Source organism: Microcoleus sp. B3-A4, from assembly GCF_036705385.1.
In the GTDB taxonomy this organism is placed as follows: Bacteria; Cyanobacteriota; Cyanobacteriia; order Cyanobacteriales; family Microcoleaceae; genus Microcoleus.
Genome location: NZ_JAUBUI010000013.1, coordinates 51,414 through 103,650 on the forward strand (window position 1 = coordinate 51,414; position 52,237 = coordinate 103,650).

The 52,237-nt window shown below is 45.6% G+C and carries 42 protein-coding genes, 1 other RNA gene and 1 pseudogene; 15 read left to right on the plus strand and 29 right to left on the minus strand.

All coding sequences use genetic code 11. The annotated features are described in order from the left end of the window. Both QUB33_RS08685 and QUB33_RS08690 read left to right on the plus strand, forming a co-directional pair. On the plus strand, window positions 1-1,444 hold a 1,444-nt coding region (locus tag QUB33_RS08685), incomplete at its 5' end, for a tetratricopeptide repeat protein (RefSeq protein WP_333349469.1). Window positions 1,445-1,600: 156 nt separating this feature from the next. Continuing rightward, window positions 1,601-2,194, plus strand: a pseudogene (locus QUB33_RS08690) (Uma2 family endonuclease). A 7-nt stretch (window positions 2,195-2,201) separates the two neighbouring features. Here the strand turns inward: QUB33_RS08690 and ruvC are convergent. After that, window positions 2,202-2,735 carry a crossover junction endodeoxyribonuclease RuvC gene (gene ruvC, locus QUB33_RS08695; RefSeq protein ID WP_333349472.1) on the minus strand — a complete coding sequence of 178 codons (534 nt, stop codon included), beginning with the start codon at window positions 2,733-2,735 and terminating at the stop codon, window positions 2,202-2,204. Window positions 2,736-2,825: 90 nt separating this feature from the next. Beyond that, on the minus strand, window positions 2,826-3,941 hold the full coding sequence (gene bchI / locus QUB33_RS08700) for a magnesium chelatase ATPase subunit I (RefSeq protein WP_333349475.1): 1,116 nt from the start codon (window positions 3,939-3,941) through the stop codon (window positions 2,826-2,828). A gap of 229 nt (window positions 3,942-4,170) precedes the next feature. Here bchI and QUB33_RS08705 point away from each other — a divergent pair, with 229 nt between their 5' ends. Continuing rightward, window positions 4,171-5,442, plus strand: a complete 1,272-nt coding sequence (locus QUB33_RS08705; RefSeq protein WP_333349476.1) for an ATP-binding protein — start codon at window positions 4,171-4,173, stop codon at window positions 5,440-5,442. Further along, the gene (locus tag QUB33_RS08710) at window positions 5,435-6,424 is read left to right on the plus strand and encodes an RloB family protein (RefSeq protein WP_333349478.1); all 990 of its coding nucleotides are present in this window, start codon (window positions 5,435-5,437) and stop codon (window positions 6,422-6,424) included. The genes QUB33_RS08705 and QUB33_RS08710 overlap by 8 nt, the downstream gene beginning before the upstream one ends. A 123-nt stretch (window positions 6,425-6,547) precedes the next feature. On the opposite strand, the gene QUB33_RS08715 is transcribed toward QUB33_RS08710, so the two are convergent. Further along, on the minus strand, window positions 6,548-9,070 hold the full coding sequence (locus QUB33_RS08715; RefSeq protein WP_333349480.1) for an EAL domain-containing protein: 2,523 nt from the start codon (window positions 9,068-9,070) through the stop codon (window positions 6,548-6,550). Window positions 9,071-9,374: 304 nt separating this feature from the next. Here QUB33_RS08715 and dapB point away from each other — a divergent pair, with 304 nt between their 5' ends. Together dapB and QUB33_RS08725 are read left to right on the plus strand one after the other, a co-directional pair. Beyond that, entirely contained in the window at window positions 9,375-10,202 is an 828-nt protein-coding gene (gene dapB, locus QUB33_RS08720) for a 4-hydroxy-tetrahydrodipicolinate reductase (RefSeq protein WP_333349482.1), read from the plus strand. A gap of 182 nt (window positions 10,203-10,384) precedes the next feature. Next, a complete protein-coding gene (locus QUB33_RS08725; protein ID WP_333349484.1) occupies window positions 10,385-11,095 on the plus strand; it encodes a phosphate ABC transporter permease in 711 nt (236 codons plus the stop codon). Window positions 11,096-11,228: 133 nt separating this feature from the next. Here the strand turns inward: QUB33_RS08725 and QUB33_RS08730 are convergent, their stop codons facing one another. The 5 genes from QUB33_RS08730 to QUB33_RS08750 form a co-directional block, all read right to left on the minus strand. Then, the gene (locus QUB33_RS08730) at window positions 11,229-11,696 is read right to left on the minus strand and encodes a GNAT family N-acetyltransferase (RefSeq protein WP_333349487.1); all 468 of its coding nucleotides are present in this window, start codon (window positions 11,694-11,696) and stop codon (window positions 11,229-11,231) included. 290 nt (window positions 11,697-11,986) lie between these two features. Further along, window positions 11,987-12,610, minus strand: coding sequence for a precorrin-8X methylmutase (locus tag QUB33_RS08735; protein WP_333216667.1), 624 nt, complete (start codon window positions 12,608-12,610; stop codon window positions 11,987-11,989). Window positions 12,611-12,710: 100 nt separating this feature from the next. After that, window positions 12,711-13,517 (minus strand): TPM domain-containing protein, encoded by an 807-nt coding sequence (locus tag QUB33_RS08740; RefSeq protein ID WP_333216669.1) that lies wholly within the window; start codon window positions 13,515-13,517, stop codon window positions 12,711-12,713. A 284-nt stretch (window positions 13,518-13,801) separates the two neighbouring features. Beyond that, a complete protein-coding gene (locus QUB33_RS08745) occupies window positions 13,802-19,273 on the minus strand; it encodes a WD40 domain-containing protein (protein ID WP_333349489.1) in 5,472 nt (1,823 codons plus the stop codon). Window positions 19,274-19,956: 683 nt separating this feature from the next. Further along, the gene (locus QUB33_RS08750; protein ID WP_333349491.1) at window positions 19,957-21,288 is read right to left on the minus strand and encodes a P-loop NTPase fold protein; all 1,332 of its coding nucleotides are present in this window, start codon (window positions 21,286-21,288) and stop codon (window positions 19,957-19,959) included. Between the two features lie 336 nt (window positions 21,289-21,624). Between QUB33_RS08750 and QUB33_RS08755 the strand changes: the two genes are divergently transcribed. Further along, on the plus strand, window positions 21,625-22,527 hold the full coding sequence (locus tag QUB33_RS08755; protein WP_333349493.1) for an FtsQ-type POTRA domain-containing protein: 903 nt from the start codon (window positions 21,625-21,627) through the stop codon (window positions 22,525-22,527). A gap of 306 nt (window positions 22,528-22,833) precedes the next feature. Continuing rightward, complete coding sequence (gene ftsZ / locus QUB33_RS08760; RefSeq protein ID WP_333349496.1) at window positions 22,834-24,108, plus strand: cell division protein FtsZ; 1,275 nt, start codon at window positions 22,834-22,836, stop codon at window positions 24,106-24,108. 56 nt (window positions 24,109-24,164) lie between these two features. On the opposite strand, the gene QUB33_RS08765 is transcribed toward ftsZ, so the two are convergent. Continuing rightward, the gene (locus QUB33_RS08765; RefSeq protein WP_333349498.1) at window positions 24,165-24,929 is read right to left on the minus strand and encodes an MBL fold metallo-hydrolase; all 765 of its coding nucleotides are present in this window, start codon (window positions 24,927-24,929) and stop codon (window positions 24,165-24,167) included. A 152-nt stretch (window positions 24,930-25,081) separates the two neighbouring features. Here QUB33_RS08765 and thiD point away from each other — a divergent pair, with 152 nt between their 5' ends. After that, window positions 25,082-25,891, plus strand: a complete 810-nt coding sequence (gene thiD, locus QUB33_RS08770; protein WP_333349500.1) for a bifunctional hydroxymethylpyrimidine kinase/phosphomethylpyrimidine kinase — start codon at window positions 25,082-25,084, stop codon at window positions 25,889-25,891. Between the two features lie 62 nt (window positions 25,892-25,953). Here the strand turns inward: thiD and dndE are convergent, their stop codons facing one another. The 5 genes from dndE to dndB all read right to left on the minus strand — a co-directional run bounded on the left by dndE (window position 25,954) and on the right by dndB (window position 32,618). Beyond that, on the minus strand, window positions 25,954-26,355 hold the full coding sequence (gene dndE, locus QUB33_RS08775) for a DNA sulfur modification protein DndE (RefSeq protein ID WP_190660605.1): 402 nt from the start codon (window positions 26,353-26,355) through the stop codon (window positions 25,954-25,956). A 265-nt stretch (window positions 26,356-26,620) separates the two neighbouring features. Continuing rightward, a complete protein-coding gene (gene dndD / locus QUB33_RS08780; RefSeq protein ID WP_333349502.1) occupies window positions 26,621-28,618 on the minus strand; it encodes a DNA sulfur modification protein DndD in 1,998 nt (665 codons plus the stop codon). Window positions 28,619-28,740: 122 nt separating this feature from the next. Further along, the gene (gene dndC, locus QUB33_RS08785; RefSeq protein ID WP_333349504.1) at window positions 28,741-30,426 is read right to left on the minus strand and encodes a DNA phosphorothioation system sulfurtransferase DndC; all 1,686 of its coding nucleotides are present in this window, start codon (window positions 30,424-30,426) and stop codon (window positions 28,741-28,743) included. Next, window positions 30,423-31,421, minus strand: coding sequence for an HNH endonuclease (locus QUB33_RS08790; protein ID WP_333349506.1), 999 nt, complete (start codon window positions 31,419-31,421; stop codon window positions 30,423-30,425). The genes dndC and QUB33_RS08790 overlap by 4 nt, the downstream gene beginning before the upstream one ends. 63 nt (window positions 31,422-31,484) lie before the next feature. After that, on the minus strand, window positions 31,485-32,618 hold the full coding sequence (gene dndB / locus QUB33_RS08795; RefSeq protein ID WP_333349508.1) for a DNA sulfur modification protein DndB: 1,134 nt from the start codon (window positions 32,616-32,618) through the stop codon (window positions 31,485-31,487). A 230-nt stretch (window positions 32,619-32,848) separates the two neighbouring features. Here dndB and QUB33_RS08800 point away from each other — a divergent pair, with 230 nt between their 5' ends. The 3 genes from QUB33_RS08800 to QUB33_RS08810 all read left to right on the plus strand — a co-directional run bounded on the left by QUB33_RS08800 (window position 32,849) and on the right by QUB33_RS08810 (window position 35,183). Further along, window positions 32,849-34,441, plus strand: coding sequence for a DGQHR domain-containing protein (locus QUB33_RS08800; RefSeq protein ID WP_333349510.1), 1,593 nt, complete (start codon window positions 32,849-32,851; stop codon window positions 34,439-34,441). 97 nt (window positions 34,442-34,538) lie between these two features. After that, a complete protein-coding gene (locus QUB33_RS08805; protein WP_333349512.1) occupies window positions 34,539-34,790 on the plus strand; it encodes a DUF2281 domain-containing protein in 252 nt (83 codons plus the stop codon). Next, window positions 34,791-35,183 (plus strand): type II toxin-antitoxin system VapC family toxin, encoded by a 393-nt coding sequence (locus QUB33_RS08810; protein ID WP_333349514.1) that lies wholly within the window; start codon window positions 34,791-34,793, stop codon window positions 35,181-35,183. A gap of 12 nt (window positions 35,184-35,195) precedes the next feature. Here QUB33_RS08810 and QUB33_RS08815 read toward each other — a convergent pair whose 3' ends face one another. From QUB33_RS08815 to QUB33_RS08870, 12 genes are all read right to left on the minus strand, one after another. Then, on the minus strand, window positions 35,196-36,254 hold the full coding sequence (locus QUB33_RS08815) for an endonuclease/exonuclease/phosphatase family protein (RefSeq protein WP_333349516.1): 1,059 nt from the start codon (window positions 36,252-36,254) through the stop codon (window positions 35,196-35,198). Window positions 36,255-36,264: 10 nt separating this feature from the next. Then, window positions 36,265-36,735 (minus strand): DNA phosphorothioation-associated protein 4, encoded by a 471-nt coding sequence (locus QUB33_RS08820; protein WP_190742092.1) that lies wholly within the window; start codon window positions 36,733-36,735, stop codon window positions 36,265-36,267. Window positions 36,736-36,802: 67 nt separating this feature from the next. Further along, window positions 36,803-37,123: a nucleoside triphosphate pyrophosphohydrolase gene (locus QUB33_RS08825; RefSeq protein ID WP_333349518.1), complete on the minus strand. Its 321-nt coding sequence runs from the start codon at window positions 37,121-37,123 to the stop codon at window positions 36,803-36,805. A 12-nt stretch (window positions 37,124-37,135) separates the two neighbouring features. Beyond that, window positions 37,136-37,792, minus strand: coding sequence for a Uma2 family endonuclease (locus QUB33_RS08830; RefSeq protein ID WP_333349520.1), 657 nt, complete (start codon window positions 37,790-37,792; stop codon window positions 37,136-37,138). Continuing rightward, on the minus strand, window positions 37,782-39,848 hold the full coding sequence (locus QUB33_RS08835) for an AAA family ATPase (protein WP_333349522.1): 2,067 nt from the start codon (window positions 39,846-39,848) through the stop codon (window positions 37,782-37,784). The genes QUB33_RS08830 and QUB33_RS08835 overlap by 11 nt, the downstream gene beginning before the upstream one ends. Further along, window positions 39,845-40,120, minus strand: coding sequence for a hypothetical protein (locus tag QUB33_RS08840; protein ID WP_333349524.1), 276 nt, complete (start codon window positions 40,118-40,120; stop codon window positions 39,845-39,847). The genes QUB33_RS08835 and QUB33_RS08840 overlap by 4 nt, the downstream gene beginning before the upstream one ends. A gap of 87 nt (window positions 40,121-40,207) precedes the next feature. Then, window positions 40,208-41,554 (minus strand): DNA phosphorothioation system restriction enzyme, encoded by a 1,347-nt coding sequence (locus tag QUB33_RS08845; RefSeq protein ID WP_333349545.1) that lies wholly within the window; start codon window positions 41,552-41,554, stop codon window positions 40,208-40,210. A 90-nt stretch (window positions 41,555-41,644) separates the two neighbouring features. Next, complete coding sequence (locus QUB33_RS08850) at window positions 41,645-42,220, minus strand: Uma2 family endonuclease (protein ID WP_333349526.1); 576 nt, start codon at window positions 42,218-42,220, stop codon at window positions 41,645-41,647. A gap of 34 nt (window positions 42,221-42,254) precedes the next feature. Beyond that, entirely contained in the window at window positions 42,255-42,698 is a 444-nt protein-coding gene (locus QUB33_RS08855; RefSeq protein ID WP_333122939.1) for a hypothetical protein, read from the minus strand. Window positions 42,699-42,896: 198 nt separating this feature from the next. Continuing rightward, complete coding sequence (locus tag QUB33_RS08860; protein ID WP_333349529.1) at window positions 42,897-43,277, minus strand: phasin-related domain-containing protein; 381 nt, start codon at window positions 43,275-43,277, stop codon at window positions 42,897-42,899. A gap of 23 nt (window positions 43,278-43,300) precedes the next feature. Beyond that, an RNA gene (gene ffs, locus QUB33_RS08865) (signal recognition particle sRNA small type) lies at window positions 43,301-43,397 on the minus strand. 23 nt (window positions 43,398-43,420) lie between these two features. Beyond that, a complete protein-coding gene (locus tag QUB33_RS08870) occupies window positions 43,421-43,687 on the minus strand; it encodes a YciI family protein (protein WP_333349531.1) in 267 nt (88 codons plus the stop codon). 120 nt (window positions 43,688-43,807) lie between these two features. Between QUB33_RS08870 and QUB33_RS08875 the strand changes: the two genes are divergently transcribed. Beyond that, complete coding sequence (locus QUB33_RS08875; protein WP_333349533.1) at window positions 43,808-44,389, plus strand: 2'-5' RNA ligase family protein; 582 nt, start codon at window positions 43,808-43,810, stop codon at window positions 44,387-44,389. Between the two features lie 182 nt (window positions 44,390-44,571). Here QUB33_RS08875 and QUB33_RS08880 read toward each other — a convergent pair whose 3' ends face one another. Next, window positions 44,572-45,258: a ComF family protein gene (locus QUB33_RS08880; RefSeq protein ID WP_333349535.1), complete on the minus strand. Its 687-nt coding sequence runs from the start codon at window positions 45,256-45,258 to the stop codon at window positions 44,572-44,574. Window positions 45,259-45,330: 72 nt separating this feature from the next. Between QUB33_RS08880 and QUB33_RS08885 the strand changes: the two genes are divergently transcribed. Further along, on the plus strand, window positions 45,331-47,817 hold the full coding sequence (locus QUB33_RS08885) for a putative PEP-binding protein (protein ID WP_333349537.1): 2,487 nt from the start codon (window positions 45,331-45,333) through the stop codon (window positions 47,815-47,817). Between the two features lie 334 nt (window positions 47,818-48,151). Next, entirely contained in the window at window positions 48,152-48,598 is a 447-nt protein-coding gene (locus tag QUB33_RS08890) for a hypothetical protein (RefSeq protein ID WP_333349539.1), read from the plus strand. A 269-nt stretch (window positions 48,599-48,867) separates the two neighbouring features. Here QUB33_RS08890 and QUB33_RS08895 read toward each other — a convergent pair whose 3' ends face one another. Further along, on the minus strand, window positions 48,868-49,155 hold the full coding sequence (locus QUB33_RS08895) for an RNA-binding protein (RefSeq protein WP_333349541.1): 288 nt from the start codon (window positions 49,153-49,155) through the stop codon (window positions 48,868-48,870). A gap of 637 nt (window positions 49,156-49,792) precedes the next feature. Beyond that, window positions 49,793-51,358, minus strand: coding sequence for a methyl-accepting chemotaxis protein (locus QUB33_RS08900; RefSeq protein WP_333349543.1), 1,566 nt, complete (start codon window positions 51,356-51,358; stop codon window positions 49,793-49,795). Window positions 51,359-52,237 lie beyond the last annotated feature (879 nt).

The following is a 52,237-nucleotide window of genomic DNA, read 5'->3' on the forward strand; positions in this document are numbered from 1 at the left end:
TTTAGGCAGGCTTGAAGAAGCGATCGCCTCCTACGACAAAGCCTTAGAAATCAAACCAGATGATCACGAAGCCTGGTACATTCGGGGCGTTGCACTGGATGATTTAGGCAGGCTTGAAGAAGCGATCGCCTCCTACGACAAAGCCTTAGAAATCAAACCAGATGATCACGAAGCCTGGTCCTATCGGGGCCTTGCACTGGGTAAATTAGGCAGGCGAGAAGAAGCGATCGCCTCCTACGACAAAGCCTTAGAAATCAAACCAGATGATCACGAAGCCTGGTACATTCGGGGCCTTGTAATGGATGATTTAGGCAGGCGAGAAGAAGCGATCGCCTCCTTCGACAAAGCCTTAGAAATCAAACCAGATTATCACGAAGCCTGGTTCTATCGGGGCCTTGCACTGGATAATTTAGGCAGATTTGAAGAAGCGATCGCCTCCTTCGACAAAGCCTTAGAAATCAAACCAGATTATCACGAAGCCTGGTCCTATCGGGGCCTTGCACTGGATAATTTAGGCAGATTTGAAGAAGCGATAGCCTCCTACGACAAAGCCTTAGAAATCAAACCAGATGATCACGAAGCCTGGTACATTCGGGGCTATGCACTGGGTAATTTAGGCAGGATTGAAGAAGCGATAGCCTCCTACGACAAAGCCTTAGAAATCAAACCAGATTATCACGAAGCCTGGTACAATCGGGGCAATGCACTGGATAATTTAGGCAGATTTGAAGAAGCGATCGCCTCCTGGGACCAAGCCTTAGAATTCAAACCAGATGATCACGAAGCCTGGTACAATCGGGGCCTTGCATTGGATAATTTAGGCAGATTTGAAGAAGCGATCGCCTCCTGGGACCAAGCCTTAGAATTCAAACCAGATGATCACGAAGCCTGGTACAATCGGGGCCTTGCACTGCGTAAGTTAGGCAGGCTTGAAGAAGCGATCGCCTCCTACGACAAAGCCTTAGAATTCAAACCAGATGATCACGAAGCCTGGAACATTCGGGGCCTTGCACTGGGTAATTTAGGCAGGATTGAAGAAGCAATCGCCTCCTACGACAAAGCCTTAGAATTCAAACCAGATTTACACGAAGCCTGGAACATTCGGGGCAATGCACTGCGTAAGTTAGGCAGGCTAGAAGAAGCGATCGCCTCCTTCGACAAAGCCTTAGAAATCAAACCAGATGATCACGAAGCCTGGTTCAATCGGGGCAATGCACTGCGTAAGTTAGGCAGGCGAGAAGAAGCGATCGCCTCCTGGGACAAAGCCTTAGAATTCAAACCAGATGATCACGAAGCCTGGTACAATCGGGGCAATGCACTGTATAATTTAGGCAGGATTGAAGAAGCGATCGCCTCCTACGACAAAGCCTTAAAATTTAAACCAGATTTTCACTTGGCATCGAAAAACCGGACAATAGCACTTAAAAAATTAGGAATTGTATAAGGATTAATTTTTCATTAAAACAAAGATTCTCAATAAAATGGCGCTAAAATAGATTAATCGGCGATTGGAATCAGGGCAACGGATTGCCCCTACCGCACAAACTTTCGTCCGCGCAACGCAAGACTGAAGAGAGGAGAAGAGAAGAGAAATAATAAAATGACAACCATTATTTTAAACTTAGATACTGTCGAACTAACAGACGAACAGTTTTACCGTTTATGTCAGATGAATCGAGATTGGCAATTTTAACTGACTGCTAAAGGAGAAATTATCATTATGTCACCAGTAGGCGGAGTCAGCGGCAATCGAGAAGCCGATTTAATTACTGATTTGGGCTTGTGGAACCGTCAAACTCAGCTAGGAAGAGTGTTTAGTTCTTCAACAATTTTTCGATTGCTCCATAATGGCGATCGATCTCCAGACGCCGCTTGGGTTAGCTTAGAAAGATGGTCGGCTTTAACAACAGAAGAACAAGAGAAATTTCCGCCAATTTGTCCTGATTTTGCCATTGAATTGCGTGAAGCGAAGCTATCCCGTAGGGAATCGCGCCCAGACCCGCTGCGGCCGCTTCAGGAGAAAATGCAGGAGTATCTAAACAGCGGTTTGCGCTTGGGTTGGCTGATTAATCCTCTAGACGAACAAGTGGAGATTTATCGCCCTTCTCGCGAAGTAGAGATTGTACAATTTCCTGTAAGTTTATCGGGAGAAAATGTCTTGCCCGGATTTGTGCTTAATTTGCCGATGATTTGATATTGTATCAAATTTTTCCTGTTTCCAACTCTATTTTCTTCGGACAAATATCATCATCGTACCAACCAGTCAAAGCCACAGCCAAAGCATCCGCCGCATCGTCGGGTTTCGGAATATAAGCCAACTCTAACTCCCGCGCCACCGCCTCTTGCACTTCAGATTTATCCGCATTACCGCGCCCGGTCAAAGCTTGCTTAATTTGAGCCGGCGTAAACTCGAATAACGGCACTCCACGCTGCGCCAATACTAGCGTCAAAACGCCCCGCGCTTGCGCTACAAGTATGGTATTTCCCATCTTGTAAAAAAACAGTTTTTCGGCAATTGCTACATCAGGTTTAATCTGTTCAATTACCTCGTGCAAATCATCGTAAATTGTTTTCAACCGTTGTCCCATTTCCTGTTTGGGCGTTGTTTGTATGACGCCGCAATCAATCATGGAAACAAAGTTTTCATCTTGCTTGCCGGGGACAATTTGACAGCAAATTGCCCCATAGCCGAGATTTGCTAAACCGGGATCTAATCCTAAAATTCGTTTTTCCATTGCCCGAATTAGTAATTGGAAATGGGGAAGGAGGCATTAAAAATTTGGGAAATGTTTTCTCACCCCCCATTACCAATTACCAATTATTAATTACCCCTCAGTTGTTTCTAGTCCGAATACCCGATCGAACACTTTAGTCACTTTATACCCCGAATCTATTGATTCTAGCGGGTCTTTCCGCAACCGGTGGCGCAAACACAGAGTCATAACCCGGCGAATATCGTCCACAGTCACCTCTGTGCGGCATTCCAAAGCCGTGAAAGCTTTCGCAGCCCGATTCGTCACCAAATCGCCCCGCAGCCCGTCTACGTCCAATTCCGCGCAAACTTGGGAGATTTTTACGCGCAACTCTCGATCGATAGTTACCGATTTCAATCTTTCCTGGGCTTCCACCAACTTCTGCTGCATTTCATCTTGTTCGCGCTGGTATTTCGCGAGAAACTCCGGCGGATTTTGGTCAAAACTCGATCGCTGTTCGACAATTTCCACTCTTAAATTCGGGTCTTTCACAGTCCGAATTTCTGCGTGCATCCCGAATCTGTCGAGCAACTGCGGTCGCAATTCTCCTTCTTCTGGATTCCCGGAACCGATTAGAATAAACTTAGCCGGGTGGCGGATCGAAATGCCTTCTCTTTCAACAGTATTCCAACCGCTGGCGGCGGAGTCGAGCAAAACATCGACTAAATGATCGTCGAGCAAATTGACTTCATCAACGTAAAGAATGCCGCGGTTAGCTTTAGCTAAAAGACCGGGTTCAAAAGCTTTAACTCCTTCCGACAAAGCTTTCTCGATGTCGATCGTACCGCAAACTCGGTCTTCGGTAGCGCCCAAGGGTAAATCTACCATTTGAACTTTTTTGCGGGCGATTTTAATGTCAGTTTGAGATAAAGTGCGATCGCGCACCTCGTCACTCATCAAATCCGGATCGGTGGGATGACTGTTAAAAGGATCGTCAGCCACCACCTCAATTTCCGGCAGCAAATCAGTGAGGGCCCGGATTGTGGTAGATTTGCCAGTACCTCGATCGCCCATAATCATCACCCCGCCAATTTTGGGATCGATGACATTCAACAGCAGCGCCAGTTTCATCTCCTCCTGGCCAACAATTGCAGTGAAGGGAAAAACAGCGCGACGGGCTGGGGTAGCGGTAACGGTTGGTAGAGCGCCCGCATTTAGGGTATTGCTGACTTCGGCAGTAGGACTCACAGGATAACTCAAAATATAATAATTGCTTGTTTATTGTGACATATAGGTGGACAACAGTCACTCAAAGGTAGGCGATCGTCATTTTGAGTAGCCTCGTCGGTTTACAAAAAATCATACACCTCTATAATATCTTGTAACGTCCGTCAAGAGTTATAATTATGAGGTTTTCTCTATCTATTTTATCGGCATATATTGGCTAAGTCTATCGCATTAAAAGTTGAGTTACTTTATGTTAATTGAATTTTCCGTCAGTAACTTTAGGTCAATTAAAGAAGAGCAAACCTTCAGCATGATTGCCGACTCTTCCACCAGGAAGAATGACAATACTTTTGTGCCAATCGAAGGTAATAAACTGCGCTTGGTTAACTCTGCGGCGATCTATGGAGCAAATGCTTCTGGCAAGTCAAATATTCTCAAGGCTTTGAATACGCTGCTCTCCTATATTCACACTCTCACTATTGATGTGGATGACAATATTCCTTATTACGAACCATTCGAGTTAGAGAAGTCGTGCTTAAGCCAGCCTTCAAGCTTCAAGCTTAGTTTTATTATTGAAGAAATTATGTATGAGTATCAAATTGCTTTTGACAGTCGAGAAGTTCATCACGAACAGCTAGATTATTATCCAAATAAAAGACAAGCTAACTTATTTATTCGTACCAAAAATGAGGTCAAACGTGGTGATTATTTTCAAGACAAGCGAAGGTTTTCCACCAAAGCCTTAACTAAATATCCTTATTTATCAAAAGTGGCTCGTGAAGAACACGAACAAATGCAAAAAATTTATGAATACTTAAAAGTATATGCTTTTTTTGCAGCCAACGATACTGACATGAGGAGTTCTTTAGTACGTCATGTTAATCAAGAATTGCAAAAAGATGAAAAGCTAAAAAGAAAGTTAGATAAACTCATCAGAATAGCCGATACTCATATCGAAAACATTAATTTTGAAGAAAAAAATGTTGATTTTATATTTGATGATGGGGTGCCAGAGGAAATAAAAAAAATTATTATGAATGACAATAAGTATGAATTGTTTGCCGTCCATAAAACTTTTCGAGATGGGTTGTTAGAAGGTGAAGCTAACTTTCCTTTTTTCCAAAAAGAATCAATCGGAACTATTACACTTTACGGCCTTGGCGCTCTAATGTTATTGATATTAAATAAAGGTCATATTCTAGTTATTGATGAAATAGATAATAGTTTACATCCTAAACTGTGTAAGTTCTTAATTAAGTTATTTCACCATCCGTTAACTAATCCCCATAATGCCCAACTAATTTTTGCTAGCCATGAAACCACTCTACTAGATCGGGAATTATTGAGAAAAGATCAAATCTGGTTTACCGAAAAAAATAAATATGGTGAAACACAACTCTTTTCTGCCCAAGACTTTGAGAAAGTAAAAGGTGATGAACCTTTTGACCTATGGTATATGCAAGGTAAATTTGGTGGTCAACCTAATATTAAAGAAGTTGAATTTATTTTTGGCGATGAGTAGAGACAAAAAAAGAAAACTAAGACAGTTAAAGCAGTCCATCTACATAGTATGTGAAGGAACTAATACGGAACGAATTTACTTTGAGAAGATTGCTGAGCAACCTGATGTATTTGAAAAATATGCCATCAAAGTTTATCCAAGTGAAGAAGACCAAATAAAAGCCTCAAAAAAAGAAGGTGAATCTATTAAAACAGATGCGGTGAATCTGGTCAAAGAAGCCAAAAAAGAAATAAAAAATTATGACGAAGTTTGGGCAGTTTTTGATAAAGATGGTTATACCAAACATGAAAAAGCATTTGACGATGCACAGAAACACGGTATTAAGCTAGGGTTTTCAAGTATTGCTTTTGAACATTGGATTTTATTGCATTACGAACAGAATCGAACTGCTTTCCCTAAATCCCAGAATGTTATTGATTATTTGGAACAAGCAGGTTATTTTACAGGCTATTCTAAAAAAGCAGATATTTCCATTTATCCTACACTTAAAGACCGGACTCAAACAGCTATTGAAAATGCAGCATGGTTACGGATGGGGATGGCAAACAATCTAGCTGCTTGTGATGATAAAATCTATGAATTAAATCCTTATACCACTGTAGATAAGTTAGTAATCAAGCTTTTAGATTTTAATCCTGTCACCTACGGATATATTAAGGAAACGCTGAGAATTAGCGATTATAGTATCACAGTTAATGATGTTCAGCGCCACGGTGGAATAACTTTGAGTGTTTGTATTGTCAATCACGGAAAGAGTGGCTATTTAGTGAACAACCTCTGCGACCACTTTTATTTAAAAGATGAAGACCAAAATACATTTCCACTTGTCATTGATACTCCAATTAAAATTGAACCAAGTTCAACTCAAGATATTGCCTTAGAGTTTGAAATATCTTCCGCAACTGGCAAGTTAAGATTGCATTTTAGTCCTGAACCCAATGAAATACTAATTATTGCGCTTGACAATATAACTGAACTGTGAAAATAATTACGCACAAAAACCAAATAAACCGGATTTTGCAACCGGGATCTATGGTGTTGCACGATCGATTTTCGTTCATCAAAGCCGGTTTCTGCGACCAGGACTATGTGAAACAAACAGGATTTACCACTGCGGCTCGGAAGCCATCAAAGCAGTCGCAGCCTCGCTCGGTAACGGCTTAGCAAAAAAATAACCCTGACCGTATTCGCAGCCGATCGCCCTCAACCTAGTTAATTGTGCCGCCGTCTCCACACCCTCAGCAATCACATCCATACCCAAAGCGTGAGCCAGCGCCACAATCGTCCGCACGATCGCCACATTCTCCCCCTCGCTTTCAATCTCCATTCGCCCCACAAACGACTTATCAACCTTCAAAGTATCCGTAGGAAACCGACTCAAATAACTCAACGACGAGTAACCAGTGCCAAAATCATCAATTCCCAACTTGACATTTAACGCTTTCATCTGCTTCAAAACTGCGATCGCCGACTCCACATCATCCATCACCACACTCTCAGTAATCTCCAACTTCAAACTCTCGGCACTCAAACCCGTTGTTTCCAAAATCACCTGAATGCGATCGACCAAATCCGGCTGAGCAAACTGCTTCCCAGACAAATTTACACTCATAATCAAAGGTCGATCGAAATCAAACATTCGCTCCCAAATCCGCAACTGCCGGCAAGCCTCCTCCAGCACCCACTCACCCAGCGGCACAATAGCCCCCGTTTCCTCCGCCACCGGAATAAACTTCATCGGCGGAATCAAACCCCGCTGCGGGTGTTGCCAGCGTACCAAAGCCTCAAAGCCAATAATCCTCCCGCTTGCCAAAGATACAAACGGCTGGTAGTGCAGCAAAAATTCCCGACGCTTCAGGGCCATCCGCAAATCCGTCTCCAACTGCAACCTCTCCACCGCCAAAGCGTGCATCGAAGCATTAAACACTTGATACCTTCCCGTTCCCAAAGCCTTCGCCCGGTACATCGCCGTGTGCGCGTCCCGCAGCAAGTGTTCCGGCTGTTCCCTGACATCAGCAGCGGGTTCGCCCCCGATGGCAATCCCGATACTCGCCGTCACAAACACCTCCTGCCCCTTCAACTCAAAAGGTACAATTAAAGCTTGGTGAATACGAGTCGCCAAATCCACCGCACTAGCAACATCAACATTCCTCACCAAAATCGCAAAATCGTCACCCCCCACCCGCGCCACAGTATCGGCGCGACCAATACTTGTCCTCAACCGCAGCACCACCGACATCAGCAGTTCGTCCCCCGCCAAATGACCCAAAGAATCATTAATTACCTTAAACCTGTCTAAATCCAGAAACAGCACCGCAAACAGATGGCTGTGGCGACCCTTACTATTGACGATCGCCCGCCCCAGGAAATTCACGAACAAATCCCGGTTGGGCAAACCCGTCAGAGAATCGTGAAAAGCATCGTAAAGCTTCCTGTAAGCGCTGACGCCCCCACCAGTCACCACCAAACCCAAAGCCGGCGACACCAGCGGCACCCACCCGCCCCCAGTAAAAATCCCAAAACTAATCCCCAACAAACCCATCAAAGCCACACCCCCAACAAATCCCGCCCTCGCAGGGTGCTGAATCCGCCAAGCCACCACCCCGCCAATCATCGCCCAAGCACAGTTCCACAAAATTTCCGCCCATTCCGGCCACACCCAAAACAGCGATCGTCCATCCAAAACCGCACTCAATATTTGGCTGAGCATTTGCGCGTGCAGCAACACCCCCGGCATTTTCGGACTTTGCTTTTTAACCGGGCTGTAGGGCGTCAAAAACAAATCTCTGGTACTCGGTGCCGTCGTCCCGATCAGCACAATCTTGTCTTTGACCCAACTCGGGTCAAATTCCCCCTTCAATACCTGCCGGATACTGACTTGTCGGGCTACCTGCTTGCCAGACCGGTATTTGAGCAGAATTTGGTAGCCTTTGGCGTCGAGATTTGCATAGCCGCCGCTGTTAGAAGTTAAAGGCACAAATTCTGCCTTTCCCCAGTTGATTTGGTGGGGACGAACAGGGCTATTTTTCTGCTGTACTCTGTCTTTGAGATACAGCAAAGCCACTTGCACAGAAAACGAGAAAGCAGTTTTCTTGTCTACTTGCGAGACGGAGAGCAAATTGCGACGCACAACGCCGTCAGCATCGAGCACGAAGTCGTTAAAACCAACTCGATCGCGCGGTATTCCCGGGGGCGCAGGCACTCCCGGACTATCTAAATCGCTCAATTTGTAGATCGCCACGATATTTGGTGCTTTCAGCCCGGCCAGCAATTCTTGGTGTCCCGGCGCTTGAGGCAAATCCCGGTACAAGTCCAAACCGATGACTTTTGGCTGGTACTTTTGCAGTTTTGTCAACGTTTGAGCGATCGCACCATCGGAAATCGGAAATCTCCCCAAAGCTTGAATATCGGCCTCAGAAATTGCCACTACCAGCAGCCGCGGATCGGGGCCGGAATCTGGCTGCAAGCGCACTAACGAGTCAAAACTCCCCAATTCCCAGCTTTGCAAGCCTCCCAACTGCCGAACTCCCATATTCAGCAGCGTTACAGTCGCGCCCGCAAGCATTGCAGGCAAAATCCTGACCCGTCGATTTTGAGAACTCCGGTCGAAGCCACTTGCGACAGACATTACATATCGAAGATTTCGAGAGAATTGGGCAGTCACAGCAAAAATATATCAGTGCAAATTCGCTTCGCCCAAGTCGGTTCTTACAGAATTGAGCTTATTATGAGATTAAATGTAATTTTTTCAGAACTTGTGCCAAAACCGAGTTTATTTAAGCTAATTACTCGATTTTGCAAAGTATTTCTGGGATGGGAAACCGGGTTTCTCAAGATTTACCGACAAGTCTTGTCTTTAATTCCCGCGTTTCCCCAAATTTCCACAAGCGTTAAAATTTAGTCGATCGAAATTTCAGGATATTTTTGAGATTATGACGAATCAACTTCCGATTCCGGTGATTGTTAACGGTGCAGCAGGCAAGATGGGCCGCGAAGTAATCAAGGCGATCGCCCATGCTAGTGACATGACCTTATTTGGGGCTGTAGACCGCTCTCCTGAGTGCCTCAACGCCGATGCCGGCGAATTAGCCGGATGCGGCCCGTTAGAAGTTCCCATCACTGACGACTTGCAAGGAATGCTGGTATTAGCAGCTCAGGAAAAGCAGTTAGGCGTGATGGTAGATTTTACGCACCCTTCGTCTGTTTATGAAAACGTGCGATCGGCCATAGCTTACGGAATCCGCCCCGTAGTCGGCACTACCGGATTGAGCAGCAAGCAAATTGAAAAATTAGCTGAATTTGCTGATAAAGCCAGCATCGGCTGTTTGATTATACCCAATTTCTCGATCGGCATGGTTTTGCTCCAACAAGCCGCCGTCACGGCATCTCAGTATTTTGAACACGTAGAAATTATCGAGCTGCACCACAATCAAAAAGCCGACGCCCCCAGCGGTACGGCAATTCAAACTGCCCAAATGTTAGCAGAAATGGGAAAAACTTTCAATCTGCCAGAAGTTGAGGAAACCGAAAAATTAGCCGGTGCTCGGGGTTCAGTGGCCGATGAAGGGATTCGCATTCACAGCATCCGTTTACCCGGTTTAATTGCCCACCAAGAGGTAATTTTTGGCGGCGCCGGTCAAGTTTATACTTTACGACACGATACGAGCGATCGCGCTTGTTATATGCCAGGAGTCTTGCTGTCTATACGCAAAGTCCTTGAATTGCGATCGCTCGTTTACGGCCTGGAAAAAATCTTGTAGTCATTAATCATTAGTCATTAGTCATTAGTAAGGTGGAATTAATCTAACTTCTAACTTTTGACTTCTAACTTGTGATTTTTGACTTCAACATCAATCCGTTAAATCTGTTAAATCCCTTAATCTAATCCGCTTCCGAACAGACAGCCGTTGCATCCCGTACATTGCTCGTTGCCGAACTTCCTATGCTAATTCCCTTAACCCGTGAAACATTTCAAGAACTAATTCCCGCCGTTGCCACGGGAGCGCAATACAAATATATCTGGGGAAAACCGCCCGATTTTTTGAGGCGAATGTTAATCTCTGCAGTCACCGTAGTTTTCCTCCTGGTAGTTTACAACTTCGTCGGTTCCGATGTGGGGCCGCTAGTTTTAATCACCGGATTGATAGCTGGTTTGTACTGGCTGTGGGGACCGATTTTGTGGGCAAGTTTGCGGAATGCAGAATGCCGCAAATATCAATACTGCGGTTTTTGGCAAGGACGAGTTTTGGATATATATATTACAGATGAAATCACCAGTCAAGAAGAAACAGTCAATCAAAAAGGACAACTCGTAATAGTTGACAACCTAGAACCGCGCATCAACTTAGAAGTTGGCGACAAAACCGGATTTACTACTACACTTCGAGCTCCATTGCGGAAAGATCACCAAGGAATTGCCCCCGGCCAAGCTGCTTTAATGTTAATTATGTCAAATCAAGAAGATTTAGGCAGAATTGCCAAAGTTTCAGATATTTATATTCCCAGCCGTGACGTGTGGGTGAGCGACTATCCTTATTTACGCAGAGATTTGTTTGTCGAGGTGAGCCAGCAAATTAAAAAAGGCAGAAAAAAAGACCGCGATCGCACTAATCAAAGCAGAGATGTAAAAAGGCGATCGTCCGCTGATTATTAAGATGAATAGTAGCGACAAATTTAAGAGCTATCGCAAGTTAAACCCGGGCAAAAACTTAATTTCTGGAGATGTCTAATAATAGTTAAGAGTCATTGCGAAATTTTCAAGAAATACACCAATTTCGAGAAGTAGATCAAGCGAGCTTTTTTGTCATAAACACGCTATTCGGGTCATCAATGTATTCAGCGAAGGGGCCTCGGTACTTGAACCCATACCGTATATACAAGGCTCGTGCCGGGGCGAACTCAGGCAAAGCCCCTGTTTCCAAATTCAGGCAATCGTAAGCACGCCCTTCGGCTTCTTTTATGATGTGTTCAAGAATCTTCCCGGCGATACCTTTACGGCGGTGAGCCTTGGCGGTACGCATTGATTTGACTTCACCACTTCTTGAATCTAGTTCTTTCAGTGCTCCGCATCCGAGTAATTCATCACCCTCCCAAGCCGTCCAGAAAGTAATATCGGGCGATCGCAATGCTTCTAAATCAAGAGCATGAATGCTTTCAGGTGGTGTAATCTCATTCATATTTTCGAGATGTTCGCACAGAAAGTCAGCAATCTTTCTACCTCTGAGGTCATCTTCGCGAATTTGCAATCGACTCATTTCCTAAATTTGCTAGAGAATTCTACTCTATCAAGACTTACGAACTCCGACAAAGAAACCGGGTTTTTTACCGAATCTCTGGCTGCAACCCGTGTATTTTCGTCCATCAAACCCGGTTTCTGGACTCTCATGCGTCCAGGACTATCTATGATGGTTCACAGAATCCCGCGTTATAAAAAGTAACTTAATTTGTTCACAAAATTCCGAAAAAACCTATTGTGAAAGTAGAGGGTGCTGAAAGCGGGATCTAAAATCTAAAATCCCATGACTCATGACAATTAACTTATCGATCAACTGTTCCCCTCTTGGCCGTAAGCTTGCCAAGCCAAATCCACCAGCCCGTTAACAATAGCCACAGCTACCACCGCAGAGCCCTTGCGGCCCTCAATCCGAATGTGAGGAATCATCGAATCGTGCAGCCGCGACTTAGCCACGTCCACCCCTACAAACCCAGAAGGAGTCCCAATCACCAAAGCCGGCCGAATTTCCTCAGATTCAATCAAATCTACGATCGCCGACAAAGAAGTTTGAGCCTGGCCCACCACAAAAATCCCTTCAGGATAGCGTCTTGCCAAAGTTTCAATCCCCCAAGCCGCCCGCGTCCTTTCCTTTTGGGGGCGCGTCAAAGCCTCCATCGAACAGTAAACCGGATTCGCAAAGGTATTTTGAATTAGGGGCGTAATGCCCACCTGCACCATCGGCACATCTACCACGATCGTAGTCCGAGCAGCCAAAGCCGCCGCCCCAGCCTGCAAAGCCTGATCGGAAAAACTAATTAAAGACTTGTACTCAAAATCAGCAGTCGCATAAATCACGCGGCGGACTATTTCGTACTCCGCCGCTGAAAAACCGTGGTCGCCAATTTCGTTATCGATTAATCCCAGACTCTGGGCATCGCTTACGTGCCATTCCATTTGTTGGATAGCTGTCGCCTGTGAGTTGTCAGGTATCAGCTTACCAGCTTTTAGTCATTCGTTGACTGTTGAGTAAAATCTGACAACTGCCAACTGACGACTAAGTTTCCGACGACGAAGAAGATTTGCCCAACACCGGAGTCAGGAATGCCACCAAAGCTCCGATCGCAAAACCGGACACATTCCGAACCACAGGCAACCAGTCAGAAGTCCGAGTCACCACCGGCCCCAGTCCGAAAGCAAAAAACAGAATGCCCCACAGCGGCGAAAAAATCAGCGCCCACTGCCAAGCCACAACCTGTCCAGGCTTCCGAGGCTGAGCGGCAAACCCGCAGATGACCCCGCCAACCACCGACGTAATTAACGTCAGAACCCACTGTTCCCTCGGCAAACCGGGAACCACGCGGCATCCGCCCTGACGCAAACAGCCTTCTATCGACTCCAAAGATTCAATAATCGCTCGATCTTCGCCATTGTCCCGCACAAAAAATTGATTACCGTAGCGGGTTTGCAGTTCCACCCAAAAAGTGCGCGGCAGCAGCGGATACAGCGAGTCGCCCACATTAAAATTGAGCAAATTGCCCCCTCGGGGGTCAGCAACTAATAACACACTCTTGTCATCTAGCCCCCAATAGCTTTTGACAGCCAAACCGGGCGTGCGATCGTACTGAGTCAGCACTCGCAGTTTCCAGCCGGTTTCGGCTTCAAAGGCTTTTAAATTTTTTGCCAAACTTTGTTCTTCAATATCCGTAAGGGCTTTAGCTAAGTCAATGATCGGCGTCTGAGTTGACGGCAATAAATCGGGATTATTGAAAGCGTGGGCTACTGGTGCGATCGCCCACACGGACAAAGCCAGACAAAATGCGGCAACAGAGGCTAGAAATTTTCGCGGGAAAAGCTGTGACATAGGAACTTATAATCCGGGTCTTAATTGTGAATGCTAGCTGGCGGTCTTAACCAGAGGATAAGAGAAAACTCATATTTCTTTACAATTATTTACTTTACAGGAAGCCGAGACCAAGGGGAAGAGGAAAATAGTTTTGAGTTTTGATACCACACCCGGGCTTTTTAGCCGCTTGATTCTTGAGTCCCTCTCAGTTAAGACTTAGTTTGACTTTATGCGGCGCTTAAAACCGCTGCATAGAGTCAAGGGGATTTCTAGGGGGGACACTGAAACAATTACCCATTACCCTAAAATTGAGATTTTGCCCCAACCCCCTCACAGAGACGCCGATCGCGATCGCTCACATTAGGATTAGTTCTCAGATAATCTCCCACCCAGTCACAGCCCCTCACCAGCAAATCGTCAAGATCTAAATTCCACAAAATCACCCGATTATCCTTGCTCGCAGAAGCCAGAACCTTCCCATCCGGGCTAAAACTCACGCTCATCACGCTATCCTTGTGACCCGTCAAAGTTTTCAGCAAAGTCCCGCTGCGACTCCACAACTTCACCTTATGGTCATAACTGCCCGAAGCAACCAACAAACCATCCGGGCTAAAACCCACGCTAGTCACGCTGTCGCTAGAACCCTTCAGCAGCGTCGCCACCAAAGTCCCGTCTACCTTCCACAATTTCACCGAATTGTCGTAACCAGCCGAAGCCAGCATTTTGCCATCAGGGCTAAAAGCAACCCCCAACACAAAACTGTTGTGAGCTCCTTCAAAAGTTCTTAGCAAACGACCATCGCGATTCCAGAGTTTGAGAGTACCATCATCGCTTGCAGAAGCCAGCATCGAGCCGTCGGGACTGAAAGTCACCCCAGTCACCCAGCCTGTGTGTCCCGTCAAAGTCTTAATCAGCCTGCCGTTTCTAGTCCAGAGTTTCACAGTCTTATCCTTGCTCCCCGAAGCCAGAACCTCGCTGTTGGGGCTAAAACTCACGCTCATCACGCTGTCGGCGTGGCCGTCGAGAGTGAACAGCACAGAAGGCGAACACGGGAATAGCGGAGCCGAAGGACAAGGGAGAATATTATTCATGCCATCTTCTGTCAAACTCCAGACTTTCACCGTTTTGTCGTAACTCCCAGAAGCAAGTAGCTGGCCGTCGGGGCTGAAACTGACGCTGGCGACTCTCTGAGTGTGTCCTTCCAAGGTTTCTAGCAAAACTCCCGTGCGACTCCAGAGTTTGATAGTTTTGTCCGTGGAAGCAGAAGCCAGCCTTTGGCCGTCGGGGCTGAAAGTAACGCCTTGCACCCGGTTTTGGTGTCCGTCGAGAGTTTTGAGCGGCACGTCATCGAGCCGCCACAGCCTGACAGTTTTGTCAAAACTTGCCGAAGCTAGGGTTTTGCCTTCCGGGCTAAAACTTACCTGAGTAACTCGATCGGCGTGTCCCTCAAAAGTTCTCAGTAAGCGACTCTCTGGTTTAATGTTGCTAGCATCGGTTGGGCGTTTGTCGCCAACACCAGCAAGACTCCAGAGTTTGACAGTCCCGTCTGCACTTCCAGAAGCAAGTGTTTGACCGTCGGGGGAGAAACTGACACCAAATACCCACTTGCTGTGTCCCCGCAAAGTTGTTAGCAGTTCACCTTTTTTTGCTTGTGTTGAATTTTCTGTTGGTGGGTGTTTGAGTGCAGCGATGCTCCAGATTTTCACTGTTTTATCTTCACCCGCACTGGCGATCGTTTCACCATCGGGGGAGAAACTGACGGTGTAAATTTTCGAGGGTTGTCTGTTTTCGCTGTGCCACAAATTAGCGATTAACCTGCCGTCAGAACTCCACAGTTTCACAGTACCGTCATGGCTCGCCACAGCAATTATTTTGCCGTCGCGGCTGAAGCTTAGCCAATTTACGGGAGCAAATTGTTCGATCGTTCTCAGCAGCGTGCCGTCGGTTTTCCAAAGTTTTATAGTTTTATCTGTAGAGCCACTGGCGATCGTTTGACCGTCAGGGCTAAAAGCAACGCTGGTAACGCTATTAGTATGCCCGTTGAAAGTTGCCAGCAAACTGCCGTCTGTTTGCCAAATTTTGACAGTTTTATCTAAACTTGCCGAGGCTATGGTTTTGTTGTCGGGACTGAACGCCACACAGGAGACGCTGTTAGTATGGTCTTTGAAAGTTGCCAGCAAACTGCCGTCGCGCCGCCAAAGTTTGACTGTTTTATCTACACTGGAAGAAGCTATTGTTTCGCCGTCTGGACTGAAACTAAGACCCCAAACTACATCGCCGTGTCCTTCCAAGCGGTTGCGTTCTTTGACTCCATAAACTGCCTGCTGGAGGGCGGCAGAAATCAGAATTTCAGTGTCTTTGAGAGTATACATTTGTTGGGAGTTTTCGATCTGTTTCCACTTTTTACCAGCTCTCAAGCTTTCCATCATGGCGTCAAATTTGTTGTTAGAGAAATACAGTGCTTCTGAAGCTGCTGTCAGGGTACTGATTTCGGCTCGCTGAGTTTGAGCGACAGCTAGCTGTTTTTGACCCACAGCCCGCCACCAAAAGTTGACGGCGGCGATGGTGGAACTGGTTAGCAGCATGACGCCGATCACTGCTAATCCCAGCAGTTGTTTGAGAAAAGTATTGGCTTGGTAGAGCTGTGCTTGACTCATTTTTTTGTCTGCTTCTGCTTTGTGCAGTCTGGCTTCTAAGCCGAATCTTTGGCGGATCGGCCGCACTAAATAGTCGTGTACCAATTGATAGCGGTCTTCGGGCGCTTCCCGTAGCAGAAATAGCAAACCGTGACCGACTAAAATGTCTAAAATTAAGTCGAGGTTGTCGGTTTTCTTTTGTCGGATTTCTGGGTCTTTTGCGAACTGTCGCTGTAGGGAAATTCTGTTTCTGCCGATCGCCGATAATTCGGTTTCGCGGGCATCGGCTGGCTGCGGGCCTGTAACTAACGAGAGTTCGTGTTTGGTTTTTATCAGGCGAACGCCTCTTTCATCTGTCAGGGAAAACAAGATTTTCCAAGCTGCGTCTTCGTTAACCAGACCACAGTCAGAGATGACTCTTTCGAGCGATCGTTTCACTAATTCCGCTTTGGGATTGTCCCCCAGTTGCTGGTATTGTGCTAGACTGGTAATACCTTCTTCTTGCAGTTGGGCTCCTACTACCTGCAATTCGATCGGTCGCACTTCTTGAAGTTCGTCTGCTAAATCTTCTACGAAGGCATCGATCAGTGCCGGTTCTAAATAAAATTCCGCCCGTTCTGTTAAGTGTCCGATGACAGCCCGCGCGTCTTTGATAGAAAAACTCCGCAGTTGGTAGCGGATACTTTTGTCGAGAATATTATTGTTAATAGCGTCAAGATTTGGGAAGCGATCGCAATCTAGTAAGTAGTGCAAATAATCTTCGCGCAAGCACAGAATTATCTTGACATAAGGCAAATTCAAAAACAAGCCCAAAAAATTATAAAAAAGTTGTCTTTGTTCCACTGAAGTCGAAACAAAGAAAAACTCTTCAAATTGATCGAAAATCAGCACAGTTAACAAATTATTTGTGGCATTTTCGCGCAACTGATCTATAATAAAAGAAGAGACTTCCGAGCTGCGAGCAGGAATAACCGAGCAACTTTTTTTGTGGATTCCGTGTAGTCCTTTCGAGATTAATTTACTTTCCTCTTCGGCTTGTTTGTCGTACAGTGCGCTGTTCAAAGCATTTTCTAACTCCACCAGCCAGTCGGTGTAAACTTTGACTACTACGGGCAAGGTATCGCGCGCGCCCGGAGTAATGTTTTTCAAAGCTGGTACTAAGCCGGCATTGACTAGAGAACTTTTCCCGACCCCGCTGGGCCCGTGAATAATAGTTAATTTATGGTCGTCCCTGCTAATTCTTTCTAGCAAGCTATTGATATCTGTTTGGCGCGAGTAAGCTGTCATGGACGCTGCGATGGCAGCTTGGTTTTGAGCTGAGGGGCCTGAAGGATTGACGGCTTGGCGCTGCTGCTGCAATTGGCTGGCTCCGATAAAAGCTCTAAATCCGTATTGATATTCGATCGAACGCTGGGTTTTTTTAATCCGAAACGCTTTAAGATACTCTCCCTGCTCGAAATAAACCGCTTGCAGTTCCGTCAAAATATCGATGTAAAGTCGGGGGTCGTACTTCGGCTCGCTTTGAGATTGAGCCAATTCCAAGGAATGAACCGCCGCTTCCCACTGCCCTAACTGTCGCAAACTTCGCGCTAAAAGTAAAAGATACGAACTCCTGTCGGATTTAGGATGTTGGATTTTAGATTTGGGTTCGTTGCTTAACTCGTTAGGGCCCACAAATTCTGGATAATTTCCCTCAAACCCCAATCTCAAATCTTCAATCAGCAATCTCAAATCATTAGGCGTTTGATCCAAAATCGCCAAAGCCAACTCGGCTAGCTGGCGGGCTTGACTCCACCTCGACTGTTGCAGGGCAACTTCAGCCAAAAAGCCGTAATCTTGAGCTAGTTGGCTGGGAGTACCGTAAGTGAAGTGCAACTGCAAAGAATTTTCAGCTAATGCTTGCAACTCTCCCCAAGCTTTCAAGCGCTGCAGCACTTCTCCGAGGTGTGCTGTCACCTCAGCTACCAATTCCGGGCGTGAGGCAAGGGAGAAAGCGTTTCTAGATTGTTCCAGGCTAATCCAAGCTTGTTCCCAATGCTGGCGGTTGGCTACCGGGTTTCTGGCTGCTTGCAAGCGGTGACACAAGGCTATGTGAAACAGCACTATGCCTTCTCTCTCTAAAAATAAAATTTTGGGGACAGGATTCGACAAAGAGGAGAAGGTTTGTGGGTTTCCGGAATGTTCCAAGTCTGCCAGTTCCCAGTTGCCCGTTTTCTGCTGCCAAAATACTAAACTTTCTTGGTAGTGAATTAAGGCTGTTTCGGTTTGGTCGCTGACATAGTAATCTCGACCGAGAACGAATTGCAGGCTGGCTTTGAGGGCGGGCTCTAATTCTTCACCGCGATTTTGTAAATCTCTTAAAGCTAATTCTAGTTCTCGGCGTGGCAAAGAGCCGATCGCCAAATCGAAGGTATTGCCCGGACTCAATGGCGAATACGAGTGGATATCTGATTGTCGTCGGTTTTGGAGCCCTGAGTTAAAAGTTAGAAAGCGTTCTCCAGAGCTGATTTCGCGCTCCAGGCCGCGTTTTTCGCACGGGGTTTCGCAGGTGTCACAATTAGCTATGGTGCTGACGTTGCTGCTGGCGAGTTCTTGATTGACTTCGCCTATTTTAAATATAGTATCGGCCCGCCTAGCGAGGAAATTAATTAATTCGTCAACGCCCATTTCAAATTTAATTGTGGCGGCGGCCCAACTTTTGAAATCCGGGGCCAGACGAATCATTTTGGTCACGATGTCATCTGTTACCCACAAAATCACCGGGCAGGAAAAATTTTTGCGAAATTCGTCTCGCACTTGATTGGTAGAAGCCATCAGTTCGTCGATCGCTACTACTGTTTCTAAACCGAATACCATCAAAGCCGAGGCGGCACCGACAGGCGAGTACCCCTCCTGGAAAGTGCTTGCCTGCAGAGTAGTGTAAAGGGTTTTGACTGAAGCTGGCAGGACGAGATCTTGAATTGGAACTGGGGACACTTCTCGCAGCCGCTGCGCTATTTGCTGCCGCAACTGCTCGTAGTTGCAGCGCACCAAAATCAGCGAGAATTGCTGTTGAGACATTGTAATGGATCTGACCAGAGTTTTGAGCGATCGCTCGTTGTAGTTGGCAGTTTCTTGTACCTTAATTAGATCGGTCATGCGTGCACCTCTTTTGCATAAATCAATTACCTAACGCTCACCAATCGTGACTAAAAGCGTATCTACTTAGAGATAACCGTCTCTGTTTGATGCTTTATCTCTGTAGAAACACGTAGTTTTCCTCACTTCTCCTTTTAATACTTACATAGTTATTAGATCCAATGTAAAGATATCATACCGCTCAATCTCAGAGAATGCTAGACTTCCCCGTCAAATTTTCAGCCCCGCTAAGATTTTCTTATTCCGCTCTATATAAATGACTACAGAGCGTAAATAGCCAACCCCTAAATTTAAGATAATACCGACGACTAGCTATTAGTAAACAACTGCGATATATCTGTAGCAGGCATTTAACACACCAGCAAAAAAAATTGTCGTCCGGGATGGGATGATTTGAAATTAACAGCAACAGGTAAAAACAGACATAGGGGGTCTGGCATTGCAGATATGAGAGTTGAGAGTGGGGAACATCCTTGGTGGCGACAAAGTTTTAGGCGACAATAACATTCACCGCATATAGCCAGCATTCAACAGAAATCAGCCAGCGGCAAAAACCGCTGACTGATTTTTGTATTGGATTGTTGGAGTGCGGAGTTTTGAGCGGTGAATTTTAAGTTAAATAGTTTCTATCTCCCTCATGGGTAAGGGTTATTAGAGTCGGGAAGCAATCTCAAAAATCCCAACTATTTTGCCTCAATGCCCTGCCGCCACTCCTTATATTTTCTGGTTTCTGCTAGGGCTGGATTGATGCCAAACCAGCGACCTTCTTGATCGCGGTATTCAAAGACAAACATACTTCGCAACAAGATTTGAGACTCTTCTTCGCCGGTTACACTTTGTCGGGTGACGACTTGAAACAGCAATTCCCATTCCATGTCATTGATGGCTCCCAAAAGGTCATCGCGATATTCTTGAATGACGCTTTCGAGGCATTCGCGAGAGAAGGGAGGGTCTTCGTGCTGCAAACAGCTATACAAAAGCATCAGTAGATTGCGAACGTGACCGCCACTAATCCGGCAAAGCCGATCTAAAGTTTCGGGAGAGTCAAACACCTGGGAAATCAAATCAATGCGTTGATGGGGAGCAACTGCGGGGAAAGCTCTGGCTAATACTAACTGCCGCAGCAGTGCCATTCCTTCAATGTGGTCGTCCCCCGATCGCATTTGCACCGGTACCATCGGCATCACCTTGGGCTTGACTCCAAATCGACTGGCGAGGCGGCCGAAGTCGTTGGAAAAAATCAAAGTCAGGGGAATCGTGTAGACGACATGGCAATTGAGTTTTTTCAACTGTTCGCCGCGGTCTAAAAACAGATATTCTGGCTGGGTGCGTCCGCTGGGTTTGAGGGAGGCATCGAGGCGATCGAGGTTGTCAACGATGACTGCGAGCCCTTTTTTCCCTTGCTGCTTGAGTTCGGCGTTAGCTTTGTTTAGGAGTTCTTCGTTGATCGACTGCAAAATGCTGTTGGTGCGGGGTTCGAGATATTGCCTGAGTTGCGATCGTAGTTTGGGAGAGTCTTTAGTTTTAGCAGTAACTCTAGCAATGCCTACAGATAACTCGGCTTCCGCTGACAAATCTATGGGAGTCTGCAAAAATTCTGCCACTTCTGCAAACAGATTGGTAAAATAGCTCGGTCTGAGTTTGATTTTAGCGGATTCCATAGTTTCGCTGACTTGGCGCGCAATGCTCAGCAAAATATCGCTGATGTCTACATCACCCATGTCTAAGTCTTGGGAAGACTCGAAGTAGACGACGCAAAAACCCTCTTGCTCTAACTCAGCTTTTAGTCGAAACAATTCTGTAGATTTGCCACAGCCGATATGTCCTGTAAATAGCTGACAGGTTGGCTCGTTGGGGGAGATGCGGGTAATGGTTCGCTGTAAAGATTCAATGATTTTGCCGCCACGCACGGAACCAAAATCAATGTAGTATTGATAATCCCCTGGGTCTCCCGCAACAAGGGTCTTGCTCGGGTTGCAGGCTTTATAGAATCTGTCTAATTCGAGTGCGATCACAATAGAAGCCGAATAAAAGTTAAAAAAGTTAATCGAAAGTCTAAACTTTCTTTGCCTGAGTTTAGTTTGATTTGTAACCTTTTGCACTGTGGGGTAATGCCCTAAATACCCAAAGAACCTGGAGCTGGTAAGGGGTTTTCCCGGCGCTGGAATTGGGAATTCTTAATTAATTTTTTTTAATTACCTACCGGGCTCAGTGATATTACTGATATTGACCGGAGTCTGGGTAAATTTGCGGGGATCTGGTTAAATGGTAGGGGAAAACAGGGTTCAAGAGAGAGATTAAACAGTTTGGAATTTGTGCTAATCCTTAATTACTATATTGTCAAGACGTAGATGGCTAGTTTTGGAGCGGTTTCTCAAACAGAGTTAGGGCGCAGGCGCCAAAAGTTGCGACAGCAGAGGCGCGCTCGGTTGGCGGCTGTTGTGTGGCAAATGCTGGCAGCAAGCGCCATGGCTGGAGGTTTGCTGTGGTGGATTGCTCAGCCGGCTTGGTTAATTGCCCGATCGGAACAAGTGAAGGTGGAGGGCAATCAGTGGCTGTCGGATAAGGCGGTGCGGTCTTTGGTGCCGCTGTCTTACCCGCAGTCGCTGTGGGGAATTCAACCGCAGGCCCTGGCCCAAAAGCTGGAGTCCACGGGGCCGATCGCCAAAGCGAAGGTGACTCGTAACTTGTTTCCCCCGAGTTTGACTGTAGAAGTGGCAGAACGCCTGCCGGTGGCGGTGGCGCAGCCGACTGCGGTGTTGAAATCGAACAGTGAGAAGGAAAAAGTGGGGTGGCTGGACGCTCGCGGAGGTTGGATGCCGTCGGATAGTTATACTGCTGTACGATCGCAGAATAGTTCGATCGGGCCCGGCAGCATTCCGGGAACGCAGCCTCAGCGTTCTTTGCCCACTTTAAAAGTCATCGGGCCTTTGGAACAGTATCGCGCCTATTGGCCGAAGTTTTACCAAGGACTCAGCGGCTTGACGGTGAAAGTGTTTGAGATTAATTGGCAAAACCCGAACAACTTGATCTTGAAAACAGAGATCGGTACCGTACACTTAGGGCCCTACAGTTCCAAGACTGCGGAGCAACTTAAGGTTTTAGACCGAATGCGACAATTGTCAAAACAGCTAGATTCAAGCAAAATAGCCTACATTGACTTGAAAAATCCTGCTTCGCCGATCGTCCATTTGCCAGAACCCCCCCCCAGTTTGGAGAGTTCCACTCCCGCACCCACTCGCGCCCAGAATTGATTCTCTGTCAACAGAAGGTAGAAGGTATCGATCAATAGGCCGGGCTTGCAATCAGCACAGTTTTTGGATAGCGCCCCGCGTCTGGGGCTAGTATCGATTTTTTTTCCTTCTGCCTTGCTTACAACTGCCTTAATCCGGTCAAGTACCTGGATGGCGTCAAGCGAGGTCTGGGCTAGCGAGGTCGGCCAAATCCGAGATTGCTAACATTAAGCATCGACCAGTGTTAGTTTTTCGCGCAACTTAGCCTATAGTTGATTGTGAATTGGCGTTTAGTTAACAAGCTGTAATCTACTATCCCCGACTCTAATGAAGCTTAATAATAGACAGGGGTCTGACCAAGACAGTCCCCCTTCGGAAGAAGTAAAAAATTTTCCGGTGGCTGCAGATTCCGCCAATCCCTTTAGACGCAAGTCTGGTTATGTAAATGTAGATAGTATTGATATCGATCCTATGGTCAATCCCAAAGACATAATGCCCAGCAGCGCTGCCAAAATCAAAGTAATTGGCGTCGGCGGTGGTGGGGGCAACGCCGTTAACCGGATGATTGCTAGCGAGGTTTCTGGTGTCGAGTTTTGGTGCGTGAATACGGATTCCCAAGCTCTGGTTCTCTCAAATGCTCCGAAACGCTTGCAAGTCGGACAGAAGTTGACGCGCGGTTTGGGGGCGGGGGGAAATCCGGCGATCGGTCAAAAGGCTGCGGAGGAATCTCGCGACGAGGTTGCTAATGCTTTGAATCACGCGGATTTGGTGTTTATCACGGCCGGCATGGGCGGCGGTACGGGCACGGGCGCGGCTCCGATCGTGGCTGAGGTCGCTAAGGAAATGGGCGCCTTGACTGTGGGCATAGTGACGCGGCCTTTTACGTTTGAGGGACGGCGGCGCACCAGCCAAGCTGAGGAAGGGATTGCGGCTTTGCAAACCCGCGTGGATACGCTGATCGTAATTCCTAACGACAAGTTGCTGTCTGTGATTTCGGAACAAATGCCAGTACAAGAGGCTTTTCGAGTTGCTGATGATATCCTGCGTCAAGGGGTTCAGGGTATTTCTGACATTATTACTATTCCCGGTTTAGTGAATGTTGACTTTGCTGACGTGCGGGCAGTAATGGCGGATGCGGGTTCGGCTTTGATGGGCATCGGCGTGGGTTCTGGGAAGTCGCGGGCTAGGGAGGCTGCGATGCAGGCTATTTCTTCGCCTCTGCTGGAAGCTTCGTCTATTGAGGGCGCTAGAGGTGTGGTGTTTAACATCACTGGCGGTACTGACATGACGCTGCACGAGGTGAATGCGGCGGCTGAGACGATTTACGAGGTTGTCGATCCGAATGCCAATATTATTTTTGGAGCGGTGATTGACGAGCGGCTTCAGGGCGAAATTAAGATTACTGTGATCGCTACTGGTTTTTCGGGAGAAGTTCCCCCGCCTCCGACTCCGGGGCGGACGCAAAATGTTAATGCTCCTTGGCGAGCTGCAACTGGGCCGACGACTCCTGCTCAACAAACGTCTGATCCGACAACGAAACCGCCGCAGGATTTGGGATTAGATATTCCTGAGTTTTTGCGTAACCGTCGCCCGCCAAGATAAATGTGGATTTGGGATTTTGGATGGCAGATTAAATCTAAAATCTAAAATCTAAAATCTCAAATTTCTAGGGTTTGGCCTGGTTCGGGTTCGAGGAGTTGGGTGGATAGTCCCGATTTTGCTAGTAAATCGCGAAATTCGGGAATGCTGCCGATCGATCGCACTAACATTGGTAAAATGCCTGTAGCTCGGATGTCTCCCGCCGCTGTAGGCAGAAAAAACCGAGGTTTGAGAGTTTGGGCGAGGCCGAGGGCTTCAGAAGGGCCGATGATGACTTGTCCGAGGAATGGGAAGATTTGACCGATGACTGGGGCGATGGCTACGTCTACTGTGTCTATTTTCTGTTTGACTTTTTCTAATGGTGGCAGGTGCGGTTCGTAATAAAGTGTCTCGCCACTGCTTAAATCTTTGAGCAAATAGCCGTTTTCTTCTTGTCCGGGCCCGATTTCGGCTCCGGGTACGGCAGTAATTTGTAACTTTTCTTTAAAATTTAACTCTTGCCAATTTGCTAAAGATGTGATATTAGTGTAGCATAAACTGCTGAGGACTTTGGCGGCGGTGGGTGAGGCGATCGCGGGAATTGTGCGATCGAGCAGTTCGAGTGTTGGTCTGTGACAGTGGTCGTCTAATCCTTGGGAAATTAGGATGAGGTCGATCGGCGGTAAGGTGCTGGGAGTGAAGGTGACGGGGGTGTTGTGGTAGGCGGTGAACAGCCAGGGTTGACCGTAAAAAACGAGGGGATCGACCAGCCAGGGATCGACGAGGATGGTTTGGCCTGCGATGTGGAAGATCCAAGAGTTGAGGTCGATTCGGGTGATTTTCACAGTTATTTGCAATAATTCTTTACATTGGTTTTAATCATAGCTAATTTTGTTTGGGAATTTTAACCGCAGATGAGGGCGGATGAGCGCTGATGAACGCGGATAAGATGGGATTTGTCTGGTTCAAGTTGGCGTTTATCTGGGGTTGAAATAAGATGATTAAATTGAAGATTCCTGTGGCTTTGACTGTGGCGGGTTCCGATAGTGGCGGCGGGGCCGGAATTCAGGCGGATTTGCGGACTTTTGCGTTTCACTGCGTGCACGGTACGAGTGCTTTGACTTGCGTGACGGCTCAAAATACTGTGGGGGTGATGCGAGTTGATGCTTTGTCTGCGGAGGCTGTGGCGGCTCAAATTGAGGCGGTGGTTGGGGATATTGGGGTGCACGCTGTGAAAACTGGGATGCTGCTGAATCGGGAAATTATGGCGGCGGTGGCTTTACAGGTGGAAGCTTTGGGAATCGGGAATTTGGTTGTCGATCCGGTGATGGTTTCACGATCGGGCGATCGATTGATTGATGACGGGGCGATCGCATTTTTGCGGGATGTTTTGATTCCAATGGCTGCTGTCGTGACTCCGAATCGGTTTGAGGCTCAGATTTTGAGCGGTTTGGAGATTGTTTCTCTAGACGATATGCGATCGGCGGCGCAGCAGATTTACCGTTTGGGTGCGAAAGCTGTTTTGGTGAAGGGTGGCGGGATGGCGGGAGATTTGCGGGGAATTGATGTTTGGTTTGATGGTACGCGGTTGGATGTGTTGAAGACTGAGAATGTTGATACTGGCAATACTCACGGGACTGGTTGTACTTTGAGTGCTGCGATCGCTGCTAATTTGGCTTTGGGGAAAGATTTGTTTACAGCGGTGACATTAGCTAAGGATTATGTTACTACTGCTCTCAAATATGCTTTGGATATTGGGGAAGGCCAAGGGCCAGTAGGGCATTTTTTCCCGCTTTTACTGAAGTAAATTGTGAACTCATCCCTTCTTTTCCCTTCTTCCTTAGCGTCCTTTGCGTCTTCGCGGTTCGTTTAATTTCTTAATTTCTCAGGCGATAAAGCGATCGCCACCAAGTCTTCGATTTTCTTAATATTCGGATCGCCGGCTAAATAACCAATCCCTCGGTGCAAGTGCAGGCGAAATTGTTTGGCTAGAGTTTCTTTTTCTGTGCCTAAATTGTCTTGGTGACACCGCTGCTTGAGGGCAATTATCAAGATATCGGCCATGTCGCCGCCGAAGACATCCCAGCTTAATTCGACGTTGCTGTCGCTGGGAATTGGTACTGGGGATGGGATGCTGGGCTCGGCGAGCGATCGGCAAAATCCCCACCGACACAGGATGTTCCACTGATCGATTTTGGTCGATCGTTTCAGTTTTGATAGTTGGTCTTTGCCTGTTTGGGATAGGCGGATGCGATCGACTGGTGGTTCCATGAGTTTAATATTTTTTGGTATATTGTAAAAAGTGTTAATGTTGGGGAAGCAAAGCCTCTAGATAACCCGAAATAATTAACATTTTTTTACACGGCGCGACTTGATTAAATTGGTTTTTTTTGGTATTTTGATTGTAGTAGGATTTATCCTTAATAATCGGATAGTGGCAAAAATAAAATTTTCGCAACCATCCCATTATGCTATATATACTACCGCAACCCCAGGGCAAAGTCAAGGGGTTGTGGCTATTTTTTAGGGCTAATTTTTATTCCCAGAAGTAACCTTTTTCGACGGTGGTTTGGTGTTTGGCGGAGTCGTATTTGAGGAGGTAGCTGTGGGCTATCGCCTCTAATTCTTGGAGTTTTTCGTATTCTACTTTTCTAATTTCCGTGTCGGTAGAAAGCAGGATGACTTGGTGGCTGGCTGAGGGGAAATAGCGTTCGACTAGGTTGTTTCTGTGGGAGGAGTCGAGGCGGCCCAAGGGAGTGTCGATCGCCACTGGCAATTGTCTCCCGGATACTCTAGCCAATCCCCACAAAAAGGCGATCGCCAGCAATTGTTTTTCCCCGGCTGAAAGTCTGTGTTTCGGTACCGGTTTGCCTTCGGGATCGTAAATGGAGAGGCTAAATGTTTGAGTGTCGATCGCCACTCTGTGCACGAGGTCGGTTTTGTGCAACAGGTAGCGGAAACAGTCGGTAATTTCTATTTCGAGTTTGTTGAGTTTTTTGAGAGTGAGTCTTTCTTTAAAGAGTTTCAGGGTGGCTTGGGCTTTGGCGATCGAAGCGATGACGTGTTGGCTGTTTCTGATGGTCATGTATTCGCTGCTGTAGCTTTCTAGTTCTTTTTGGTTTTTGGCTAATTCCCTCTCTAACTCATCGACGCGGCGGTTTGCTGATTCCAAGGCTGCGGCTGCGATAGCGACTGCTTTTTGGGCTTTCCTGACTTCTTCTTCTAGTTTTTCGTAGGCTTCGGGGGAAGCTGCGGCTGCGAGTTGTCTGTCTGTAAAGTCGATTTCTGCTTCGATGCTTTTGATTTGTTCTATTTGTTCGCCTGCTAGAATTTGCTGGGCTTTGATTTGGTAGCTAAGGAGGTTTTCTAGTTGCTGGATGCTGTTGCTGTCGGCGTTCATCCAAGGCGGAACGTCTGTTCCCGCTTGCTGTTCGAGTTCTTGGTTTTCTTGGCGGATGAAGTCTTTAATTTTATCTAGCTGTTGGGGATTTAATGAGATTTCCGCGATGTAGTTGATGAGGCGATCGCTTCTTTGTTTGATAACATTTTGGGCAATCTTTGCTTGCTGCTGGCTGGCTTCTGTTTCTCCTTGAATTTTTGCTTCACTTAGCAAGGGCGAAATTAAGGCTAGTGGTAGCGTATTTGATGCCAATTCCATCATGGCTTGACGGGTTTTGTCTGCCTTATTTCTGTAGTCGTTTAGCTTGCTATCTAGCTGACTGCGATCGGCGGCAATTTTCCCGCCTTCATAAATAAACTTTTCTGAGGCTTGTTGCTGATTTTTTTGAGCTTTATCTAACTCGTTTTTAAAGCTGGCTTGTTCTTGCTTAGCTAAGTCTATTTCATCAGTAATTTTCTTAAAAGTTTGTTCGATTTTCTCTAAAGCAGCCAAGTCTTTTTTGCCAGCAATTTCTTTCCGCTTGCGGCCGGCTAAAATTTCTAAATCGACGGCGAGGCGTTCTGCTAATTCTAAACCTAAAAGAGATTTAATCGCCCCGACGACAAACTCTGGCGGTGTTTCGAGTTCGGCGAGTTCTTTTACTTGTTCGCCGTCAAACAGAAATAGGTTGGATATTCCGACCGGCAAAAGGGTTTCGATGTATTCGTCCCAGGTGTTAGTAATTGCTTTGTCAGACCACCAATCGCTGACAATATCGCTGTATATGAGAATGCTTAAGTTATCTTTGATGTCTAATTTTTTCCAGTATCTAACTATTTTGAATTGAGTTAATTTGTCGTCTTGGACTTGTTCAAATGTTAGTTCGACGCGGGTATCTTCTAATGTGGGGGTGTGGCGGTTGACGCATTGATTGAGAAAGTCGCTGTAGCTTAAATTGCCTCTGGTGGAACATTGGGCGCGGCCACCGTAGAGGGCGAGGCGAATGGCGTCCATGAGGGTGGTTTTGCCGCCGCCATTCATGCCGCCAAATAAAATGACTGGGCAGGGATTTCCGTCTTTTTCGGGGCGGAGATTGATGGTTTGGGTGCCTGCATAGGGGCCGAAGTTTTTGAGAACGAGTTCGAGGAATTGCATTGTAGATGTTGTCGGTGGTTGCTGATTGGTTTGGTAGGTACGTCAGCGATTGAGCTATCCATTATGTCGAGAATAATGATAGCTGACGCACCTTACGCAGGGTAAATTTTGATTTAACAGATTTAATCTTTGCTATTTTTATCTCCTACATCGGGAGTAGAAAATTTGATGTCGGCCCAAGATAGCTGTCTGCTTTGATTGCTATTGCTTTCGAGTTCTTCTTTAAGTTTGGCAATATCAACGGTATCGTTTTTGGCGGAACTGTTGGTTTGGGCGATCGCATCTTTGAATTGCTGAATGTTTTCCGTCGGATTTGCTTTAATATCTTCCACCGCTTTTTTTAAATTGCGTTGATAGTGGGCGTTGCCAATTGCTTCTTCCTTCGATCGCGAACTGGTTTCAAAGCATTTGTCCAAATCGGCGTAAATGCCTGTACGGCGGGGCTTCGTGTAGTATTGGCGTTCTGTATCCAGGAGTTTTGCCATCAATTCGAGGTGCATTTTGTCCTCGCTGCAAATCTCTTCGATCGCAGTCCATTCATCGCTACCGAGGAGTTTTCTTTCAGCGGCGGGACGGGAATCTTCAAAAGGTTCCCCCGTAACTTCTTCGTAAATCCGGGGTAAAGAGTCGTCGAATTCGTGCTTTTCTTCCAGCCAAATGCGGCGGATTTCGCTAAGTTCTTCAGGGGTAATTAAGGTGATATCGCGCATTTCTAGGGGGGCGGTTTTGCGGACGTGGGTTTGTGCTTGCAGGACTCGTCTCAGCCAGTGTTCTCGCCAGAATTTGGTGTAGGGCCCTGGGATGGGTTCGACGGAGGTTGTGTCGTCGCCCATGTTGCGTTCAAACAGTTCTACTCTACCGTAGATGCGGCGGAAGTCTCTTTTTGGGTGATCGTCTGGAATGTCTAATTCGTTGCGAATATCGAGTAGAGGCTGCATCCATTCTTTTTCCTCATCGTTTTGAATCATTGCCTCCATAGATTTATCTTGGCTTACCATTGTGCAAACCCAGCAGCCAAAGCGAGAATTTCCACAACTAGGGGTGGAAGTATCAACCACTAGAGGACATTCATTATCTGCTGTCGCACCTCGATACATAGTTAGCAAATCTTTGTTGTTATTTCCCCACGGATTATCCCACTGCATCAAGTAAAGCCACACTTCATCTGTTCGCCAGTCTTCAATGGGAAGGTAAATGTAAGAGTTAGGGCGAGTGGGATTAGCATTAAGGCGTTCGCTTACCCGCCACTCCCTATGTTTAGCCATATTTGCGGCGCGTTTAGCACTTTCAGCCTTGCGAGTACCTAGAACAAGAATTACCTCGCCGCTAGTTCTAATTATTTCACGAATAAAAGAACCGGTTGGTTGTATTTTTAATCGTTCCGTACACCATCTAAATCGGTTTCTAGGTGCTGGGTATCCTTTACCTATTAAGCACGCCCAAAAGGTATCTTGAACGGCTGGATAAGTTAAATGAGTTTCTATTGGCATTCCCTGTTCTTGGGCTGCAACTTTCATCCGTTTTAGAGAATTATGTACTCCAGCAGCTACTATAGGGTTTTCTACCAGTGTATCATTTGTTAAAACATGAATTATTTTGTGGCGTTTCTCAATTGGTAACTCTGCAATCGCATACCAGACAAGCTGTAAGACTGCCGAACTATCTTTGCCACCACTCCAACCGATTACAAGTGGGAGTTCATCTTGACAATAAAGTTCTTGAATTTCCTTTTTTAAAATTTCTATGTCTGCCATTAAATCGCCAATATTGCGGGGCGGAAATAGTGACATTTGTTGTAGATCATTCATTTTCTAGAACTCCGTTTTGATTTTAAAGTAAACACATTTTTGCGATGCCACTGAAGCGCATCTTTTCTCGGATAATATTGCTCGGAACTCGGCAAAAGAATAAGTTCGCCGTGAAACTCTTTCATTAATCTAGGGTGTGGTGAGTCCTCTTGTAAATCACTAGCAACTATAATCTGATAACGATCGTCAACAGCAAACCATCCTCGATCGAATGCCCAATGATGATTTTTACAGAGTGAGATCCCATTATTTACTCTATTATCATAAAACTCTGAGAAGGGCTGGATATGTGCGCCATCTACAATACTTTGACTAAGTGAACGAGTAACTTTTAATCGACAAAAAGCACATCGGTAATCATACAAATGCACGATAGATTTACGAAAAACAGCCTCTCTAACCACAGATTTTTTTAAATACACCTTTGGTTGTCTATCTGTATTACCCGATTCAATAGTATCTAATTCAGCCAATGTTGAATCTTGAAAAGACTGGTTAATCTTTAAAATATCTTCAATTTGTTTATTGGTAGATGAAAACCAGACAGAGATCAGTACATCTATTAATTCTTTTCTGGCATTCCTATCTTGCAAAAGACTAAATAGTTCATCGTCAATTATTGCACTGTCAACAGCTTTTTTTAAGGTATTGATTGTTTGAGGTCGCCCTCCTTCATATTGTTCGCTAAATTTAAGATACCAAAATCTAGGTTCTTTGTTTTTTAAGTGATAAAACGGAAGAGGAAAAGAATCACCCTTTAAAGGATTAGAAGTCAGCGCCGACCAATTTTTGTTGAAGGTGTTAATTAATTCCTCGGAAATGGTAATGTGGTTCTCCTTGATGAAACCTTGTGCAATTAAATCAGTGACAGACAATAGCAGTATTGGCTGATTTAGAGCATCTCCGCGTTGTTGTGTACGGTTGACATTAAGATTTGCAAAACAATTGCGATAATAAGCTAAATTTTTATATTCCGACTCCTGCCCCGTACTCACTGCTCCCTCCTGCTATGATTAAATATAATCCAGTCTTAAATTTTACACGATTTTTCAAAAGCTTTATCCATTGTGGCCCGGGCGTCCCGCCTGTGCCGCATCTGCGGTTTCCAAACCAAACCGATTTTTCAAATAATTAGTCATCCAACTAACACTCGCCCTCGATCGCGAAATCCCCCCTTTCAACAAAATCCCACCCTCCCAATCAGGATTAGAAATCGACCAATCAACCTGCTGCAAAAGGCTCAAACGTTCCTCCCAACTCTCAGGAAAAACCGACAGCAAAGCGGCCCCAACTTCCCCCAAACTCTCAAGCACAACACTGTGACAGTGTACGCAATCCCGGCGCATTTCCCCCGCCGCCACTTGCTTGTGCAGAACTAATTGCCAATCTGGAATAAAACTGCAAACCGCATTCCAATAACTAACCGCCAGTTTTATTTTTTGAGCAAGTTCTTCCTCTTTCCGTTCTTTTTTGGTGCGAGAACCAGAGGGTTTTGCCTGTTCGCTGCCCTCAATATTAGACAGCAAAGCCATGATAGCACGATCGATCGCACTCAGCGCAAACAATTTGTGCGATCGCCCGTTCAAACTCCCCCTCTCCATCTCAGTCAAACACCGGAAAACCTCAACCTGCTTAACAACAGCCTTCACCACAAAAGCGCGATCGTCCCGGTGGTTGTAAAGTAGACTGAGTGACGCCTCCAAAGGAACTTGAAAACTGTTCAAATCAGCAAACATCTGCTGCGATTTTTCCAACCCAATATCCAGAAACAAAATCAGCGCCACCGTCTCATATCCCAACTGCGGATTTTCCCTCAAAGCCATCTCAAAAGCCGCCCGGCGATGCTGTCCGTCATTAATAGTAAACTTAGCATCCATCGGCACTCGCAAGCGACCGATTTTCCGTTCTTCGGCCTCATTTCCCACTGCTTCAAAAGTAATATCCGCATCAATCGAAGCAGCAATTGCCCCACAAGTATAATTTGTAGGATTCTTAACAAAATACTCAGCAATTTCGGGAATCCTAGCTTTGTTAAGCGCGCGTTTCGCCCGCATAGACGGCGGCAAATCTTCTGATTCAAAGGGAAAAAATTTCGGCAAAAAACGCACCGGACACATCGACACGTAATATTCGCGGCCCGCTTGAATGCCCCGAATTACCGGCAAAATGTATTCAAAAGAAGGAGTAGACATATTTTAGAATGGGGCATTGGGAATGGGGCATGGGGCATGGGGAATGGGGCATGGGGCATGAAAATTAGGCATTAATAGCTATTGACTTTTTGCAAGTTTTATGAAATAGAGGTGGTCTAGGAGGACATAACTTAAGTATTTCACAAGGTTTTTTTAAAAACAAGTGTTGACATAAACTTTAATATATGATATTTTTTTAAAAAAATAGCCTAATTATATAAAAACCGCCGATGAACACCAACCCAGCGGATGACCTCGCTAGCAAAATTTTAGAGAAAGAAAATAGCGACAGACAGGAAATCGCACTTTTATTAGATAATTATTTAGGAAAGGACGATCGCATTTTCGTCCAAAAAACCCAGATGGGAAACAGCGAAGCATACATCGGTTCAGTCACCCTAGAATGGTTAGACTCTCGCGTCCGTTTCGCCTCCCAGATGCCGCTTTTCCGCCAAAAATTCGACCTCCAAACCAACAACATCGTCCGTGACGACGAAACCATTGACGAAATTATCCAGCGTCCCTTAGATTGGTCGCGCCAAGCCACCCTAACTCAATATTTAGCAGCCCGAAAATCGCACAAATTCCCCGCAGTTTTAGTAGTCGTCAGTCCCCCGTGGGTAGATAATCCTCTAGCCGAGGAATGGGATAAAAATGGCGTAGCAACCAAATCCGCGACTGAATTTACATCGTTTGATAAAAACGAGAACTTAGGGCTTTTGAATGTTTCTAAAGAACTCTCTATTTTTGCCTTAGACGGTCAGCATCGGCTGATGGGAGTTCAAGGTTTAATGAGTTTAATTAAAACCGGAATCCTGCAAAGATACAACAAAAATAAAAAACCTGTCGGGGCTGCAATTGCTCTAGAAGATTTAGCAGAAGAGTATCAAATTGACCCCGGAGAAGTGTATAAATTAGCTCACGAAAAAATCGGGATTGAGTTTATCCCGGCGGCGGTAGCGGGGGAAACGCGACAGCAAGCACAACGGCGCGTGCGATCGATCTTTGTGCACGTTAACCTAATGGCGGTAACGCTAAGTCAGGGCCAGCTAGCATTATTGAACGAGGACAACGGATTTGCGATCGCAGCCCGAAAAATTGCCGTTACCCATCCCTTATTAAAAGAACAAGATGACAGAAACCCCCGCGTCAATTGGGACAGCGCCACAGTCGCAGCAAAATCAACTGTCTTAACCACCTTGCAAGCGCTGCAAGATATGTCCGAACGGTATTTAGAATACAAATTCCCTCATTGGAAGCCGGAACGAAAAGGTTTAATTCCCATGCGTCCCGAAGATGAAGAACTGAAAGAGGGAATTGAAGAATTTAAAAAATTGTTCGATCATTTAGCAACTTTACCCAGCTATCAAAGAATTGAAAGCGGCGAAGAAACGGCGGAATTGCGCCGATTTAGTTTTGAAAAGCCAGGGGGCGAGGGAAATATTTTGTTCCGTCCAGTCGGTCAAGTTGCTTTAGCTAATGCTTTGGGAATTCTAGTATTTAGAAAGAAACTTTCCCTGAAATCTATTTTCGACAAACTCCGCAGGTACGATGTCGATGAAGGATTTAGCCACATGGACAATCCTGAGTCTGCGTGGTACGGGATTTTGTACGATCCGAACAAAAAGCGAATGTTAGTTTCTGGAAAGGATTTAGCGACGAAGTTAATTGTATATTTGGTGGGGGGAATTCAGGACGATATGGAGCGAGCTCATTTGCGCCAAGCGGTAGCGGAAGCGAGGACTTTTGAGGATAAAGCTGTTAGTTTTAACGGTCGATTTGTGCAGCCGCAAGAGGTAGGATTGCCGCCAGTGCTTAGCTAAGTTTTTATTGGGCAAAGTCCACAGCGACGAAGACTGATAAAGCAGGAAGCAAAGGGGTTTTGTATAATTGAATCTGCACCTTACCTAGAACCAGATTATGACCATCGCTGAACAGATCTACGCAATCGTCAAAACCCTTCCCAAAGACCAAGCCAGCGAAATTCTCACTTTCGCTGAATTCGTTTGTGCCAAGCACCTGAGCGCAAACCAACCAACAGACACCGTAGACTCTGCGATTCCTTGGACTGAACTTGTTTTTTCCCTTGCTGGAACTTGGGCAAAAGATTTCCCATCCCTGGAAGATATTCGTGCTGAATCCGGACAAGACATCCTGCGGGAGAGTCTGTAAATGTACGTTTTGGATACCAACACCTTGATCTACTATTTCAAAGGTCAAGGACAAGTTGCTCAAAACCTTGCTAATGTTTCTCCCCAGGAAATAGTCGTTTCTACGATCGTCCTTTTTGAGTTGCAAGTCGGCATTGCTAAATCCAATTCGCCGGCCAAACGCACCCAACAACTTCAGCAATTTTTGAGCAGAGTTAACGTTATTCCTTTCGATCGCGATGCTGCTCTTGCGGCTGCTACAATTCGCGCCCAGTTGGAGGAACAAGGTACTCCCATCGGCCCGATGGATGTTTTGATTGCAGGGACAGCCGTAGCCCTCCAAGCGACTCTCGTCACCCACAATGTCAACGAATTTTCTAGAGTTTCGGAACTCGCAATCGTAGACTGGTATTGACTAAAAAACTTCTCACAATCTGGCTTCCTTTAACAAAATAAGTTCGGCTCCTACAGGCAAATGATCGGACTCTGTTGCCTCTAAAACCGAACTTGATTTAGCACCCCAATGCTTGGAATACCAAATATAATCAATCCGGAAAACCGGATAATTTAATCTCCAATTCGACCTTTTTACCAATAACTTAAGTTCCCAACCGTGAGGCCAGGTAAAACCAAACCCCCACCCCGATTTTCGGAAAGAATCTTGCAAGACTTTCTGCACCCTATCATAGTCTTGAGTTTCGTCGGTCATATTAAAATCGCCCGCGACAATTACTGGCAGAGTTTCTCGCTCAACTCGCTGCACTAAGTCTTGAATTTCAGGCGCTCGTTTGTCATATTTGTAAACTGGAATTTTGAGAAAACGCAATTTTTTATATCGGCTCACCCACGGCCCGGTAGCTTGCATATTATAAATCACTACTTCTTGTCCGTTAAATTTAATAATTGCCCGCTGCTGCGTTTCTGGATGACCCGCTAAATGCAGTATTTCGCTGGATACAATTGGATATTTACTGAGAATTCCTACAGGGGGAGTGCCAATTTGATAGGGGTAGTCTGCTTTTAACGAGGTGAAAGCTCTTTGGGTATGTTTTTGAACGATTTCTTGTAAAAATATAATATCGGGTTTTTGCTGGTTAATCAGTTTTAGTAAAGTAGGTGACTGAGTTTTATGCCAACTGAGGTTATGGGATAAAATTTTGATGCTGGGCTGCGAATCTGTGATTTTGATTGGTGTGGGATAAAAGTATTTGACGTGCAGCCAACTTATTAGGAGAATGCAGGCGATCGCAGAAATAATAGTGAACCATCTTTTTTTGATAATTGACAAGCCGATGATAGGAAGCAGGAAAGTTGGGAATAAAATTAAGGGGCTAAAAGTGCTAATTAAGGCAATAATCCACAGTCTATCCCAAAAAAATAGTTTGAAAATGAAATAGCAGATAATAAATGCTGAGTAACTGTAAGCGAGAAATTTTGCAGCTTGCTTTAAGCATCTCTGGATTATATCTTTTGGGATGTGCTTCATTTAAAACCTATTAAAATAAGAACTTGCTTAAATCGAATTCTTCATTTGACCGATGTTGATTGTCTCTTTCAGAAATCAAAACCAACAACAGGCGATCGGTATAATCCGCCGCACCCCGCAACTCTTCTCGCAAAATTTCCAGTCCACCATTAGCATATTCTTCAAAAATTTGCAAGCGTTCTGCTTCCAATTGTTCGTCGAGATGGGAGAGAATTTGAGGATTTTTGGTTTCGGCGATCGCAATTAACTTAATCGCCATATCGTAACCCCTGGATACAAAGATATCAACATCGATCGCACCCGGTTCTCGTTTAGAAATTTCCCCCAAAGGCGATCGTTTTTTTCGCTGCTTTCCCAAGGATGCGGCGAAGGCTATGACATCGGCGTATGTCTGGAAAGGGCCAGTGTTGTTGTCCGATAAAGTTAATGATTTGACTAACTCCGCTTTATCTTTAGCAATTCTAATTTTGTTAGCAGCCATTGCCATAATATCTAGTTTCTAACTATAATACATCTCGCCAATATCCAACAGTTCGCACAGGCGCACTTCACCATGTCCGCAACAACATAATTTTTTGTGCAAAACCTCCTCTTGCTTCCCGCCGCTTCATTTGTTCCGCCAAAAGTCGATCGCCCGAAATGCCAAAACTCGCCATCACCGCATCTATTACCTCATACAAATCCGCCAATTCCGCCACCAAATCTTCCTCGTGGGCCTCTGCTGCTTCCCCCGCTTCTTCAATCAATTTCTGCAGCAAAGCTTGACGGTATTCTGCCTCCGACAAAATTACAAACTCGCATTCATTCCCGCTTTGGCGAATAATTTCAGGAATGCGATCGCGCACCAACTTATGATACTCTTTTTTCACGTCAAACTCCTTTCAACCTTGACTAAAAATTTGAATCAACCAGCGATTAATTTCCCCATCATCTTGCGTTTGACTCCGATTCAAAGCTTCCTCAACTAAGGCGATTTCCAGTCCAGGCAAAACCCGCGACTCTTGAATTCTTCCGCTACCTCCGTTATTAATCGCAAATGCAAAAACCTCCCGCGTGTTTGCACGTTCAACCCAATATTCACTAATTCCTGCATTTTCGTAAAGCAACCGCTTACTGCCTAAATCATCGTTAAAAGAAGATGCACCAATTTCTATTACCAAATTAGGCGGATCGTATTCATCCAAATCAACAGGTGAATTGCTGTCATTAGGAGGAACTCTCAAATCTGAACCGATGTAGTAAGCTAAATCAGGTTGAAACTCGCGAATACCTGCTTTCCTAAAACTGGCATTAGCAAATTGAACTACTCGGATATTTCTCAATGTAGCAAACAGAATAACTACATACGGGATGATTGAATTATGACGTGCGTGCAATGGCCCTACTGGCGACATTTCTACCCTCATGTGTTCTTGATAGTAATAAAACTTGCCCTTTTCCCATGCTGAATCCTCAGCCAAATTCAGAAACTCTTCCCACGTCGCCTTCACCCAAATATCCGTTTCCAAAGCCTGCGTAATTGCCGAATTAGAAGCCATAATCCACCTCTACAATTTCTGTATATTCAAATTCATTAGGACTGCGCCTAACTAAAGGATAGCGCGTCCCGCCAAGTTCGATCGCATCTTCTTCACAATCAGCTTTCGGAGAATTGTACACCAGCACGTATTCCCGACCAATGGAACTTTCCATCTCTTGAGCAACTTCTCCGCGCCACTGAGTTTTTGTCACCAAAACTACCAATTGATTCGCCAACTTCGGCAGCTTATTCGCGATTTGCTTGCGATAAATCTCGTCCAAACTGCCAAAGGGAGAATCCATCACAATTGGAAAGGTACTGCTATCCGGGCCCATCAAAGTATTCTTTTGACTCCACTCCCGAACGCCCTCAATAATCCCGCCGATAAACGATAAACTGAGAATTTGATTTTCTCCTGTAGAAGCGGCAACTAAAGATTCTTTGCCCGACGTATTTTCTACTAGCGTCAGTTCGTATTTATCGCTCAGCTTTGGGATGTAAGGAGTAAAAGAAATTTGACTAAAAATATCTTGCACTCGCTTTTCTAACTGAGAACAAAACTGTTTTTCTAAGCGCGATCGCACTTCAGTTAGGCGATCGATCGCATCCTGAGTCGCAGCAATCCGGCGCTGGGCTAATACTTGCCTTTGCTCATTCAGTTGCTGCTTATCGATTTGCTTGTCCAGATTGGCGATCGACGCATTCAAGCTCTCAATCTGCTGCTGATTAGAGCCTGTTTCCCGGTGCAAATCGCCAATTTTTGCCTCAATTTCATCCAAGCGCTTTTGCAAGCGGCTGACATCGCCGTCAGGAAAATTTCGCAGCTTATTGTGAATATCGTCTAACTGATTTTCCACCCGAGAAAGTTCGGTTCTGTCGCGGCTGATATTGCCTTGCTGTCGGTCAATTTCATCCCAAAAATCAGCCACTTGCCTATCAATTTCATTTACCCGATCGCTAATCCGAATAGTTGTTTCTTCCACATCGCCAACACCCGCCTTATCCATCCAACCGCTAACCTGTTGGCGAGACTCAGAACCCTCCACTAATTCCGCACCGCAGATACACCGCTGCTGCGCTAATAACTCTTCCAAAAACGGCCGCTGAATCCCCGAAAGCAACGCGCCTTTTTCCCGCAAACCCCCTACAATCACTTCAAATTCAGCCGCCGCATCCGACAGAAATACCGCGTAACCGCGCATAGAGATTGAGCGTTTGAGAGTATCTGTAGCCTGTACGATTTGTTGCTTAAATAAATTTTTCTGCATTTCCAATTCGTCTCGCAACTTTTGTAAATCCGCAGCACCGCTAAGTTCCAACAAGTTACCATTAACTGCTTTTTTTAACTCCCCTTGGTTCTCCAATTCCCGCTCGATTTCTACTTGTCTGCTCGAAAGTTGCTCAGCTTCTTGCTCAATTTTTTGCTTATCTTTTAAAAGTTTCTTAGTTTCAGCATTACCAATTATATTTAAATCGGTCTCTAGAGATCTTTTTGCTTCTAGTAAATGCCGGATCGATCGATTCAATACTTCCACCCCCAGCAACTCCTTAGTAGCTTCCGCAATTTCTGCCTTTTTGTCATAGCGGACAATTTGCTCGATTCGCTCCCCGTCAAAAAAGAAATATTTATGTAAACTTTCCGGCAAAATCCGCCCGATAATATCATCGGGATGCTGATCCGGCTTCAGCCAGAGACCGTTATCTTTTGCTACATTCAGAAACAATTCAGCCTTGCCATGTTCTACAGTGTTTTCACTTTTATAAGCACGACAAATTCGTCTTGCTTGGTAGCGCGTACTGTCGTGTTCAAACACAATCTCCGCCCAACAACCTACGGCTTTTCCCATTTCCGCCTCAGCCAGAGCGCGCTTGTTTACTAATTGTTCTTCCGCCGCAAAAGCCGCGCTAAATTTTCCGTAAAGCACCCACGTAAAGGCATTCATTAAAGCCGTTTTTCCAGCGCCATTATTCCCGTGAATTACTGTAATGTTTTGCCCGCCCCAAGCTAGTTTAATTTCGGGACTTTTGCCGTAAAATTGACGAAAGTTGCACAGAGTAATTGAGATTAACTTCATACAATTGCTTCCTTAATAATTTTTAAAATGTCATCGTTAATGTGGCGGGGAGCTCTCATGTACAACTTATCTTTTTCAATTTCCAATACCCGCTCAATAATTTGTCGGACTTCGGGCGACGCGCTAGTAATAGGTTGCTGTACGTCGCTGAATTCCTGATGAGTTTGATAAGGAGAACGCTTTTCTGCTAAAATGCTTGTCGGTACGGCTGCGATCGCACTATCTTCATATCTAAATGCCATAATCAAATTTTCATTCAGATTTTCAGTCATATTTTTTTTGCAAATATTAAAACTAACAACTAAAACCGCGCTCAAATAATTCTCTCTTCTAAAACATAAACCTAACCTTAATAAATGTCAAATGTCTAATAGCCCGTAACGCTTCTGAAGTTGCAGCAATTTCACTCTAGCTTCCCCAGCATTGTCGGCTAAATCGGCAAATTCCAAGAACCGCTTCAACTCTTTTCGCAGCAAATTGCGCTCGACTTCTAAGGTTTCTCTGCCCAAATCTGGAGGCAAAACTATCATGTCAAATAAAGTTGCTCTTTCCTTCCCCGGATGCGGTCGCAAAATCCGTCCTCGGCGCTGAATAAACTGGCGCGGATTGCTGCTGCTTGCTAAAATTACAGCATTGCGAATTGCTGGAATATCCACGCCTTCATCCAAACAGCGAATCGCGACTAAACCTTGCAATTCTCCACTCTCAAATTGCTGACGCAATCGTTCTCTTTCTGCTAAAGGAGTTGCCGCTGTATAAGTGTTAACTCGGTAGCCTAATTCTGAACCCAATAACTTCGCGGTTTCTGTTAGTTGGCGGTTGTTATTTCGGCGCGCACTTCCTTCGATCGCACCGTCGCCGCAGTAAAATAAAGTGTGGGCTGTGTCGAGACGGTGAATCATTAATTCTCGCAAAGCTACTAATTTATTAGCCGCCGCTCCAATCAACCGGGCTCGCTGCATTAATAAAGTCGTTAAAGCATCGTTTTCTTCTACTTTTTCATCGCCCCAAAGTGCCCAGCCAATTTTTTGAGTTAAGCGGGAATACTTGCGGGTTTCGGCTTCTGTCAATTCTACTAAAATTGGATAGTATAAATAATGTACTAATGCTTTTTGGCGGATGGCGTCGGCTAAAGTGAGTTCCGGCTGCAAAACAGGGCCGAAATAATCTAAAATAGCTTCGGTTCCTTGTTCGTCGAAATGCCTTTCTGGGGTGGCGGAAAGGGCGAGTCGCAGTCCAATATTGCGCGGCAAACTTTCTCCTAAACGGGGCGCGCCTAAGTTGTGAACTTCGTCTCCAATAATCAGGGTTTTTTCTGGGAAATAGCGCAGTTGCGATCGCAAACTATCTCCCATTAAGGTAGCGTTAGTAGTGATGATTGTGAGAAATAGCCGATCGCCCGATCGCACTTCATACAAACCCGCAGCCAGCTTCTTCTGCCAACTGCGGGCGCTATCAAAAGCTAAAATAGGTTTTAAACCAAATTTCTCGGATTCGCGCGCCCATTGATTCACTAGGTGGCAGTAAGGGCAAATTACGAGCAGAACTTGCAGGTTAATTTTGTTGTATAATTCAGTGGCGATCGCCAGCGCAGTAATCGTCTTGCCGCTACCGGTCGCCATTTTCAGCGTACCGCGTCCCTGATTCGCAAACCAATTAGCAACCGCCACTCGCTGATACTGTCGCAATTGCAGCGATGGCGGCATCTTCGGAAACCCAAATTGCGAATTATTAGCCGTTGAGCGATTCACCTTTAAATGCCGTTAGATGCAATATTCCCTATACTCAACTGTAACTCATGGGCGATCGAAACTTAACAGCCCAAACAAATCATCCGCCGACAGTTGCAAATCCGACAGCACATCGAGCACAGGTAAAATATCCTGATTCTCTTTCGCCTCTGGTTGCTGCTGCGGTTTAAAAACAAGAACTAATTTTTCGGCCGGGTCAATCAACCAACCCAGTTTAGCATTGTGATTTAAGCAAAACAAAATATTATTAATGACCCGAGTTGGATTTTGATCCGGCGATAAAATCTCAATTGTCCAATCCGGCACACTTTCAAACCTATTTTCTATTTCTCCATTAGCATTGAAAGGAATGCGCGACCACTCAAACACTGCTATATCGGGAACAAGAGAACGTCCCCCAAAAGTGCAGCGCAATTCTAGAAACGCATAAGCTAACTTCTGCGGTTTGCCAACTCGATTAATAACAGATGGAAACTCGAATTGTAACGTACTGTGTTTTCCTTGCGGCATAGCTTTTTGATAAATTTGACCGTCAACATACTCGCTAGCCGGCTTAGTCTCTGGCAATAGCAGAAACTCTTCCAGAGAAATCTTTGACGGAGACTGAATTGACGTTACCATAAGCCATTAACCCCTCAACAACTCAACTGCCGTCTTAAAAATTCATATCGCTGTCAGTTTCCCAATCAGCACAACTCTCCGATTCCACACCAGTAGGGTGCATCGCACAAACCAACAAATTGCCACCGTAAACTTGACCGTGATAGTTGCGACAACCGCGACAAGCCGGCTGCTGCGTCGGCGAGGGGTCTACATAAGTAACCATCGACAAATCTATCTCATCAAACTCCGGGTCGAAGTCGCGGCAAATTTCAATTATCGGTTCGATAAATTCATTAAATAAACCGTCAAATTCATTGAAATAACCGTCAATGTCGTTAATCAGATTATTTTGTACTTGTTCAGTAAACTCTTCCGACATTTTTGCCAAAACGTCCAGCATTTCGACAAACTCTTCGCCCATTTCGCTGAAAAAATGCTCTACTTCAGAAACAGCATTTTCCATTACTCCAAAAAAATCTTTAGACCAATCTTCCATGAATTTGACAGCTTGGTATTACAAAATAATTTACAGACAGGTGTAGCCAGCCTCATGCGAAGCGATCGCACCTACTTTCAATTCTATTACCTATTGCCGGATATCCGTCCACATCTGACAGGGCAGATATTTAAAAAGGGAACTCAAGAGTATTATCCTGAGTTCCCTTCATGCTTTGCTGCGCGAGCTTTTTCTAGCTTAATCCCGCTTCAGCCGCCGCAATTCGTCTTGTAAATTCTGCACCTGTTCGCGGAGCTTGTCTACGCCGCCAGTTTCTTTGGCATCTTTTGGCGAAACCTCTTCTTCCTCCGAAACAATTTCAATACGCCGAGGTTCAGCCGGTTTTTTGTCGCCAGCCGATTCTACGGGCTGCTGCTGCTGAGCCTGTTGTACCATATCGTCAACAAAGCGACGGGCTTCTTCCGTTGACATCTCGCCCCGCTTCACTAATTCGTCTGCCAGCTTTTGGGCTTCAGTGCGTAATTCAGTTAACTTGCTGCCAGCTTTTTCACCAGCGTAGGAAGCTAGCCCGACACCAAGGTAAACTGCTTTCTGTAAAATATCTCCGAAACCAGGCATAGGAACTACACCTCATAAAACTGGGTGAACCGGAGACCACGCCTATTACAAGCATCCCGTGTTGCTGCTACCTTCCGGTCCTGACAAGATTTGGGCGTTGGAATCGCGTGGATCCAGTTCATTTATGAGTATAACACAGTTATTTATTCTTCGACCACACACCAGTGATAAATTTCATAAACAACGCAACCGTTCTTCACCAGCGGGTCTTCAGCGACGATCGCCTTCGCCTCATCCATCGAACCAGCCTCAAACAGCAACATACCGCCGCCCCGCCGCGCCCAGTAGCCAGTTTTCGCTCGGTGTCCTTTAGAAATCAACTCTCGGACATAAGCTCTGTGAGCTGGCACGTATTGGTCAAAGACAGGCTTTTCGACAATTCCTTGCTCAATTTTGACAAACCAAGGCATTTTTATTTGGGATTTTAGATTTTATATTTTAGATTGGGAATGGGTGATCAGCCATGGGATCTAGGGCAAATGCTCTCTATTCCATTTTGCACCATTCTTTCTTAACTGCGATGTTATCCGATGAACCAGTCAAAACAGCGATTTTTTATTGCCATAGTGCCGCCTCCCGATATTGAACAGCAGATTAATGAGATTCAACGGTATTTTGCGGAACACTACAACAGCCACGGTGCTTTGAATTCGCCGCCGCACATCACGCTGCAACCTCCTTTTCACTCGTTAGCGGAGGATGTTCCCCAATTAGAGGAAAGTTTGTACCAGTTTTCTGTAAACCGGCTGGCCATTCCCATTACTCTATCCGGTTTTGCTGCTTTCGCACCCCGCGTCATTTACGTTGATGTTGTCAAATCGCCCGAATTGCTGGAAATTCACAAAGATTTGATGAGTTATTTGGAGGCAAATTTGGGAATTGTCGATCGAGTTTCTCAAAGTCGCCCATTTGTACCGCACATGACAGTGGCTTTTCGCGATTTAACTAAGGAGAATTTTCATACGGCTTGGTTAGAATTTGCAGGGCGATCGCTCCACTTTGAATTTACCGCTTCGGCGTTAAATTTACTGCTTCACGACGGCAGCCGGTGGAACATCAGCAAGAAATTCCCGCTTGCAGCCGAGCCTCCAACAATCATAAATCCATCCTAAACACTCTCCATTCTCTTTCTTCTCTTTCTTCGCGTCCTTCGCGTCTTCGCGGTTCGTTTTCCCAAAAAAACTTGTTAGCAAACCGTGATTAATATGAGATATGGTAAAACAACTATTACAAGTTTGTAGTGAGCAATTTACTCCTCACTACAAACCTGTTTAAAATTAAAGAGCGTCACAGCTTACCTATCGCTCTTATTCGGAGTTGCAAGTGCCACAGTTCCGTAAACCGAAATTCCCGACTCTTCCAATATTTTAATTGCCGACTTAACCGTAGTACCGCTAGTGTAAATATCATCAACTAACAGCACGCGATCGCGCGGGCGCCGGCGAGTAAAATCTTTCCCCAAACTTAAAGCATTTTTCATTTCCGCTTGTCGCTGCTGTGGCGTCAGAGCGAATAAAGCCTGAGTATTTTTCACCCGCTCCAAGCCGTGCCGCTGCAAAGGCAAACCAGTCAGCTCGCAAAAACTTTCAGCCAACAGTTCTGCTTGGTTAAAACCGCGCTCCTTGACCTTTTCTTTGTGCATGGGAATCGGTACAACTGTTAAATTGTCTATAGCTAATTCCGGAAAACTCAGCCAAGCTTCTGCCAGCCAGCCGCCTAGAGGTTTGGCTAATTGCGGATTGCCGTCATATTTCAAAGCTGCGATCGCCCGTTTGAGAGCCCCGCCATACTCACCCCACACAAAAACACGCTGTTCTGAATGCCAAAATCGACCGGGATCGGTTAACTGACATCGCTGAAGTTGCTTGTGACAGTACGGACAAAACTCTCCGGCGGCCGGCCGCTGACAAAGAGGACAGTTAGACTTAAGAAATAGATTGAGAAAAGATTTGACTAATCCCGTCCATTGTCGCTTGTTCATCCTAAAATTGTAGTAAGTGATTAATGGGAAAAACTCTCAAATTCAATCAGTTTCCACCGACAGGCTCGCAGCGTGAAAAACCTCTACTGGTTAGACAAAATTCAACCTTCAGACCGAGATGCAGTGGGAGAAAAAGCATTTTACTTGAGCTCTTTGCTCCAGAAAAATCATCCTGTTGTACCGGGTTTTGTCGTGCCGGCTCAAACATTTTGGCAGTTTTTAGAGTCGATCGAGTGCCTAGAACCGCTGTTTGCTGACTGGCCAAACTCTTCCCTGCACTTGAATGTCGATGAACCCAGACAACTGCAATCGATCGCCCGCAGCATCCGCCACCAAATCCTCGCCGGCAAACTGCCAGATTCACTGCTCTCCACCCTAGAGTCTGCTGTTTCTCAACTCAACTCACAGTCCAACTTAAACTCCACAGCCTTAATTTTTCGCCCTTCCCTGACTTCCTGGAACCCGAAAACATTCGGCATTCTGGAATCTCAGGCAGTACGGGCAGAACCCGAAGCCATTGGGGCCGGACTCAAACGAGCTTGGGCAGAAATGTTCAGAGCCCGAAGTCTATTTTACTGGCAGCGGTGCGGCCTGCGGGTACAGCAAATCAATCCCGCAGTTTTGGTGCAGCCACTTCAAGAAGCGATCGCCGCAGGCGAGGTAAAAACAAAGGGGGGCGCACAGTGGGAAATCCAAGCCACCAGCGGTTTGGGATTGTCCCTCGCTAGGGGAGAAACCATCCCCGATTACTATCAAGTGCAGCCAGAAACAACCGCCGTTAAATTCCAGCGGATCGGTTACAAAACATTAGCCTACAATCTCAAAGTCGGCGATGGAGAACCGAAAAAAAAACTGCATATCGGCAAGTTTTCTGCTTTCCCAATTCCCGATTCTCCATTTCTAATTCATGATTGGGGTGACTGTTGCGTGCAAGTTTTAGCCCTGGGAGAGGAAGCACAAACAGAATACATTTTAGAGGAAGCGCAACTGCAAGAAATTATTGAATTGAGTAAAAAAGTGAGCGCAGAATTTGACTCGGATTTAATTTTGGAGTGGACGCTAAACCAGGCAGCAAACAGCGGCGAACAGCAGTTTTATTTCACTCAAGTTCGTCTTGTGAAAGGGGAAAAAGTCGCGCCACTAGAGGAAAATTCGATCGCCCGAGAGCACCCAAACTCGATCGCCCCAGCCAGAACTCCTGCGATACTCAGAGGTGTGGGAGCAGCATCAGGAAAAGCCGAAGCAATTGCCCAAGTTATGACTAATTGCCACCCAGAAAACGCGGAATTCTTAGCCGGAGGCATTTTGGTAGCCCGGACAATCGAGCCGAATTGGCTGCCTTGGCTGAAGGTCGCGGCTGGGGTGATTGCGGAACAAGGAGGCATGACCTGCCACGGCGCCATTTTAGCTAGAGAATTGGGGATTCCCGCCGTTGTGGGAGTGGCAGGGGCCACTCGGGCGATCGCCTCGGGCGATTCGGTTTTGGTAGACGGCGATAGCGGAGAAGTTTTTGCCCTCGCCCAACACGATGCGATCGAGACAGGAGACAGCGGCCGACTTCGGGACACAGCAAAAAAGGCAGATGTATACAGTACAGCAGCAAAAATGTCAATAGCCAAGCACCAATCTTCTACCTCCGATCGATCGTCCAATTCCGCACCTAAATCTCGGCAATCTGAGTCTACTCAATATGTTTGGGGTCCACCAACGGCGACTCAACTGCTAGTTAATGTCAGCCAAACAAGTTCGATTGACCGCCTCAAAAATCTGCCAATAGACGGCATCGGATTGCTGCGATCGGAATTAATGGCATTAGAAGCTTTGGACTGTCAAAACCCCAAACTTTGGCTACAAGACGGTCGCCAATCGGAATTTGTCGATCGCATGGCGGATTGCCTCAGCTTATTTGCTGCTGCGGTTTCGCCGCGGCCAATATTTTATCGCTCTCTCGATTTACGCGAGTCAGGCGCCCACGGCAGTTTCAGTTATACCTTTGAACCGGAATTATTTGATTGGGAACTCTGCGTCCTTCAAAAAGTCTGCGAGTCAGGCCATACCAATGTTAATTTAATTTTGCCTTTCGTGCGCTCGGTTGACGAGTTTATATACTGCCGACAGCGCTTAGAAACAGTTTGGAAAAACCGCTCAACCGAGTTTCAAATGTGGATTATGGCGGAAGTTCCTTCGGTGTTATTTTTATTGCCAGATTACGTAAAAGCAGGAGTTCAAGGAATTTCCATCGGCACCAACGATTTAACCCAATTGCTGTTAGGCATTCACCGCCAATCCGACCAGGTAGCAGGTGCTTTCAACGGGCGCGATCGAGCAGTGATGAGGGCGATCGAACAATTAATCAAACAGGCCCGGGCCGCCGGCATTCCTTGCTCAATCTGCGGCGACGCTCCCGCATTGTATCCCGAGACAGTTGAATCCTTGGTGCGGTGGGGAATTTCGTCTATTTCGGTCAATGTCGATGCTGCAGAACAAACTTCCAGGGCGATCGTCCGCGCCGAACAGCGCCTGTTGCTAGAAGCCGCTCGATCGATAATTAACAATTAACCACTCCCGGACTCACTTGACCCCAGAAACCCGGTTTCTACTCTAAATCATGGCTTTGGCAAGCAGCCACCCGCTCAGCAATCGGCTTTCGAGACAACCCGTGCGTCCAGGAATATTAACAACTACAGAAGCCCTGTTTCTGAGTAGATATAGCAACCGCCCTGACGGTTAGGAAATCCTTACTTTCTCAAACCCTTGCTTTGATTCCTTTTATTGCTTCTTCCTTCTTCCTTCTTCCTTCTTCCTTCTTCCTTCTTCCTTCTTCCTTCCACTAACATCCGATTTTAAAGCTAGGATAGAAATATCACCACATCTTGACCCGGAGGTACAAACCGTGAAATCAAAAATTATTGCAACCGCAGCAATACTTGCCACCCTGACCTTTCTGCATCCTCACCCAGCATTATCTCAACCTGCAACTGACGGTGGCAAAAAACCCGGATTCTGGCAACCTCAAGCGCAGGTTGACAATACTCGCAACATTACCCTCAGACTGTTAAATGAAACTGGATTAAACCTAGAATACGGTCAATCAGGTGCCAGCTTGTCATCCTTGCCCGTCGGAACCAGCAAAAACATCATTGTTCGTATCAGCAATCGCACCGGGGACATTGCCAATATTCCGATTAATACCACAGGAGGAACCGCAACTTTGAAATACGACTATAACGTTGACTCGCAGACAAACCTTGTGACGATTCGCATCACCAGATCAGATCCCCGCACTAGGCAAGACCGCTCAGTTTATATTGATGAGAAAGGGCGAGTTTACTCTTTCTAAGACTAACGCTCATCAACCCGGTTTCTCCTGATAAATTTTGCTTTTAGCAGCGAGGTATCGCGGAAGAAATCGGGTTTCTAGACTAGCGTGCATAAATTCTCTCTTTCTCAAAAAGTTATGAATCAAGTGCAGCCCGCAAAGAATCGATGTTTTTGTGCAGCGGATTTGACATTGCATCCCCAAAATCAACTGCTGCTAGCAATTCGGCGCTAGTGGCGCACTGGTGCATCAGGTGGGTTCCGACAGGATGCCAACCGCCGCATCGCGGACTAATATCCGTCGTTTCTCTTGATACCTGCGCCTCGATTTCCCTCTTCTTTCGGTTTAGCTTTGTTCACTCGCAAGGGGCGCCCCATCCACTCTGCACCGTCTAATTCGGCAATTGCAGCGTCTTCTTGGGAATCCTCCATCATCTCAACAAATGCAAAACCGCGCATCCGACCGGTTTCCCTGTCGGTAGGCAAGACAACTCGCTTGACTGTGCCGTATTCTGCAAATACTGCTTTCAGGTCTTCTTCGGTGGCGCGGTAAGACAGATTTCCAATGTAGATAGTCATGTCGATCGAACTGAACTTGTGGTGCTATACATAATAACCTGTTAATTTAACTGTCAAGTGCTATCTACCATACAACTGGGCAATCGACTTTGACTAAAAGGGTTTGCCGCACTGACCAACCCTTGGTACTGGCTGCAATAGTTAGCTCAATCAAAACTCATATCCTCACTCATCCGCAGGGGGAGTGAGGATATGAGTTTTGGGGTTGCGAGGACTCCTACCCCTGAACAATATTTGATTTTAATCAGATCACTGATGGGTGGGCGACGAATCACCAAGCATCTTCTGAAACAAAGCGACTAACAAGGTCTAATATATTAGGTTGCTTTGGATCGCGAGCGTTGATATAGCGGTTCTCAACTTTCGTGAGTTACTTGGCAGTTAATTACCAATTCCCCACTTCTTCCATTCTTTAATCTACAATTTAAATCTGTACCTCATTCACTTGAGAATTGCTATACACATCTAGACAGCCCTTTGAGGAAAGCTACTTCACCTCTCCCCAGCCCTTTCCTAAAGGGGGAGATGTCACCTTCAATCCTGGGGCCAAAATTGGAATTGCAAATGGGAAACGAGGAATGGGACAAATTTTCTCTCCATCTCTTTAATCCCCAAGTTAGGATATTACTTTTCTCAATTAAACTAAAGATGTGAGATTTAAAGCAGCTTTGTTAAGTGTTTGAGTGCCAATTCGACTTTGGGTAATACCGCTGGCTGTTTCCGTTGCTCCTTTATTCAGAAGATTCATCGCATCTACCACTTGCTCAATAGCGATCGCCTGCTGTTTAGTATTCAGATAAATTTGCTGACTGCTGACAACAACACTGTTAATAGCATTAGCGACATTGTTAAAATTATCCGCCGTACCTTCAGTCAATTTCAGGCTATTATCTAAAGTTTTTTTGCCCTCATCTGTTACCGTCACTGTCTTATTAATGGCATTTTTAATATCGTTTACTAAATCATTAATCTGAGCCGACGATTTTTTGCTTTCATCTGCGAGTCGGCGAATTTCCCTCGCCACCACCCCAAACCCCTTTCCTTGTTCTCCGCTGCGTACTGCTTCCACTGTAGCGTTAATTGCCAGCATATTAGTTTGATTAGCCAAATCGCTGACTAAATTGGTAATATTAGCAATCTGATTGGTTTGCTGGCTCAAATGTAAAACTTGCTCGGCGATAGCTCCGACTTTTTCCGTCAAACTCAACATTCCCTGCTGGGTTTTATGCACCACTTTACTGCCTTCTGCTGCCATGTTTAAGACATTACTGGCATTCTCAAGGGCTGACTCGGCTTGCATAGCTGATTGCCTCGATGATGCGCCCAATTCATCCATTGTGGTAGTTGTTTGATTAACAGAAGCAGCTTGTTGTACAGCAATACGTTCCTGTTGCTCAATTGTAGCAGCGATCTCGGTAGAAGAACTGACAATCATATTAATAATACCTTTCAGCGCTTTATCTAAAGGTTTGGCGATCGCTATGCTTAAAGCTATTCCTAAACTAATCGCTGTTAGCGGTCCAACTGTCATCCCCAATAATACAGCTACTTGAGTCTTTCTACTATCAGTTTGTGCGGTTGTATAAGCCTCGTCAGCTTGTTTTCTGTTAGAAGCAGCCACTGCTAAAGTTGATTTTTCCGCTTGAATATATTTAATGCGAATTACCTTAGCTTGCTGACTAAGTTTATTCAAGAGGTTACTAGCTATGTTGGCTCTTGCCATTTCGGGGGACTTACTTTTACCCTGCTTAATTAGTTCTATCTGCAAAGCCAAAGGATTGAAAATTCCCAGTGTTTGAAATTCTTGATTAATTCGCAGGAGTTTTTGATCTTCCTGCTTCCAATCCTCCCAATACTTAAGCATTTGTTGATATAGTGCGTTTTCCTCTGAGGTACGTGGAGTGGCTTCGTATGCTTTAAACCCATCTTGAATCTGCTGCCAAGCCTTGTCCATTCTGTTTAAGGCATCTTGCCTTTCTGTTTGACTGAGTGCCGGATTAATTAGCGCTCTCTCGGATGACTCAATTTGGGTTTGTCCCTCGTTAATTTTCAATAATCCTTCAATACTCGGTAAGTTATTTTTACCGATAGTCTCTATGTGTTGACTGAGATTAGATGTTGAACTCCATCCTACCCAGGCAACTAAAAATACTAAAAGTCCCATAATCAGAAAGGCGCCGATCAGTCTGGTTTGTAAATTCATTTTTCTCAACATACTATTTCTGCTTCCTTCTACTACAGTTATCCTCGCTGCAATCATGAACATATCTTGTATATTATAGCTTTTATCAGGTAGAGCAAGTACCTATTAGGATTTTACCTTTGAGATTTTACATTTTAAAATTAGTAATTAATTGATGAGTAACTCCTGATCCTGAAAGTGACTATCGATTTTGGGTGACGACGCAGTTACGGTAGCTTTTTGGTTGTCATCGTGCTGAATTCATTTTTATAAACCCCTTTAGTCTACAGCTTAAAACCTGGGTTTACACAAACCAAGCCTGCCCACGCCAATTATAAAAAGTGGTAAGATTATAATTAAGTTTGGAGTTCAGAGATAACGCCTTTGTGAGGCCGATGAGGTATCATATTGTTAACTAATTTATAACTGTAAAATATAAAATATAAGATAAATGAACTATAATTCGCTCAAGAGTCACAGCATCACCATAAGTGGAGGAGACGCCCCCTCCACTCACAGCACGTTTGTTTGCCAAGCATCGAAATGATCATACATTACTAGCAAGGAAAGCTTATTATCTTGATTTTAGACAAGAAATTATCTATGTTTATCATTACGGAAGCAATCTCACAAAAATTAATACCTAACTGTTTTTTGGGAGTTCTCACTTTTGTAAAAAAATTACTTAAATCGCCTTCTAAAACCCGTAATATCGCTCGGCGAGCTAATTTATGCGATCGTGCAAAATTAAAGCCGAACAACGGGTAATTTTAGCGCCGAGGGCAAACAAAAAGGATTCAACTATTGAATAACTTCATTCTTAACTGGAGTTTAGACTAAGTAAAATCTCCAGGGGTAAAAAAAGGGAGTCTGAATTGAAAAGCAGACCCCACTTGGCAG

Excerpts from the sequence above, each read along its gene's own strand:
- ruvC (WP_333349472.1), bottom strand. The coding sequence starts at position 2,735 with ATGGAAAAACGAATTTTAGGATTAGATCCCGGTTTAGCAAATCTCGGC.
- QUB33_RS08705 (WP_333349476.1), top strand. The coding sequence starts at position 4,171 with ATGTTAATTGAATTTTCCGTCAGTAACTTTAGGTCAATTAAAGAAGAG.
- QUB33_RS08710 (WP_333349478.1), top strand. The coding sequence starts at position 5,435 with ATGAGTAGAGACAAAAAAAGAAAACTAAGACAGTTAAAGCAGTCCATC.
- QUB33_RS08715 (WP_333349480.1), bottom strand. The coding sequence starts at position 9,070 with ATGTCTGTCGCAAGTGGCTTCGACCGGAGTTCTCAAAATCGACGGGTC.
- dapB (WP_333349482.1), top strand. The coding sequence starts at position 9,375 with ATGACGAATCAACTTCCGATTCCGGTGATTGTTAACGGTGCAGCAGGC.
- QUB33_RS08725 (WP_333349484.1), top strand. The coding sequence starts at position 10,385 with ATGCTAATTCCCTTAACCCGTGAAACATTTCAAGAACTAATTCCCGCC.
- QUB33_RS08730 (WP_333349487.1), bottom strand. The coding sequence starts at position 11,696 with ATGAGTCGATTGCAAATTCGCGAAGATGACCTCAGAGGTAGAAAGATT.
- QUB33_RS08735 (WP_333216667.1), bottom strand. The coding sequence starts at position 12,610 with ATGGAATGGCACGTAAGCGATGCCCAGAGTCTGGGATTAATCGATAAC.
- QUB33_RS08740 (WP_333216669.1), bottom strand. The coding sequence starts at position 13,517 with ATGTCACAGCTTTTCCCGCGAAAATTTCTAGCCTCTGTTGCCGCATTT.
- QUB33_RS08745 (WP_333349489.1), bottom strand. The coding sequence starts at position 19,273 with ATGACCGATCTAATTAAGGTACAAGAAACTGCCAACTACAACGAGCGA.
- QUB33_RS08755 (WP_333349493.1), top strand. The coding sequence starts at position 21,625 with ATGGCTAGTTTTGGAGCGGTTTCTCAAACAGAGTTAGGGCGCAGGCGC.
- ftsZ (WP_333349496.1), top strand. The coding sequence starts at position 22,834 with ATGAAGCTTAATAATAGACAGGGGTCTGACCAAGACAGTCCCCCTTCG.
- thiD (WP_333349500.1), top strand. The coding sequence starts at position 25,082 with ATGATTAAATTGAAGATTCCTGTGGCTTTGACTGTGGCGGGTTCCGAT.
- dndE (WP_190660605.1), bottom strand. The coding sequence starts at position 26,355 with ATGGAACCACCAGTCGATCGCATCCGCCTATCCCAAACAGGCAAAGAC.
- dndD (WP_333349502.1), bottom strand. The coding sequence starts at position 28,618 with ATGCAATTCCTCGAACTCGTTCTCAAAAACTTCGGCCCCTATGCAGGC.
- dndC (WP_333349504.1), bottom strand. The coding sequence starts at position 30,426 with ATGAATGATCTACAACAAATGTCACTATTTCCGCCCCGCAATATTGGC.
- dndB (WP_333349508.1), bottom strand. The coding sequence starts at position 32,618 with ATGTCTACTCCTTCTTTTGAATACATTTTGCCGGTAATTCGGGGCATT.
- QUB33_RS08800 (WP_333349510.1), top strand. The coding sequence starts at position 32,849 with ATGAACACCAACCCAGCGGATGACCTCGCTAGCAAAATTTTAGAGAAA.
- QUB33_RS08805 (WP_333349512.1), top strand. The coding sequence starts at position 34,539 with ATGACCATCGCTGAACAGATCTACGCAATCGTCAAAACCCTTCCCAAA.
- QUB33_RS08810 (WP_333349514.1), top strand. The coding sequence starts at position 34,791 with ATGTACGTTTTGGATACCAACACCTTGATCTACTATTTCAAAGGTCAA.
- QUB33_RS08815 (WP_333349516.1), bottom strand. The coding sequence starts at position 36,254 with ATGAAGCACATCCCAAAAGATATAATCCAGAGATGCTTAAAGCAAGCT.
- QUB33_RS08820 (WP_190742092.1), bottom strand. The coding sequence starts at position 36,735 with ATGGCTGCTAACAAAATTAGAATTGCTAAAGATAAAGCGGAGTTAGTC.
- QUB33_RS08830 (WP_333349520.1), bottom strand. The coding sequence starts at position 37,792 with ATGGCTTCTAATTCGGCAATTACGCAGGCTTTGGAAACGGATATTTGG.
- QUB33_RS08835 (WP_333349522.1), bottom strand. The coding sequence starts at position 39,848 with ATGAAGTTAATCTCAATTACTCTGTGCAACTTTCGTCAATTTTACGGC.
- QUB33_RS08840 (WP_333349524.1), bottom strand. The coding sequence starts at position 40,120 with ATGACTGAAAATCTGAATGAAAATTTGATTATGGCATTTAGATATGAA.
- QUB33_RS08845 (WP_333349545.1), bottom strand. The coding sequence starts at position 41,554 with ATGCCGCCATCGCTGCAATTGCGACAGTATCAGCGAGTGGCGGTTGCT.
- QUB33_RS08850 (WP_333349526.1), bottom strand. The coding sequence starts at position 42,220 with ATGGTAACGTCAATTCAGTCTCCGTCAAAGATTTCTCTGGAAGAGTTT.
- QUB33_RS08855 (WP_333122939.1), bottom strand. The coding sequence starts at position 42,698 with ATGGAAGATTGGTCTAAAGATTTTTTTGGAGTAATGGAAAATGCTGTT.
- QUB33_RS08860 (WP_333349529.1), bottom strand. The coding sequence starts at position 43,277 with ATGCCTGGTTTCGGAGATATTTTACAGAAAGCAGTTTACCTTGGTGTC.
- QUB33_RS08870 (WP_333349531.1), bottom strand. The coding sequence starts at position 43,687 with ATGCCTTGGTTTGTCAAAATTGAGCAAGGAATTGTCGAAAAGCCTGTC.
- QUB33_RS08875 (WP_333349533.1), top strand. The coding sequence starts at position 43,808 with ATGAACCAGTCAAAACAGCGATTTTTTATTGCCATAGTGCCGCCTCCC.
- QUB33_RS08880 (WP_333349535.1), bottom strand. The coding sequence starts at position 45,258 with ATGAACAAGCGACAATGGACGGGATTAGTCAAATCTTTTCTCAATCTA.
- QUB33_RS08895 (WP_333349541.1), bottom strand. The coding sequence starts at position 49,155 with ATGACTATCTACATTGGAAATCTGTCTTACCGCGCCACCGAAGAAGAC.
- QUB33_RS08900 (WP_333349543.1), bottom strand. The coding sequence starts at position 51,358 with ATGAATTTACAAACCAGACTGATCGGCGCCTTTCTGATTATGGGACTT.